General features: G+C 68.1%; 58 protein-coding genes (1 of these 58 cut by a window edge). 22 read left to right on the top strand and 36 right to left on the bottom strand.

The features are described from left to right. The 3 genes from ACFWUU_RS10065 to ACFWUU_RS10055 form a co-directional block, all read left to right on the top strand. Nucleotides 1-74, top strand: the end of a protein-coding gene (locus tag ACFWUU_RS10065) for an MFS transporter (RefSeq protein WP_380174402.1). 1,183 nt of this gene lie to the left of the window's left edge; only the last 74 of its 1,257 coding nucleotides appear in the window; its start codon lies off the left edge, out of view; it ends in the stop codon at nt 72-74. Beyond that, nucleotides 74-712, top strand: a complete 639-nt coding sequence (locus ACFWUU_RS10060) for an MSMEG_1061 family FMN-dependent PPOX-type flavoprotein (protein WP_137257463.1) — start codon at nt 74-76, stop codon at nt 710-712. The genes ACFWUU_RS10065 and ACFWUU_RS10060 overlap by 1 nt, the downstream gene beginning before the upstream one ends. 78 nt (nt 713-790) lie before the next feature. Then, the gene (locus tag ACFWUU_RS10055; protein ID WP_380174399.1) at nt 791-1,933 is read left to right on the top strand and encodes a sensor histidine kinase; all 1,143 of its coding nucleotides are present in this window, start codon (nt 791-793) and stop codon (nt 1,931-1,933) included. A gap of 11 nt (nt 1,934-1,944) precedes the next feature. Here ACFWUU_RS10055 and ACFWUU_RS10050 read toward each other — a convergent pair whose 3' ends face one another. After that, nucleotides 1,945-3,156, bottom strand: coding sequence for an alpha-hydroxy-acid oxidizing protein (locus ACFWUU_RS10050; RefSeq protein ID WP_380174397.1), 1,212 nt, complete (start codon nt 3,154-3,156; stop codon nt 1,945-1,947). 74 nt (nt 3,157-3,230) lie between these two features. Between ACFWUU_RS10050 and ACFWUU_RS10045 the strand changes: the two genes are divergently transcribed. Then, a complete protein-coding gene (locus ACFWUU_RS10045; RefSeq protein WP_380174395.1) occupies nt 3,231-3,989 on the top strand; it encodes a FadR/GntR family transcriptional regulator in 759 nt (252 codons plus the stop codon). Here ACFWUU_RS10045 and ACFWUU_RS10040 read toward each other — a convergent pair. Beyond that, nucleotides 3,915-4,271, bottom strand: coding sequence for a DUF6069 family protein (locus ACFWUU_RS10040; RefSeq protein ID WP_380174393.1), 357 nt, complete (start codon nt 4,269-4,271; stop codon nt 3,915-3,917). The two genes, ACFWUU_RS10045 and ACFWUU_RS10040, sit on opposite strands and share 75 nt — an antisense overlap. A 278-nt stretch (nt 4,272-4,549) precedes the next feature. Here ACFWUU_RS10040 and ACFWUU_RS10035 point away from each other — a divergent pair, with 278 nt between their 5' ends. The 10 genes from ACFWUU_RS10035 (at nt 4,550) to ACFWUU_RS09990 (ending at nt 12,505) form a co-directional block, all read left to right on the top strand. Further along, nucleotides 4,550-5,692 (top strand): sensor histidine kinase, encoded by a 1,143-nt coding sequence (locus tag ACFWUU_RS10035; protein WP_380174391.1) that lies wholly within the window; start codon nt 4,550-4,552, stop codon nt 5,690-5,692. Next, nucleotides 5,689-6,354 (top strand): response regulator transcription factor, encoded by a 666-nt coding sequence (locus tag ACFWUU_RS10030; RefSeq protein ID WP_137257467.1) that lies wholly within the window; start codon nt 5,689-5,691, stop codon nt 6,352-6,354. The genes ACFWUU_RS10035 and ACFWUU_RS10030 overlap by 4 nt, the downstream gene beginning before the upstream one ends. Before the next feature lie 10 nt (nt 6,355-6,364). Further along, entirely contained in the window at nt 6,365-7,030 is a 666-nt protein-coding gene (locus ACFWUU_RS10025) for a response regulator (RefSeq protein WP_380174389.1), read from the top strand. 33 nt (nt 7,031-7,063) lie between these two features. Next, nucleotides 7,064-7,489 carry a hypothetical protein gene (locus ACFWUU_RS10020; protein WP_380174387.1) on the top strand — a complete coding sequence of 142 codons (426 nt, stop codon included), beginning with the start codon at nt 7,064-7,066 and terminating at the stop codon, nt 7,487-7,489. Nucleotides 7,490-7,667: 178 nt separating this feature from the next. Continuing rightward, the gene (locus tag ACFWUU_RS10015) at nt 7,668-8,564 is read left to right on the top strand and encodes an ABC transporter ATP-binding protein (protein ID WP_380174385.1); all 897 of its coding nucleotides are present in this window, start codon (nt 7,668-7,670) and stop codon (nt 8,562-8,564) included. Next, a complete protein-coding gene (locus tag ACFWUU_RS10010; RefSeq protein ID WP_380174383.1) occupies nt 8,554-9,399 on the top strand; it encodes an ABC transporter permease in 846 nt (281 codons plus the stop codon). Before ACFWUU_RS10015 ends, ACFWUU_RS10010 begins: the two co-directional genes overlap by 11 nt. A 311-nt stretch (nt 9,400-9,710) precedes the next feature. Continuing rightward, nucleotides 9,711-10,256, top strand: coding sequence for a hypothetical protein (locus ACFWUU_RS10005; RefSeq protein ID WP_380174381.1), 546 nt, complete (start codon nt 9,711-9,713; stop codon nt 10,254-10,256). A 626-nt stretch (nt 10,257-10,882) separates the two neighbouring features. Then, on the top strand, nt 10,883-11,458 hold the full coding sequence (locus ACFWUU_RS10000) for a hypothetical protein (protein WP_380174379.1): 576 nt from the start codon (nt 10,883-10,885) through the stop codon (nt 11,456-11,458). Nucleotides 11,459-11,559: 101 nt separating this feature from the next. After that, a complete protein-coding gene (locus ACFWUU_RS09995) occupies nt 11,560-12,225 on the top strand; it encodes a hypothetical protein (RefSeq protein WP_380174377.1) in 666 nt (221 codons plus the stop codon). Between the two features lie 37 nt (nt 12,226-12,262). Then, entirely contained in the window at nt 12,263-12,505 is a 243-nt protein-coding gene (locus ACFWUU_RS09990; RefSeq protein ID WP_380174376.1) for a hypothetical protein, read from the top strand. Between the two features lie 1,019 nt (nt 12,506-13,524). On the opposite strand, the gene ACFWUU_RS09985 is transcribed toward ACFWUU_RS09990, so the two are convergent. From ACFWUU_RS09985 to ACFWUU_RS09965, 5 genes are all read right to left on the bottom strand, one after another. Beyond that, a complete protein-coding gene (locus ACFWUU_RS09985) occupies nt 13,525-14,046 on the bottom strand; it encodes a hypothetical protein (protein WP_380174374.1) in 522 nt (173 codons plus the stop codon). Between the two features lie 380 nt (nt 14,047-14,426). Continuing rightward, complete coding sequence (locus ACFWUU_RS09980; RefSeq protein WP_380174372.1) at nt 14,427-15,698, bottom strand: glycoside hydrolase family 125 protein; 1,272 nt, start codon at nt 15,696-15,698, stop codon at nt 14,427-14,429. Nucleotides 15,699-15,706: 8 nt separating this feature from the next. Next, complete coding sequence (locus ACFWUU_RS09975) at nt 15,707-16,948, bottom strand: ROK family transcriptional regulator (protein ID WP_380174370.1); 1,242 nt, start codon at nt 16,946-16,948, stop codon at nt 15,707-15,709. 13 nt (nt 16,949-16,961) lie between these two features. Further along, entirely contained in the window at nt 16,962-18,542 is a 1,581-nt protein-coding gene (locus ACFWUU_RS09970) for a hypothetical protein (RefSeq protein ID WP_380174368.1), read from the bottom strand. 50 nt (nt 18,543-18,592) lie between these two features. Next, a complete protein-coding gene (locus ACFWUU_RS09965; protein WP_380174366.1) occupies nt 18,593-19,795 on the bottom strand; it encodes a cysteine desulfurase-like protein in 1,203 nt (400 codons plus the stop codon). A gap of 82 nt (nt 19,796-19,877) precedes the next feature. Here ACFWUU_RS09965 and ACFWUU_RS09960 point away from each other — a divergent pair, with 82 nt between their 5' ends. Then, nucleotides 19,878-20,843 (top strand): DMT family transporter, encoded by a 966-nt coding sequence (locus ACFWUU_RS09960; protein WP_380174364.1) that lies wholly within the window; start codon nt 19,878-19,880, stop codon nt 20,841-20,843. Here ACFWUU_RS09960 and ACFWUU_RS09955 read toward each other — a convergent pair whose 3' ends face one another. From ACFWUU_RS09955 to def, 4 genes are read right to left on the bottom strand one after another with little or no spacing between them, the layout of a single operon-like run. Continuing rightward, nucleotides 20,844-21,839, bottom strand: a complete 996-nt coding sequence (locus ACFWUU_RS09955) for a DMT family transporter (RefSeq protein ID WP_380174362.1) — start codon at nt 21,837-21,839, stop codon at nt 20,844-20,846. 48 nt (nt 21,840-21,887) lie between these two features. Further along, the gene (locus ACFWUU_RS09950; RefSeq protein ID WP_380174360.1) at nt 21,888-23,291 is read right to left on the bottom strand and encodes an RsmB/NOP family class I SAM-dependent RNA methyltransferase; all 1,404 of its coding nucleotides are present in this window, start codon (nt 23,289-23,291) and stop codon (nt 21,888-21,890) included. After that, nucleotides 23,288-24,211 (bottom strand): methionyl-tRNA formyltransferase, encoded by a 924-nt coding sequence (gene fmt, locus ACFWUU_RS09945; protein WP_380174358.1) that lies wholly within the window; start codon nt 24,209-24,211, stop codon nt 23,288-23,290. Before fmt ends, ACFWUU_RS09950 begins: the two co-directional genes overlap by 4 nt. Next, nucleotides 24,208-24,756 (bottom strand): peptide deformylase, encoded by a 549-nt coding sequence (gene def, locus ACFWUU_RS09940; protein WP_137257479.1) that lies wholly within the window; start codon nt 24,754-24,756, stop codon nt 24,208-24,210. The genes fmt and def overlap by 4 nt, the downstream gene beginning before the upstream one ends. A 435-nt stretch (nt 24,757-25,191) precedes the next feature. Between def and ACFWUU_RS09935 the strand changes: the two genes are divergently transcribed. Next, a complete protein-coding gene (locus tag ACFWUU_RS09935) occupies nt 25,192-26,292 on the top strand; it encodes a C39 family peptidase (protein WP_380174357.1) in 1,101 nt (366 codons plus the stop codon). Next, nucleotides 26,293-27,414, top strand: coding sequence for a hypothetical protein (locus tag ACFWUU_RS09930; RefSeq protein ID WP_380174355.1), 1,122 nt, complete (start codon nt 26,293-26,295; stop codon nt 27,412-27,414). On the opposite strand, the gene ACFWUU_RS09925 is transcribed toward ACFWUU_RS09930, so the two are convergent. The 3 genes from ACFWUU_RS09925 to ACFWUU_RS09915 are packed head-to-tail and all read right to left on the bottom strand — an operon-like array spanning nt 27,415 to nt 29,555. Further along, entirely contained in the window at nt 27,415-27,957 is a 543-nt protein-coding gene (locus tag ACFWUU_RS09925) for a DUF1707 domain-containing protein (protein ID WP_380174353.1), read from the bottom strand. A gap of 18 nt (nt 27,958-27,975) precedes the next feature. Further along, nucleotides 27,976-28,584, bottom strand: a complete 609-nt coding sequence (locus tag ACFWUU_RS09920) for an HAD family hydrolase (RefSeq protein ID WP_380174351.1) — start codon at nt 28,582-28,584, stop codon at nt 27,976-27,978. Then, nucleotides 28,581-29,555, bottom strand: coding sequence for an Lrp/AsnC family transcriptional regulator (locus ACFWUU_RS09915; protein WP_380174349.1), 975 nt, complete (start codon nt 29,553-29,555; stop codon nt 28,581-28,583). Before ACFWUU_RS09915 ends, ACFWUU_RS09920 begins: the two co-directional genes overlap by 4 nt. Before the next feature lie 96 nt (nt 29,556-29,651). Here ACFWUU_RS09915 and ACFWUU_RS09910 point away from each other — a divergent pair, with 96 nt between their 5' ends. After that, nucleotides 29,652-30,959 (top strand): MFS transporter, encoded by a 1,308-nt coding sequence (locus ACFWUU_RS09910; protein WP_380174347.1) that lies wholly within the window; start codon nt 29,652-29,654, stop codon nt 30,957-30,959. Here the strand turns inward: ACFWUU_RS09910 and ACFWUU_RS09905 are convergent. Continuing rightward, nucleotides 30,892-32,103, bottom strand: a complete 1,212-nt coding sequence (locus ACFWUU_RS09905; RefSeq protein ID WP_380174345.1) for an MDR family MFS transporter — start codon at nt 32,101-32,103, stop codon at nt 30,892-30,894. The two genes, ACFWUU_RS09910 and ACFWUU_RS09905, sit on opposite strands and share 68 nt — an antisense overlap. Before the next feature lie 65 nt (nt 32,104-32,168). Here ACFWUU_RS09905 and ACFWUU_RS09900 point away from each other — a divergent pair, with 65 nt between their 5' ends. After that, complete coding sequence (locus tag ACFWUU_RS09900) at nt 32,169-33,158, top strand: ArsR/SmtB family transcription factor (protein WP_380174343.1); 990 nt, start codon at nt 32,169-32,171, stop codon at nt 33,156-33,158. A 3-nt stretch (nt 33,159-33,161) separates the two neighbouring features. Here ACFWUU_RS09900 and ACFWUU_RS09895 read toward each other — a convergent pair whose 3' ends face one another. The 3 genes from ACFWUU_RS09895 to ACFWUU_RS09885 form a co-directional block, all read right to left on the bottom strand. Further along, the gene (locus ACFWUU_RS09895) at nt 33,162-35,189 is read right to left on the bottom strand and encodes a primosomal protein N' (protein WP_380174341.1); all 2,028 of its coding nucleotides are present in this window, start codon (nt 35,187-35,189) and stop codon (nt 33,162-33,164) included. Nucleotides 35,190-35,304: 115 nt separating this feature from the next. Then, complete coding sequence (gene metK / locus ACFWUU_RS09890) at nt 35,305-36,498, bottom strand: methionine adenosyltransferase (protein WP_137257488.1); 1,194 nt, start codon at nt 36,496-36,498, stop codon at nt 35,305-35,307. Between the two features lie 186 nt (nt 36,499-36,684). Then, complete coding sequence (locus ACFWUU_RS09885; protein WP_380174339.1) at nt 36,685-37,797, bottom strand: winged helix DNA-binding domain-containing protein; 1,113 nt, start codon at nt 37,795-37,797, stop codon at nt 36,685-36,687. Between the two features lie 95 nt (nt 37,798-37,892). Here ACFWUU_RS09885 and ACFWUU_RS09880 point away from each other — a divergent pair, with 95 nt between their 5' ends. Next, nucleotides 37,893-38,786 (top strand): GNAT family N-acetyltransferase, encoded by an 894-nt coding sequence (locus tag ACFWUU_RS09880; RefSeq protein ID WP_380174337.1) that lies wholly within the window; start codon nt 37,893-37,895, stop codon nt 38,784-38,786. Here the strand turns inward: ACFWUU_RS09880 and coaBC are convergent. The 7 genes from coaBC to ACFWUU_RS09845 form a co-directional block, all read right to left on the bottom strand. After that, complete coding sequence (gene coaBC / locus ACFWUU_RS09875) at nt 38,783-40,081, bottom strand: bifunctional phosphopantothenoylcysteine decarboxylase/phosphopantothenate--cysteine ligase CoaBC (protein WP_380174335.1); 1,299 nt, start codon at nt 40,079-40,081, stop codon at nt 38,783-38,785. The genes ACFWUU_RS09880 and coaBC overlap by 4 nt on opposite strands. Nucleotides 40,082-40,117: 36 nt before the next feature. Further along, nucleotides 40,118-40,420: a DNA-directed RNA polymerase subunit omega gene (gene rpoZ / locus ACFWUU_RS09870; RefSeq protein ID WP_130388473.1), complete on the bottom strand. Its 303-nt coding sequence runs from the start codon at nt 40,418-40,420 to the stop codon at nt 40,118-40,120. Nucleotides 40,421-40,422: 2 nt separating this feature from the next. After that, a complete protein-coding gene (gmk, locus tag ACFWUU_RS09865; protein WP_137257491.1) occupies nt 40,423-41,046 on the bottom strand; it encodes a guanylate kinase in 624 nt (207 codons plus the stop codon). A gap of 64 nt (nt 41,047-41,110) precedes the next feature. After that, a complete protein-coding gene (gene mihF / locus ACFWUU_RS09860) occupies nt 41,111-41,425 on the bottom strand; it encodes an integration host factor, actinobacterial type (protein WP_130449575.1) in 315 nt (104 codons plus the stop codon). 116 nt (nt 41,426-41,541) lie between these two features. Next, nucleotides 41,542-41,916: a hypothetical protein gene (locus ACFWUU_RS09855; protein WP_380174333.1), complete on the bottom strand. Its 375-nt coding sequence runs from the start codon at nt 41,914-41,916 to the stop codon at nt 41,542-41,544. Between the two features lie 143 nt (nt 41,917-42,059). After that, a complete protein-coding gene (locus ACFWUU_RS09850; protein ID WP_380174331.1) occupies nt 42,060-42,443 on the bottom strand; it encodes a hypothetical protein in 384 nt (127 codons plus the stop codon). Nucleotides 42,444-42,452: 9 nt separating this feature from the next. Then, entirely contained in the window at nt 42,453-43,424 is a 972-nt protein-coding gene (locus ACFWUU_RS09845; protein WP_380174329.1) for a DMT family transporter, read from the bottom strand. 69 nt (nt 43,425-43,493) lie between these two features. Here ACFWUU_RS09845 and ACFWUU_RS09840 point away from each other — a divergent pair, with 69 nt between their 5' ends. Then, the gene (locus tag ACFWUU_RS09840) at nt 43,494-44,354 is read left to right on the top strand and encodes a LysR family transcriptional regulator (RefSeq protein WP_380174327.1); all 861 of its coding nucleotides are present in this window, start codon (nt 43,494-43,496) and stop codon (nt 44,352-44,354) included. Here ACFWUU_RS09840 and ACFWUU_RS09835 read toward each other — a convergent pair. Genes ACFWUU_RS09835 through pyrR form a run of 9 tightly spaced genes read right to left on the bottom strand, consistent with a single transcriptional unit; the run spans nt 44,333 to nt 54,927 of the window. Beyond that, on the bottom strand, nt 44,333-45,286 hold the full coding sequence (locus tag ACFWUU_RS09835; RefSeq protein ID WP_380174325.1) for a DUF4037 domain-containing protein: 954 nt from the start codon (nt 45,284-45,286) through the stop codon (nt 44,333-44,335). The two genes, ACFWUU_RS09840 and ACFWUU_RS09835, sit on opposite strands and share 22 nt — an antisense overlap. A gap of 19 nt (nt 45,287-45,305) precedes the next feature. Then, nucleotides 45,306-46,136: an orotidine-5'-phosphate decarboxylase gene (gene pyrF / locus ACFWUU_RS09830; RefSeq protein WP_380176835.1), complete on the bottom strand. Its 831-nt coding sequence runs from the start codon at nt 46,134-46,136 to the stop codon at nt 45,306-45,308. Nucleotides 46,137-46,159: 23 nt separating this feature from the next. Then, nucleotides 46,160-47,212 (bottom strand): quinone-dependent dihydroorotate dehydrogenase, encoded by a 1,053-nt coding sequence (locus ACFWUU_RS09825; RefSeq protein ID WP_380174323.1) that lies wholly within the window; start codon nt 47,210-47,212, stop codon nt 46,160-46,162. Then, nucleotides 47,205-50,507 carry a carbamoyl-phosphate synthase large subunit gene (carB, locus tag ACFWUU_RS09820; RefSeq protein ID WP_380174321.1) on the bottom strand — a complete coding sequence of 1,101 codons (3,303 nt, stop codon included), beginning with the start codon at nt 50,505-50,507 and terminating at the stop codon, nt 47,205-47,207. The genes ACFWUU_RS09825 and carB overlap by 8 nt, the downstream gene beginning before the upstream one ends. Further along, nucleotides 50,507-51,628 (bottom strand): glutamine-hydrolyzing carbamoyl-phosphate synthase small subunit, encoded by a 1,122-nt coding sequence (carA, locus tag ACFWUU_RS09815; RefSeq protein WP_380174319.1) that lies wholly within the window; start codon nt 51,626-51,628, stop codon nt 50,507-50,509. The genes carB and carA overlap by 1 nt, the downstream gene beginning before the upstream one ends. Then, entirely contained in the window at nt 51,625-52,116 is a 492-nt protein-coding gene (locus ACFWUU_RS09810; protein ID WP_137257497.1) for a hypothetical protein, read from the bottom strand. Before ACFWUU_RS09810 ends, carA begins: the two co-directional genes overlap by 4 nt. Continuing rightward, a complete protein-coding gene (locus ACFWUU_RS09805; protein ID WP_380174317.1) occupies nt 52,113-53,405 on the bottom strand; it encodes a dihydroorotase in 1,293 nt (430 codons plus the stop codon). The genes ACFWUU_RS09810 and ACFWUU_RS09805 overlap by 4 nt, the downstream gene beginning before the upstream one ends. Next, the gene (locus tag ACFWUU_RS09800) at nt 53,402-54,337 is read right to left on the bottom strand and encodes an aspartate carbamoyltransferase catalytic subunit (RefSeq protein WP_380174315.1); all 936 of its coding nucleotides are present in this window, start codon (nt 54,335-54,337) and stop codon (nt 53,402-53,404) included. The genes ACFWUU_RS09805 and ACFWUU_RS09800 overlap by 4 nt, the downstream gene beginning before the upstream one ends. Further along, entirely contained in the window at nt 54,334-54,927 is a 594-nt protein-coding gene (pyrR, locus tag ACFWUU_RS09795; RefSeq protein ID WP_137257500.1) for a bifunctional pyr operon transcriptional regulator/uracil phosphoribosyltransferase PyrR, read from the bottom strand. The genes ACFWUU_RS09800 and pyrR overlap by 4 nt, the downstream gene beginning before the upstream one ends. Before the next feature lie 205 nt (nt 54,928-55,132). Between pyrR and ACFWUU_RS09790 the strand changes: the two genes are divergently transcribed. Beyond that, nucleotides 55,133-55,648 carry a transcriptional regulator gene (locus tag ACFWUU_RS09790; protein ID WP_130449595.1) on the top strand — a complete coding sequence of 172 codons (516 nt, stop codon included), beginning with the start codon at nt 55,133-55,135 and terminating at the stop codon, nt 55,646-55,648. Nucleotides 55,649-55,894: 246 nt separating this feature from the next. Here ACFWUU_RS09790 and nusB read toward each other — a convergent pair whose 3' ends face one another. Next, on the bottom strand, nt 55,895-56,305 hold the full coding sequence (gene nusB / locus ACFWUU_RS09785) for a transcription antitermination factor NusB (protein WP_137257501.1): 411 nt from the start codon (nt 56,303-56,305) through the stop codon (nt 55,895-55,897). A 36-nt stretch (nt 56,306-56,341) separates the two neighbouring features. After that, the gene (efp, locus tag ACFWUU_RS09780; protein WP_137257502.1) at nt 56,342-56,905 is read right to left on the bottom strand and encodes an elongation factor P; all 564 of its coding nucleotides are present in this window, start codon (nt 56,903-56,905) and stop codon (nt 56,342-56,344) included. Nucleotides 56,906-57,052: the final 147 nt, after the last annotated feature.

The raw sequence follows: 57,052 nt of genomic DNA, 5'->3' as shown, positions 1-57,052 counted from the left end.
TACGATGGGCTGCGCGGACGAGGGCCGTCAAGGAGGACGCCACGCCGTCGCTGGTAGAGGAGAACGTCGCCTGATGGAGATTCCCGGACTGGTCGAGATCACGTCGTACGACGAGCTGCGCGAGCTTGTCCCGTCGCCAATGGCTGCCGCTGCGGCCAAGGAGCGCAAGGAGCTCCACGACCTGGACCTGCAGTGGCTCGATGCCTCCCCGTTCTGCCTGGTCGCCACCGCCGACGCCGACGGCAACTGCGACGTCTCCCCCAAGGGCGACCCGGCCGGGTTCACGAAGGTCCTGGACCGTTCGACGATCGCGATCCCGGATCGCGCCGGCAACCGCCGCGTCGACGGTTTCACGAACATCCTCAGCAATCCGCACGTCGGCCTGATCTACTTCGTCCCCGGCCGCACCGACACGCTGCGGATCAACGGCCGAGCCCGGATCGTCAAGGACGCGCCGTTCTTCGACGACATGATCGTCAAGGGCAATCGTCCGCAGCTGGCCCTGCTGGTCGAGATCGAGCAGATCTTCCACCACTGCTCGAAGTCGTTCATGCGCTCGAAGCTCTGGAAGCCCGAGACCTGGAACCCGGACGCGGTCCCGCGCCGAGCGGTCATCTCCCAGACGCTGGAGCGTCCGGACGAGGAGCTGACGACGCTCGACGAGTACTACGGCCCGCAGTACGAGGAGAAGATCTACAAGGTCAAGTACTGAACTACCGCAGGAGGAGCAGGCCGAAGTACTCCGTGGCGACGATGACACCCGGTCCGCTGCCCTCTACGGTTTCGTACTGTGACCACTACTGAGCCGATCGACGCGCCTGCCTTCGGGTACTGGGCGCGACGCATCGGCCTGCCCGTGGTGATCTCGATCATCGCGGTGGTCGGTTCGATCGGCGCGGCGGTCCACGGTGAGCCGGATGCCCGTCGGCCGGACTGGTTCATGGTGCTGCTGATCCTGATCGGATCGCTCTCGCTGTACTGGCTCCGGACCCGGCCCGTGCCGGTGCTGTGGGCAACTGTCGGGTCGACCCTCGTCTACATGCTGATGGGGTACGCCTACGGTCCGGTGATCTTCGCGTTCGTCATCGCGGTGTTCACCACTATCCGGCTCGGCTACCGGGTGTCCGGCTGGTCGGCGCTGGCCGCGCTGTACATCGGTCACATCGGCGGTCGGTTCGTGTTCGGGCTCACCGAGTTCGGCCTGTACCAGACCCTCCTGGTCGGCACCTGCTTCGTCGTCCTCGGCTTCCTGGCCGAACTGTTCCGCGCGCACCGCGACCGGGTCAACGCGGCCGCTCGCACCCGCAAGGAGGAGGAGCTGCGCCGAGCTGGTGAGGAGCGGCTGCGGATCGCGCAGGAACTCCACGACGTCGTGGCGCACCACATCTCGCTCATCAACGTCCAGGCCGCCACCGCGCTGCACCTCGTCGACCGGCAACCCGAGCAGGCCGCTCCAGCGCTCTCCGCGATCAAGGACGCGAGCAAAGACGCCCTGGTGGAGCTGCGCTCGATCGTCGGCATCCTGCGCCAGTCCGACGAGTCCGCGCCGCGCCAACCGGTCGCCGGTCTCGACCATCTGGATCATCTGGTCACTCGTACGTCGCGGGCCGGTCTGGAGGTGCACCGCATCGTCCACGGCGAGCCGCGTCCACTACCGACCGGACTCGACCGCGCCGCGTTCCGGATCATCCAGGAGTCGCTGACAAACGTCGTACGCCATGCCAAGGCCACGTCCGCAACGGTCCGGATCCAGTACGGCGAACAGGCGCTCGTGCTGCAGATCGACGACAACGGCCAGTCGCTCAGCGCGCCGCCGACGGAAGGCAACGGCATCGGCGGCATGCGCGAGCGGGCCACCGCCCTCGGCGGCTCGCTCACCGCCAACCGCACACCCTCCGGCGGGCTGAGGATCACGGCGACCCTGCCGCTGTAGTGTCCGCCGTACTACGGCAGGCGGACGTGGGACGGGTTGAGGTCGGCCACGCTGGACACGCCGAGTAGCGCCATCGTGCGGCGTACCTCCTTGGTCAGGATCTCGGCGGCGCGGGCGACACCGCGCTGACCGCCGGCCATCAGGCCGTACAGGTACGCGCGGCCGACCAGGCAGGCGTCGGCCCCGAGGGCGATCGCCGCGACGATGTCCGCGCCGGACATGATGCCGGTGTCGAGGTAGATCTCTGCGTCGCTGCCGATGGCCTTCCGTACGTCGGGGAGGATGCGTAGCGGTGTCGGCGCCCGGTCGAGCTGCCGGCCGCCGTGGTTGGACAGCACGACCGCGTCCGCGCCGGCGTCGACCACGCGGCGAGCATCTGCGACGGTCTGGATGCCCTTGACGATCAGCGGGCCGTCCCAGATCGAGCGCAGCCAGCTGAGGTCGTCGATCGTCATCGTCGGGTCGAAGAGTTTGTCGAGCAGCTCAGCGACGGTGCCGTCCCAGGTGGACAGCGACGCGAACGTCAACGGCCGGGTGGTGAGCAGGTTGGCCCACCAGGCCGGATGCAGTGACGCGTCCAGCACAGTCTTCGCGGTGAGCGATGGCGGGATCGTGAAGCCGTTGCGTACGTCGCGAAGCCGCGCGCCCGCGACCGGTACGTCGACCGTCAGCATCAGCGCCTCGAATCCGGCAGCGGCAGATCGCTTCACCAGGTCCTCGCCGGCGTCGCGGTCCTTCCACACGTACAGCTGGAACCACTTGCGCGCATCCGGCGCGGCGGCTGCGACGTCCTCGATCGAGGTGGTGCCCATTGTCGACAGCGCGTACGGGATGCCGATCTGCTCGGCGACCTTGACGACCGCGCTCTCGCCCTCGTGGTTCATCATCCGGGTGAAGCCGGTCGGCGCGAACGCGAACGGCAGCTCGGAGCGGCCGCCGAGGATCGACGTACCGAGGTCGATCTCGGAGACGTCACGCAGGATCGACGGCTGCAGCTCCATCTCGGCGAACAGCCGGCGGGCGCGGCGCAGGCTGATCTCGGCCTCGGCGGCGCCGTCGGTGTAGTCGAAGACCGAACGCGGCGTACGGCGTTTCGCGATACTGCGCAGGTCCGCGATCGTCAGCGCCTTCTCCAACCGCCGCTCGGTCGGGTTCGCCGTGATCGGCTTCGGCCGGAGCAGCGGCTTCAGCTCGGACCATTTGGGCATCTGGCGATCGGTCATCACAACTCCCGGCTCAATCTGTGGTCGGACCACACCCTACCCTGTGGTCCGACCACACCGGTAGGCTCGTCCACATGAAGAACTACGAGCTGGTCCTGCACCGGGTGGAGGCCGATCTGGCCGCAGGACGGCTGCGGATCGGCGGGCGGTTGCCCGGGGAGCGGACGCTGGCCGAGCAGCTCGGGATCAGCCGGCCGTCGGTGCGGGAGGCGGTCCGGGTGCTCGAGGCGATGGGAGTGGTACGGACCGCGACCGGATCCGGGCCGGAGGCGGGTGCGGTGATCGTGGCGGAGCCGGTGTCGCCGCTGACCGCCGTACTGCGGTTGCATCTGGCAACGAATCACCTGCCGATGGGGGACGTCGTACAGACGCGTCTGCTGCTGGAGTCGTGGGCGGCGCGGGAGGCTGCGGGGCGGGAGCTGGGGGCGGATGAGCTGAAGGTTGCGGAGGAGCTGCTGGATCGGATGGATGATGCCGGGTTGTCGCCGGAGGAGTTCCATCAGCTGGATGCTGAGTTCCATGTTGCGTTGTCGGGGTTGGCGGGGAACGTGTTGATCGCGGCGGTGATGACTTCGTTGCGGTCGGCGATTCATGGGTATGTGCTGGCCGCCGTACCTAATCTGCCTGATTGGGAGGCGGTTGCTGTTGGACTGCGGGCCGAGCATCGCGGGATCCTGGCGGCCGTGCGGGGTGGGGAGCCGGAGCGCGCGGCCTCGTTGGTGACCGCGCATATCCGGGGGTTCTACCAGGCGGCGCAGTTAGCACCGTTCGGTGGGAGCGCTGGTACGGCGGAGGCCGAGGATCACGGTCGCGCCGACGATCAGGTGGAGTGAGGCGAGGCCGAGCTTCGCGCCTAGGCCGATGCCGTTGGTGAGTGGGCTGCCTAGGGAGAGGATGCAGACGATCGCCGCGATGATGGTCCAGGTGTCGCGGGCTTTCGTGGTGCGGCGTTCGAGGATGGCTAGGAGACCCCAGCCGGCGAAGGCGACCACGATCGAGGCGGCTAGGACGGCTGCGGCGCCGATGTGCTGGGTGCCGCCTTGGCGTGCGGTGAGGGTGAGACCGGCGAGTTTGGCGAGGATCGCCCAGTCAGCAAGAGCCGCGGCTGCAGTCACACCAACCACCACGAGTCGACTACGCCCAGGAACGCGCCGCGGACCCGAGGCCGGGTCAGCCGGGTTGGTGGTGGCGGACGAGGCGTTCGCGGATGTGGTGGATAGGCGGGTGGTGCTGTTCGGGGTGGTGGGGTTGGGGGTTGGCATTGTGGCTCCCTGGGGTGGTTGGTGGGAACACAGTGCGGGAGGTTCGGTGCGGTTGGCATCGGTCGGGTGGACGGGGTGGGTTCTACTTTGGTCGGTGGTGGGGACGGGCGGGGCGGCTTAGTCTCGGCGGCATGGAGGAGTTGTGTGTGCCGCGGAAGTCCGGGCTGGTGGCTGCGCTGGTGGCGTGGGCGCTGGTGGCGGCGATGGTTGCGGGGACGATCGTCGGGCGGTGGTCGGATCCGGAGCATCAGAAGTTCCTGGTGCTCGACATCGTGGTCGGGATCCTCTCCGTCGCAGTGATCCCGACGTTGATCCGCTGGCCCGTCCAGGGCGCGATCGCGCTCGCCGTACTCGCGATCTTCTCCCCCGCCGGTACGCCGCCGTCCACCGTCGGCACGCTGACCGTCGCCCTCCGCCGCCCCTTCCGTACGGCGCTGCTCGTCGCGATCGCCGGCACCGTCGCGCACCTGATCCAGGGCCTCTGGCAACCAATCCACGGGCTCCCCTACCTCTGGTTCGCCGTACTGGACGTCGTCGTACACGCCGCCCTGCTCGGCTGGGGCCAAGGCGCCCAGGCCCGCCGCCAACTCCTGGAGTCGCTCCGCGAACGCGCCCGCCGCGCCGAGGCCGAGCAGGGCCGCCGCGTCGCCGAGGCACGCACCCTCGAACGCACCAAGATGGCCCGCGAGATGCACGACGTACTGGCCCATCGCCTGTCCCTGCTCGCGACGTACGCCGGTGCCCTCGAGTACCGCCCCGACTCCTCGCCCGAGCGGCTCGCGAAGGCGGCCGGCGTGATCCGCACCGGCGTACACCAGGCGCTCGACGAACTGCGCGAGGTCATTAACGTCCTCCGCGACGAGGATGTGTACGAAGGACGGCCGCAACCCACCTTCGACGACGTCCGCGCGTTGGTGGACGAGTCGCGCGAGGCGGGTACGACGGTCGCGTACGAGGACCATGTCGCGGATTCCACTTCATTGCCCCCGGCAACGGGACGTACGGCGTACCGGATCGTCCAGGAGGGACTGACCAACGCGCGCAAACACGCCGCCGGACGGCCGGTGACCGTCACGCTGGACGGGCGGCCGGGCGACGGCTTGCGGATCGAGCTGACCAACCCGGCGTCGAACGGGACCACGGTCACGCCCGGGAGCGGGACCGGCTTGGTCGGGCTGACCGAACGGGTGCAGCTGGCCGGCGGGACGCTGGACCACGGGCAGGAGCCCGGTGGCGGCTTCCGGCTCGAGGCCTCGCTACCGTGGCCCGCATGAGCGAAACCGCAGCGGCGCCGATCCGCGTACTCGTCGTGGACGACGACGCGTTGGTCCGGGCCAGCCTGGAGATGATGCTCGACGGGACGAACGGGATCTCGGTGGTCGGTCAGGCCGCCGATGGCGACGAAGTACCGGCCGCGGTCGACGCACACTTCCCCGACATCGTGCTGATGGACCTGCGGATGCCCCGGGTCGACGGCATCGTCGCGACCCGGCGGTTGCGGGCGCGGACGAATCCGCCCGAGGTCGTCGTACTCACCACGTTCGACACCGACGAGAACGTGCTGCACGCGCTCCGCGCCGGGGCGAGCGGATTCCTGCTGAAGGACACGCCGCCGGCCCAGATCGTCGAGGCAGTACGGCGGGTCGCGGCCGGCGACCCGATCTTGTCGCCGGCGATCACGCGCCGCCTGATGGACCGCGCCGCGACGCAGGCCGACGCCCACACGATCGCGCAGGACAAGCTGCAGCGGCTGTCGCCCCGCGAGTACGACGTGATGCTCGCGGTCGCGCAGGGTAAGGCGAACGCGCAGATCGGCGCCGAGCTGTTCATGAGCCTCGCGACGGTCAAGGCGCACATCTCGCACATCCTCACCAAGCTGGAGCTGGGGAACCGCACCCAGATCGCCCTCCTCGCCCATGACGCCGGGCTCGCATAAGCTCCAGCGCATGATCAGGGTGTTGCTGGCGGATGATCAGGCGTTGGTGCGGGCCGGGTTCCGGTCGTTGCTGAACGCCGAGGACGACATCACGGTGGTCGGTGAGGTTGCCGACGGCGCGGAGGCGGTCGCTGTCGCGCGGGCCGAGAAGCCCGACGTGGTGTTGATGGACATCCGGATGCCCGGTACGGACGGGCTCGAGGCGACGCGGCAGATCGGCGCGGATCCGGAGCTGGCCGACGTACATGTGGTGATCCTGACGACGTTCGACCTGGACGAGTACGTGTTCGAGGCGCTGCGGGTCGGGGCGAGCGGGTTCCTGGTGAAGGACACCGAGCCGGTCGAGCTGCTCCAGGCGGTGCGGGTGGTCGCTCGCGGCGACGCGCTCCTCTCCCCCGGCGTCACGCGGCGGCTGGTGGCCGAGTTCGCGTCCCGCAGTCGGCAACCACATGCGAGCAAGGAACTCGACGTACTCACCGAACGCGAGAAGGAGATCGTCGCGCTGGTCGGTGAAGGGTTGTCGAACGACGAGATCGCGGAGCGGCTCGTTCTGAGTCCGGCGACCGCGAAGACGCATGTCAGTCGCGCGATGATCAAGCTCGGGGTCCGCGACCGGGCGCAGCTGGTTGTCGTCGCGTACCAGACCGGGTTGGTGCGTCCCGGCTGGCTGGGTTGACCTTCCAGCTACTCGAAGCCCGAGGCTGCTCGCATGATGCACCTCGAGGAGATCACGGCCGCCGTCTCGCTGGGTCAGGCCGGAGATCGTGACGCAGCCCGTGCTCAGCTGGCGGCTCTGTGGGACGCGGTTGACGACCGGCAGACGCGGTGTGCGATCGCGCATTACCTGGCGGACCTGCAGGACGAAACCTCAGATGAGTTGACCTGGGATCTCCGTGCGTTGGAAGTCGTCGAGGACACCGCCTGGCTCCCGTCCCTCCACCTGAACCTCGCTGACGACTACCGCCGGCTGGCACATCCGCTACAGGCGGAGGAGCACCTGCAGTTGGCGCACGAGCACCTTCATCTGCTGCCCGCTGACGGCTACGGCGAAGTGATCCGGTCCGCTGTCGACCACGTCACCGAAGCACTCGCCACCGGAAACACCGACCGCCTTTCCTCGAACCCCAGCACCTGAGTGGAGCTAACGACAGGAGGTATAGCTCGACTATCGGCAGTCCGACGCCTGAGCACACCGCAGAACGGGCTCGTCGGACACGTACCTCCTGTCGTTAGCGCACTACTCCGCCGGGGGTAGGCACGGTCACTCCCCCGAGGCGACGCGGCAGCCGGGGCGTGAACGGCACGCTCTTGGTATGGATGCGCTAGTTGAGGTCAGTGGACTGACGAAGAGGTACGGCGACACCCTTGCGGTCGATGGTGTCGATCTGACAGTGCTGCCGGGCGAGGTCTACGGATTCCTCGGGCCGAACGGCGCAGGCAAGACAACCACGCTCCGGATTCTCACCGGGCTGATCGCGCCGACGAGCGGCAGCGTTCGCGTACTCGGCGGGAAGCCCGGGCAGTCCGACGTACTGGGGCGGACCGGGTCGATGATCGAGTCGCCGGCGTTCTACCCGTACCTGTCGGGGTTGGACAATCTGCGGCTGCTGGCCGAGTACGCCGGGGTGGCGCGGCAGCGGATCGACGAAGTACTCGAGCTCGTCGACCTGGCCGATCGCGCCAAGGACCGGTTCTCGACGTACTCCCTGGGGATGAAGCAGCGGCTCGGGGTCGCGGCCGCGCTGTTGAAGGATCCGGAGCTGGTGATCCTCGACGAGCCGACCAATGGGCTCGACCCGGCCGGGATGCGCGACATGCGCCGGCTGATCCGCGAGCTCGGCACCGGCGGCAGGACCGTACTGCTGTCGAGCCATCTGCTCGGCGAGGTACAGCAGATCTGCGACCGGGTCGGGATCATCAACTTCGGCCGGATGGTTGCCGAGCACAACGTCGACGAACTTCGCGGCGAACAGGAGCTGGTCGTCCGCGCCGACCCGAAGGACCAGGCGCAGGCGATCCTGGCCCGCTTCGGCAGCGTGCACCAGTACGACGACACACTCCGGGTCGCCGTCGATCCGGCGCGGGCCGCGGAGGTCAACAGCGTGCTGGTCGGCGCCGGGATCGCCGTCTCCGAACTGCACATGACTGAACGAGCGCTCGAGGACATCTTCTTCGAGCTGACCACGGAGGAGAAGGCCGATGTTGGGTAGCTACCGCGCGGAGATCCTCAAACTCCGCAAACGATCCGCGGTCTGGGTGCTGTTCGGCGCAGGCCTGATCCTGAGCCTGATCTTCGGCTACCTCCTGCCGTACCTCGCCTACACGACCGGCGACGACACTCCGTCAACCGACGGAATCCCTCGCGTGGAGGTCCTCCGCGGCATGCTCCCCGAACGCGTCATCGACAACACCATCGGCGGCTACCCGATCTTCGCCGGCGCATTGGCACTGGTCCTCGGCGCAATCGTGATCGGTGGCGAGTACACCTGGGGCACGCTGAAAACCGTCCTCACCCAACGCCCCGGCCGCGGCACAATTCTGGGCGCGCAGTTCCTAGCCCTGGCCACGATGATCGCCCTCTGGGTCGTCGGAATCTTCATCGCCTGCAGCCTGTGCAGCATCGGCATCGCCGCAGCTGAAAGCGGCGCCATGACCTGGCCAAGCATCGTCACATTGCTGCAAGGCCTAGCCGGCGGCTGGCTGGTCCTGATGACCTGGTGCCTAGCCGGCGCCGTCCTAGCCGTTGCCTTCCGCAACGTAGCCCTCCCCATCGGCCTAGGCGTCGTCTGGATCCTAGGCATCGAAACCCTCCTGGCCGGCGTCGTCAGCAGCCTCCTCCCAGGCCTCGACTGGCTAACCAACACCCTCCCCGGCACCAACGCCGGCTCCCTGGTCGTCGCAGTCACCGGCATGTCAACCACAGACGCCCCACCCGGCGTCCGCGACGCCGTAGGCGGCAGCCGAGCCCTACTAACCCTCTTCGCGTACTGCGCCCTCTTCGCCGCCCTATCCCTCTGGACCACCCGCCGCCGCGACGTCACGTAGGCACCCTCGAAGCACCGCGTGAGGCGAACGCTCGCCTGCAGCGGGCGTGCGCCGGTCGCTGAAGATCGACATGCTACGCGGCTGGCTCGACACCGGATCTGGTTCCCGCGTCGGCCCCGCCCGGGAGCACTACGACCATCCCGAGCAGACCTGATTACAGCAACCCCACAACGGCTGGCGACCCGTCACACCGAGGCCGGCTCTTCTGGACCTCCGGGTATACCTTGCTATCCCTGGTTGCAGAGTATCGCTTTTCCTGCAATACTCGGTACATCAGGAACGACGGAGTATCAGGATAATAGGAGGCTCAGGTGCTCATCATCAAGTTGCAGCCCCAGACCGGACTGACCAATCCGACCGAAGACGACCTCGGCCGGGACCGCACTGGCTACAGCCCGACCATGGGAGCGTTCGCGCTCTGGGACGCGGCCCGCGGAACATGGCACACCAAGGCGGGCAAGGCCGCGAAGGAACGTTACGCGCTCGTGGCGTCTGGCGGCATCGTTCGGCAGGTGGTCGAGCTGGATGGCGCAGAAGAGGTACCGCACAAGGCTGGCGGCATGCGCACGTTGCTTCGTGGTCAGCCGGTTCTCTCCGGCTCGATTGTGGACAAGTACGTCGGCAAGCCTCTCCCGTTCGCCGTACAGAGTCAGAACCCGATTAACTACTGGCCCGACGCTCCGGAGGATAAGCTGATGTGCGCCTGCGGGTGCGGCGAGCCAACGAAGGGCACCAATCCGTTCGTTATCGGACACGACCACACCGCCCTGCACGACCGTATCCGGCAGATCGGCACAGTCAAGGAGTTCATCGACTGGTTCGACGCTATGCGGGCGCCTTTCCCGGCCACCACGTAGGCAGGCGGTCTGCGGACGAACAGCCCCGATCCTTGACCCTGACCAGGCTGTTCGTCGTCCGGGCCTTTCCCACTAACCCTCCACGGCAGTGGTCGCCAGCGGTGGTCATCGCTCGACGGATCCGCAGGCAAGGCGCCAAGCCTGCTCCGCTTGGGCACACTTCTGTACGGGCCCTCTCTCCCGACCTGCTCGGCGCCGTACGCCGATCTGGGCCCCAGACGGGCCCAAGCTGAGCCAAACTCCAGACACGCCGCGTTCGGCGTTCTAGGCGTGACCAGTCGGTAGCCACAATCGACACCAGCCCACGTGTGCAGCAGTGCTTGACGTGACAGTTCCACACCGACGCTTGATGTTGCGGAACTTCTGCCGGACGAGATAGCGCCGAGGGCACCAGACTCACTGGAGCAGTAGGTCCCGTGAGGTCGTCAAGGCCGCGACAATTAAACGTTCGAATCCCCGAAATAAGACACTTACGATCCGGTCGAACGGATGAGATCCGGATCTACTGTCCTTTACTTAGCACGCCACTGATGCGGTCACTAGCTTGGTTCACCTGAGATGGACTTTCGTCACTGTCTGAGTATGCTCACGAACAGCAGCAGTGGAGCAGCGTCACAGGAGACCAGATGGACGTCGATGAAGTACTGAGGACGGCACTGAGGGCGGTCAAAGACGCACAGGTCCCGGATGACCTCAAGGAGATCGCATTCACCAAAGCGATCGACATCCTGTCTGGAGCAGGAGAGATGGTCGAACGGTCCACCGACAAGCAGGACCAGGAAGGCGACCAGGGCGACGGAACTGCGACAGAGTCGGATCGGCTCAAGAAGCTCGCAGATGCACTCTCAGTCCCGCACGAGCGAATCGAAATGATCTACGTCGAGCACGATGGAGATCTGCAGGTCGCCGCCGACCCCGGTCGGCTTGGTAACAGTACCCACAAGCGCGCAGGCGCCGTCGGACTTCTGGTCGCAGCCGGTCGGCAATTGGGAGGTTGGGACGAGGGACCAACCTCTGATAATCCGATTCGCGCTGAGATCGACCGCCTGGGACTCTACGACAATACCAACTACAGCAAGCACATGAAGGACCTCGGCGCTTGGTTCAATATCAATGGCATTGGCCGGAGCGCGACCTACAAGCTCAAGTACCCTGGGCGCGAGCACCTGAAGACGTTGGCGAAGGAACTTAGCGAGGGATGATCTCGCTAGTCGAGTTCCTACATCCAGTCAAGAACACGCCTCAAAGAATAAAGTGCCTTGCGGCATTATATTACTACTCACACTACCGAAATGTTCCGGCGATGACGACCGGCGAGGTTAAGGCCGCGCTGACCCATGCTCGACTACCGCGGGCCAGGAGCATGAATGTTGCGCAGGTGTTCGCAAGCGCCGGTGCGCTCGTTGACTCAGCAGATATCAACGAGAAGGGCCACAAGTTGTGGCACCTTACGGAGACGGGGTCGAAGGAGATCAGATCCGCGCTCGGCTTGCCGGACGGGCAACCCGAGATCGCCGTAGATGTCGCCACCCTCGAAAAGGCCGCGAAGAACATCTCTGACTCTCTCGCGCGCGAGTTCGTCGAGGAGGCGATCACCTGTCTTCAGGTCGGGGCGATGAAGGCCGCTGTAGTCTTCGCGTGGACTGGCGCTATCCGAACGCTCCATGACAGCGCCTCGATCCTCGGCTGGCCGGCCGTTACATCTGCTATTCAGAAGCACGACGCCCGAGTCAAGGCAGTTGGGAAGATCGAAGACTTCGCACAGGTGAAGGACAAGACGTTTCTCCTAGCGGCGCGCGACCTTGCGATACTAGACAAGGGCGAGTGGACTGTGATGCAGCAGGCACTCGACCTCCGTAATCAATGCGGTCATCCATCGAACTATCGACCTGGACACAAGAGGGTCAGTGCATTCATCGAGGATCTGATCAGCATCGCCTTCAAGCGACGCCATCAACTCGACAGGTGACCGTCTCGCGACCTACGGTCAAACTCAAGGAGCTGGATTGAGCCCGGTAACCCCGGGTCTGGCACTGGCGCTACTCGTACTGGCTGTCGTCTACTACCTGACCTCAAACGCGCTCCGTCGACACAAGACACACCACGAAGGTAACGGGCGGGAGATAGTCGCCATGACCGCCAAGGACAAGTTCCGCACTGGCGCCTCGGCCACTGCGTCGGTCATCAGCGGCGTTCTCGCGAACATCGCGGCAATCGCGGTGCCAGGCTCAGTCCAACACACCGCGTAAGTGCGTCAATCGGGGCAACGTCCCTAGACTGAGACCCACTTGGCGACCGCACATCAGGTCGTATCAGGTCGGTCTTAGCCGTGCACTCCAACTCGTCTATTACCTGGTGATTCCCTTCTTTATCGGGCGAAACGCTGAGCAGCCGGGTCGGTTTTCCGGACCGGACGTCGATTCTGAGGGCTTGCGATCAGATGCGGCTTGCGCTAAATAGGAGTGCAAGTTAGTTCGAGGTTCGCCGTCGCGAACCCGGAGCGGGGTGCAGATGGCAAACATGCCGGAAGTTGTCGCCGCAGTTGCGGCCTCCGCCGCGGCCGTCCTTTCGGGCGCTGCGCTGGTCGTTGCCGGGAGGAGAGACGAGCGACGATGGCGCCGCGAAGCGATGACTGACACGCTGGTCGCGTTCCTGGGCGCTAGCTTCGGCGCAGTCAATTACACAGCCTATGAAGCTCGCATAAGCGGGCAAGACATGATGGCCTTCCGCCGGACAGCGGAAGAGTCGCATCATCGGCGAATCGACGCATTGACCAGGCTCAGACTCCTCGCGGCGGCCGATGTCGTGAGAGCGGCCGAGCGACTGCATAACACTGAGAATACGGTCTACGTCGACGTTCTACTTAAGGCCGACCCACCGGACGCTGCCCAATGGTCCGCTGCAGAGGACGCACAACACCAAGCACGCGAACATCTGATTACAGCGGCGCGCCGGGCGTTGGGCCTCGGCCCGGCTCAGCCGATCGGGCCGACAGTTCGGGCACCATCGACCACCGACCACTCACCGCCTCCGAGCGCGTAGCATGCCGCACCCACTGAAGGACGCTGGTGAATGAGCAAGCATCCGGCAGCACCTCGGACCAGCACAGCGCTCAGGGACAACCCGTCGCGCAGCATGCCATGGTTCGTGTCATGAACTCGCGTCAAGCAGGAGGGGTCAGAGGTTGCTAGAGAGGTCAGATGCCGATGTCCGGCAGTCTGAAGTTGGCCAACGGTGGGCTGTGGCGTAGCACTCATGATCTTCGGCTCTAGCCAGACGCAGGGCCTGAAGTGGCCGGTGATGGACCGGCGGGCCAAGCCTCCGACGACTGGGGGCGGCGAACCGGCAGGCGTTCGAGCCGGCCGCGTGATCCGATCACATGCTTCTTCGCAACGTTGATGAAGTTGAGTCGGGCCGCCTCCATACCTTGGACGGCGGCTTCCCAAGCAATCTCGTTGTTCAGCTCGCCTCGGTCCAGTTCGGTGGTCTGCCAGAACAATTGATCTATCTCGCCGGCTGCGTCGACGACCTCCGCAGTGGTAGCGATCAGGCTGATTTCAGCCAACGCCTCGTTCCAGGGTGCCCAGTCCACGCGTTGAGCGCGGCGCCATTGCTGCCTCAGCGCGAGCTGCACCCGCGTCGACTGCACGACAATCGCAACACAGGCGCCGACCTGTCTGTCTCTCGTCCACTGACGGCTCTGCGACCGACTGGCAAGTACGGCGCCCAGCGTCACCCCAGCCAAGCCCGAAAGGCTCGAGATCAAGGCAAGCCACAATGCTGTCGTCATGCAGGTTCCGCCTCTCGCCCCAGTCATGCCGAATGTTGAAGCGTCTTCCCACCCCGCGGAGGCGAGCATTCAAGGGAGACCCTCACTGCACGTCTCGACTATCGCGACCGTCGGTCGCCTGGCTAGAGGTCAGGCTGACCGATGTATTCCTTGGCTCGTCCTCAATACTCTGGCGCGCACTCGGGACAGGCCGCGCGCGGGAGGCGGGCAACAGAACAGCCGCCGCGAGGCGGTGTCCGTTTCCTCGGTCCAACCAGACGAGCAGCTGCCGCGGCCGATGCAGTTGAGCGAGAAACAGCCCGCACGCCGCCGGAGGCGGCCAATAGGACAGTCGCCGCGGAGCGGTGTCCTTTGGCCGGTGTCCTTTCGGTGTGCTCGGGCTAGCTCTTGATGCCGGCGTGGACTAGGGCTAGTTCGCAGAACATGGCGTTGGCCCAGGAGAACCAGTCGCGGGTGTATTGGGTGGGGTCGTCTACGTTGAAGCCTTCGTGCATCTGGCCGGTGCCGCCCGTCGTGTCGCGGAGGAGTTCCAACAACTGCTGGCGTTCCTCGGGTGACGTGCTGGAGATGCCCTGCACGGCAAGGGCGATGTGCCAGATGTACCGCGGCGGCGTATGCGGACTCCCGATCCCCGCCGCAGCAGTCCCGCTGTAGTAGTACGGGTTCTCGGGACTGAGCAACAGCCGACGAGTAGCCAGGTACGTCGGATCGTCCGGCGCTGCATACCCAGTCAGCGGGATCGACAGCAGGCTAGGCATGTTCGCGTCGTCCATCAGCAACGTCTCGCCCAGCCCGTCGACCTCATACGCGTACACCTGTCCGTGCTCCGGGTGCTCCACAACCGCGTAGGAAGAAATCCCCTCGTCGATGTCCGCCTTCAACGCCTTCGCGCGATCGGCCAGGTCCGCATCCCGCAGTACCTCGGTAGCGATCTCCTGCAGATACCCGAGCACCACCGACGCGAACATGTTCCCCGGCACGTTGAAGCCCAGCTCGGTAGCGTCGTCGCTCGGCCGGAACGCGCTCCACGACATCCCGGTCGGCTGCGTCAACCGACCACGCCCCTCGCGCACCAGCGTGTCCGACGGCCGGTCGTCAAGACGCTGGAACCGGTACGGCGACCGAGCCTCGTGGTCCTGCTCCACGGTCCACAGCTCGACGACAGCCTCCGCCGCCGCGCGGAACCGCTCGTCGATCACGTCCGCCCGACCCGTGATCCGCCACAGCCGGTACGCCAACTCAAGAGGGAAACAGAGCGAGTCGATCTCGTACTTGCGTTCCCACACCCACGGCGACATCTCCGTCTCGTCGGTGACATGCCCCGCCCCGTTGGCCGATTTGTTGAAGGCGTTCGCGTACGGATCCAGTACGACGTACTCCAACTGCCGGTGCAGCACCCCGATCAGCGTGTCCTGCAGGCCCGGGTCGTCCTTGCACAGCAGCAGGTACGGGCGCATCTGGGCCGCGGAGTCGCGCAGCCACATCGCCGGGATGTCGCCGGTGAGCACGAACGTCGTCCCGTCCGGCAACTGCTCGGCGACCGCGGGCAGGTTCCCGGCCATCGAGCGCCGGAACATCTCCGCGATCACCTCGTCGCCGGTCGCCTGCTGAACAGCCGCAACGGCTCGGGCGAGGACCTCGGGGTCGATCATCAACACAATCACCTTTCAGCGACAACCGCAGTGCTCTGCAACAACAAGGAAGGGTTTGGCGAGAACGTCTGGTCGAGGACCAGACTGGCGGCGCCGATCGCGCCGACGTCTTGGCCGAGCGCCGTACCGGCGACCTCGAACGGGTGGACGGCGCGCACCAGGAAGCGATCGTCCAGCGCATCGCGTACTGCGCCACCGAGCACCGGCGCGAGCTGCTCCCAGTGCGGGCCGCCGAAGACGACCCGCTCCAGATCGAGCAGGTTCGCGATGTCCTCGACGACCTTGGCGATCCGCCCGGCGAGAGCGACGATGATCTCCTGAGCAGCCCCAGGACTGTCCGCCGCCGACGCACACAGCTGGGCGAACGCCGCGTCCACCGCCGGCCGATCCTCGATATCGATGCCTTGGGCAAGTACTCCGGCCTCGACCGCCTGCTGCACCAAGTACCGCGGCTGGCTGGTCTCGCCCACGCACCCACGCCGCCCGCAGTAGCAGACCGGTCCGTCCGGATCCACGATCACATGACCGATCTCGCCGACGTTGCTGGACGATCCGCGGACGATCTCATCACCGATCACCAGCCCCGCACCGACGCCCGTGCCGAGGTAGAAGAACAAGAAGCTGCCGCCCTGCCCGGCCCATTTCTCGGCGGACGCGGCCGCAGTCACGTCCTTGTCGAGCACGATCGGCAGACCGGTCCGCTCCCGCAGCTCGTCGCGGAGCGGGACCAGGTGCCAGGCCGACAGGTTCGGCGGGTCGACGACCACACCGCGCTCGACATCGATCGGCCCCGGCGCAGCGATGCCCACGCCGGTGACGCGGTCGCGCGGTGCGCCGGACGCGGCGATCACTTCCTCGATCGTCTTCGCGATGCCGTCGATGAGTACGTCGGGATCGTCGGCGTACTGGTCGACCGGTCGCCGCGCGACCACCTCGCCGGTGAGATCGAGCAGTACGACGGTGACCACGGACGGGTCGAGATGCACGCCGACGGCGTACTGGCCGGTGGGCTCGAGCTCGAGCAACGTCCGCGGCTTGCCGAGGCCGGCACCGCGCAGTCGCCCGGCTTCCCGGACGAGACCGGCGTCCAGAAGACGGCGGGCGATGTTGGAGATGGCCTGGCCGGACAGTCCGGTGGCTTCGGCGAGCTCGACGCGGCTGAGTTGTTCGCTGCGGCGGATCGCGTCGAGTACGACGGCATCGTTGAAGCCGCCGACCCGATCGAGATTCGTGCCCCGCCGTACGCTCACAAAGGCCCCCAGGTCAGTTGGCGGTCGGGTCCGCACCCCACGGACGAGACCAGTCGTAGTGGAGGATCTCGTCACCCGCCCGCCAGGCGTTGGGCGTGGTGTTCACCAGCCAGTCGGTCGGCTCGATCGCCGTGTTCTCAGCCGCCGCACCACCACTGAGCGCCAAATGTATACCGTTCCGCAACGCCCGGTCGGACCGCTCCGTCCGGGCGGCTGGATCGATCGACAGGAACAGTGCCGTACCGGATCGGGCGACCAGGTCGAGGAAGCGCTCGTTGAGCTCCCACGGCGTCTGCGGCGTGCACGGAACACAGTCCGCGTCGACGGCGAAGAACCGGTTGTGCTGCGGGAGCCGGAACGCGAGCGTGTTGACACCCATCTTCCGGGTCCGCTCCCAGTCGCGGCCTGAGGTGTCGTCACCGGTCCGCTGTACGTCGACCAGCCCGGCGGCGAGGTGGCCGACGGTGTTGCAGCCGATCACAACGACGTCCTCCGCCGCGGACCGGATCTCCCGGTAGAACGCGAGGATGATCTCGGCGGTCGTCCGCGACGTGTCGTGCAGCTGCCAGCCGCCGCGCGTCAACCGCGATCCCATCGCCGGCCCGAAGGCGCCGAAGACGTCGTACGTGCTGAAGTCGTGCTTCACGAGCTCGAAGCCCCAGGACCGGAAACGCTGGAGGTCGGCTCGCACTCCGTCCAGGACCTCGGGGTACGACGGATCGAGCGCGCGCCCCGGCTTGTCATGGGGTCCCGTCGACGCCCAGCGACCGGGCTCGCGGACGAGGAGCGGGCGGAACCAGAGGCCCGGCCGGGCGCCGATCGCCTTGATCGCGGCCGCCGTACCGGCCATGTCGTCGAAGACGCCCGGTGTCCCGCGGTCCCAGGGGCCGCCGGAGCAGACGCCGCCCGGGTACCAGCCGTCGTCGACGACGCTGAACGGTTTCACCGGGTGACCGTCGGCAAGTTCGACGATCGTGGTCGCGTCCTGCAGGACGGCCTTCTCGTCGAAGTTCTCGCCGTACGCGTAGTACCAGTTGTTGGCCCCGACCACCGGCGCGGGCTCAGGTCGCGCCGGTAGTCGGGTGCTCATGGTGGCGACCGCTGCGTTCAGGGTCTGCCAAGGTGTGCCGCCGTCATTGAATAGTCGCACGGTCGCCGCAGTCAGCGTCCGGCCCCTCAAGTGTGTAGGACCGCCACCGTTGCGCAGGTCAAGCCAGAGCGTGAAGCCGTCGTCGTCGACCGTCCAGGCGCAGAACGCACTCGGCTGGACATCAACGCCGGCACCGGTCGTGCTGCCGGTCTGCGGATCGTGGACGAGGAAGTACCACGGCAGCAGGCGCTCAGGTCGCACGTGACGCCACTGGAGGTCGCCGTACGAACGCTCCCAGGCATCGCCGAGGATCAGCGCATCGGCCGGGAGCCGCTCGGACCAGCGGAGCGCGACGCGAGAGATCGTCGTCGCGGTGACGTCGACGGTCCCGTCGTTCCAGCTGACCTCAGCACCCGCGGCCGACCAGGTCGAGCCGGATCTGACCGCGGTGGTCAGTCCGTCCGAGAGATCCGACTGGACGAAAACAGCACTCGGTTCTCTCACCAGACTCCCTCGGGGCGGAATTACTTTCCCCACAGACTTTAGTTAGTGCGTCACGAACCGGTCAAGGCGGCCACCGCGGTGACGAGACGGTCGACATCCGACTGATCCGTGTATGGCGCGAGGCCCGCGCGGACGGCTCCGGCCGGACCGAGGCCGAGGACGCGAGCAGGCTCGTACGCGTAGAACGAGCCGGCCGGAGCGTTCACGCCGGCCTTCGCCAGGTGCTCGGCAACAGCTGTGGGAGCGTGGCCCTCGAGGTTGAAGAGCAGGGTCGGCGTCCGGTTGGCGGCGTGGCCGTAGAGGGTGATGCCGGGCATCGCGGCGAGGCGGGTCTCGAGATCGTCGCGGAGGCTGTCCTCGTACTCCTCGACCAGCTCGAGCGAGCTGACCAGCCGCTCCCGCCGAGTCGCGCCCGTACCGCCCAGGCCGGCCAGGAAGTCGACGGCAGCAGTCGCGCCGGCCAGCAGCTCGTACGGCAGCGTGCCGAACTCGAAGCGCTCCGGTACGACGTTCGACGACGGCATGAGCTTGTCAGGTTTGAGCGTCTCGAGCAGCTCCGGCGCGGCGGTCAGCGCGCCCAGGTGCGGCCCGAAGAACTTGTACGGCGAACACACGTAGAAGTCGGCGTACTCGGCGTCGACCGGGACGTGGGCGGTGAGGTGGACGCCGTCGACATAGATGAGCGCGCCCGCCTCGTGGACCTGATCGGCCAGCTTGCGCGTGTCAGGACGGGTACCGAGGAGGTTGGAAGCGCCGGTGACCGCGACCAGGCGGGTGCGGTCGGTGAGCAGTGGCGCGACGTCGTCGAGCTCGGACGTCTCGGGGTCGAAGCCGAGCCATTTGATCGTGGCGCCGGCAGCTTCGGCAGCCTGCACCCAGGGACGGACGTTCGCGTCATGGTCGAGCTGGGTGACGATCACCTCGTCGCCCTCGGACCAGTTCTTGGCGAGCGTGCGCGAGAAGTCGTACGTCAGCTGGGTCATGCTGCGGCCGAAGACGATCCCCTGCGCGGTCGTCCCGAGCAGATCGGCCATCGCTTCCCGCGCCCCGGCGACGATCTCGTCGGCGCGACGCTCGGCGGCCGTGAGTTGGCCGCGGTTCGCGAGCGCCGAGGTCATCGTTCTCGAGACCGCATCGGCGACGACCTGCGGCGTCTGCGAGCCGCCCGGACCGTCGAAATGGGCCGCTCCCTCGTCGAGTGCGGGGAACTGCTTCCGGACCGCCACCACATCGAAGGCACACATGAGCGTCATCCTCGCTCACTCCTGACATCCGCCGCTACCACGTGCCCGAATGCGGATAAAAATCTCCGGAATGTCGGTTACTTAGTGCAGGATGTCAGGAGTGAGTACCGTTACGACTCCTGACAAGGCTCCGGTGCGGGCCTGGCTCCCGGTGATGCTGGCCCTGGCCGCCATCTGGGGCTGCAGCTTCCTGTTCATCTCGATCGGTGTGCGGGAGCTACCGCCGCTCTACCTGGCGCTCGGGCGGGTGATCGCGGGATCCGTCGTACTGCTCGCGATCCTCGTCGTGAAGCGGGAGTCGCTGCCGCGCGATCCGCGGCTGTGGGCGCACTCGTTCGTCGCCGGTGCGATCGGGTCCGCAATCCCGTGGACGCTGTTCGGGTACGGCGAGGAGCGGATCCCGTCGCTGCTGGCCGGCATCTGGAACGGGATCACCCCGCTGGTCGTGCTCCCGATCGCCGTGCTGATCTTCCGGACCGAGGTGTTCTCGATGCAGCGCGGTCTCGGGCTGCTGATCGGGTTCACCGGGATGCTCGTGGTGCTCGGTGCCTGGCGGGTGGACAGCGGAGCCGACCTGGTCGGGCAGGGGCTGTGCATGCTCGCGGCGGTGTTCTACGGGCTCGCGATCCCCTACCAGAAGAAGTTCCTGGCCGGGACGACGTTGTCCGGTACCTCGCTGTCGGCGGCGTTGTTGCTGTGCGCAACCGTTCAGCTGGCGATCGTCGCGCCGCTGGTCACCCGGCAGGCGCCGCCCGCGCCGTGGTCGTTGTCGGCCGAGGTCGTGCTGAGCGTTCTGGCGCTCGGTGCCCTCGGTAGTGGGCTGGCGTTCGTGCTCAACATGCGCAACATCCGGATGATCGGTGCGAGCCGCTCGTCGATGGTCACGTACCTGATGCCGGTCTTCTCGATCCTGGTCGGCGTGATCGTGCTGCACGAGCACATCACCTGGTACCAGCCGGTCGGCGGCCTAATCGTCCTGCTCGGCGTGGCCGTATCCCAGGGCGTGCTGACCGTTCGCCGCAAGCAACCCATCCCCGCAGAAGCGCCCGCGGTGTAGCTACCTCTGGCGTCGGAGGTTGGGGACGGCCGCGACCGCCACCGCGGCGAGCGCGAGGAGCGTGCCGACGACGACCGGGGCCGAGACCGGCTTGTCGGCGACCGGGAAGAAGACGTCGATGAACAGGCTCGCGATGAGCTGACCCGCGATCGTGCCGAGGCCGAGGACGAAGACGCCGACGACCCGGACCACGGCGGCAGCGGCGCTGATGAAGATCACGCCGCAGGCGCCACCGAAGTACAGCCAGGGTTCGCTCGGGAGGTGTCGTGGTGCGCCGCGGAGTGCGAGGTCGACGAGGAAGACGAGCAGCAGCGCGGCGAATCCGACCAGGAAGTTGACGACGCCGGCGGCAACTGCGCCGTACGCGTCGGTGGAAGCGGTCCGCGCGACCCGGCCGTTGATGGCCTGCTGTACGGCGGTGCCGACGCCGCCGAGCGCGGGCAGTACTGCGAGGAGCAGGCCGTCGGGGTGACTCAGCTGATCCGACACCGCCAGGCCGACCGCGACCAGCGCGATCATCGCGCCGACGATCCGGATGGCGGTCAGCGGCTGCGGGCCGGCCGGGCCGAAGCCGAGGCGGTCGACGACCAGGCTGCTGATCGCCTGGCCGGCCACACCGGCCACCAGGAACACCGCGACGCCGATGATGGAGACGGTGATGGACTGCGTCGCGACGAGGAACGCGCCGGCGAGTCCACCGAGACATTGCCACCAGCGCAGACCGCCGTACCCGCGCATCGGCGTACGAATCGTGCGCCAGACGTTGCCGAGTGCGCGCCGGACCGGCGGCACCACGGCGGTCGCGACCAGCAGGATCAGCAGGCCGGTGCCGAATGAGATCAGTGCCGCCGGAATCCCGTCGCCGAGGATGCCGCCGAGCTCGCCGTTCAGCCGCGACTGCACCGCCACCAGCATGCCGATCCCGAACGCCGAGACGAGGCCGACAAGGTGGTGCTGCCGGGTCGAAGCGGCGGAAGGCGTGGCGGTTGTTGTCACCTCACCATCATGACCGTCCGGCTTATAGCGCCTGACAGCAGGTCCGCATTATGACCGGCGGATCAGCGCCAGGTACATCGCGTCGGTGCCGTGCAGATGCGGCCAGAGCTGCACATCCGGTCCGTCGCCGAGGTCCGGTACGCCGGGGAACAGCGGCCGTGCGTCTTCGAGGGACGCGTCATCGCGGCGACCCAGGACGGCGTCGACGACCGCGCGGGTCTCGTCCGGGTGGGGTGAGCAGGTCACGTACGCAACCACGCCACCCGGCCGGACCGAGGTGATCGCCGAGTCGAGCAGGGCCTCCTGGAGCGGGCGCAGTTCAACGACGTCTTCCGGCGTACGACGCCAGCGTGCCTCGGGTCGACGCCGGAGAGCGCCGAGCCCACTGCAGGGGACGTCGGCCAGCACCCGATCGAACGAGCCGGCCGGCCAGGTCGGCTTGGTGCCATCGCCGACCAGCACCTTGTGGTTGCCGGGAATCGCGCGCAGGTTGGCGCGGACCAACTCGGCCCGGTGCTTGAGCGGCTCGACCGCGGTCAGCTGGCCATCCCCCACCAGCGACGCGAGCAGTGCCGACTTTCCACCCGGTCCCGCGCAGAGGTCGAGCCAGTTGGCGTCGTCTCCGTCGACCTTCGCAGATGCCAGCACGATCGCGACAAGCTGTGAGCCCTCGTCCTGCACCCCGGCCCGACCAGTTGCCACCGCCTCGATCCGCCCCGGGTCACCCCCGCCTTCGAGCACAGCTCCGTACGGCGACCACCGCGCGGGCGTCGCACCGCCCGCCACCAACTCATCCACCGTCGCCAGCCCGGGTCGCACCACCAAGCTCACCCGCGCAGGCTCGTTGTCCGCGACAAGCAGCCGCTCCAGCACGCCACCGGCCACCGCCTGACCAGCCGCCGCGCCACGATCGAGGGCCCGGTTGAAGGCCTCGACGACCCAGCGCGGGTGGGCTTCGGCAAGCGCGAGGTAGCCGATCGGGTCGCTGTCGGCGGCCGGGGCCACGGTTGCGATCCACTGGTCCAGCGAGCGCTGGCTGATCTTCCGGAGTACGGCGTTGACGAGGCCGGTGCGTTTCTGGCCCAGCTCCGAGCGGGTGAGGGTGACCATCTCGTTGACCGCGGCGTACGAGTCGACGCGCATGTTGAGTAGCTGGTGCGTGCCGAGGCGGAGCAGGTCGAGGAGTTCGGGGTCGAGGTCGGCGAGGGGGCGGGAGACGCTGCGGGCGAGGAAGGCGTCGTACGTGCCCTGCCAGCGCAGCGTTCCGTGGACGAGCTCGGTGCAGAACGCGGCATCGCGGCCCGACAGGTGCGCCTCGCGGAGCGCCTTGTTGAGGGCGAGGTTCGCGTACGCGGCCTCGGCCGTCACCTGCCGGATGACCTGGAACGCGACCACCCGGACCCGATCCGGCCGGACCTGCGGTGCGCGATTACGCGGCGACCGATCACTCACCCCAGAACGTCCTCATCGGTGAGACGGATGCCGCGCGCCCAGTCGGCCGCGGCCATCGGCTTCTTGCCCTGCGGCTGGACCGTCACGAGCTCGACCGCGCGGCTCCCGGTGCCGACCTTCACGCTCGACTTCGTCGCCTGCAGCTCGCCGGGCTTCAGCTCTTCGTCGGTCAGCCGTACGGCGAGCACCTTCAGCCGCTCGCCCCGGAACGTCGTCCACGCCCCCGGCGCCGGGTTGCACCCACGCACCAGCCGGTCCACCCGCTGCGCCGGAGCGCTCAGATCCAGCTCGGCGTCCTCGACCGTGATCTTCGGCGCGAGCGTCACTCCGTCGGCCGGCTGCTCCCGGGCCTCCAGTACGCCGGCCTCGATCCCGTCCAGCGTGTCGACCAGGAGCTTCGACCCGGACACGGCCAGGCGGTGCAGCAGATCGCCCGACGTGTCCGAAGGGCCGATCGGCTCGGTCAGTACGCCGAACACCGGCCCCGCGTCGAGCGCCTTGACGATCCGGAACGTGCTCGCGCCGGTGACGTCGTCGCCCGAGATGATCGAGTGCTGCACCGGCGCAGCCCCACGCCAGGCGGGCAGGACCGAGAAGTGCAGGTTGATCCAGCCGTGCTGCGGGATGTCGAGCGCGGCCTGCGGCAGCAGACCGCCATACGCGACGACCGGGCAGCAGTCCGGCGCGATCTCTCGCATCCGCTCCAGGAACGCCGGGTCGCTCGGCTTCACCGGCTTGAGGATCTCGATCCCGCCGAGCTCCTCGGCGTACTGCGCGACCGGGGAGGCGACGAGCTTGCGCCCGCGGCCGGCCGGTGCGTCGGGCCGGGTGACGACGCCGACGAGTTCGTGGCGGCTGGCAACGATCGCCTCGAGGGCGGTGACGGCTGGTTCCGGCGTACCGGCAAAGACGACTCTCACAGGCCAAAACCATTCGTCGGGTGGGGTGAGACCTTGATCTGCGGCGGGCCGGCCAGGCCGGACCACTCGGACTCGCGGATCGCCTTCATCGCCAGCTTGCGGGTCTCCCGGTCGAGGCGGTCGACGAACAGGATGCCGTCCAGGTGGTCGGTCTCGTGCTGGATGCAGCGGGCGAGCAGGTCCGAGCCCTCGATCACCACCGGATCGCCGTACATGTTGAAGCCCTTGGCGATCACTGACTGGGCGCGGCGGCAGTCGAAGGTCAGGCCGGGGATCGACAGGCAGCCCTCGGGACCGAACTGGTCGTCGGTCGAGAGCGACAGCTCGGGGTTGATCAGGTGCCCGAGCTCGCCTTCGACGTGGTACGTGAACACCCGCAGCCCGACGCCGATCTGCGGCGCGGCCAGGCCGGATCCGGGCGCGTCCTGCATGGTGTCGGTGAGGTCCGCGACCAGGCGGCGCAGCTCGGCGTCGAAGTCGACGACCGGCTCGGCCTTGGTGATCAGCACAGGGTCGCCGAACAGGCGGATGGGTTGGACCGACACAGATTCTCCACAGCTTTCACCGGACCGGGACCGAGCAAGTCTAGTGGGCCGGGCGGACGGAATCCGGCGGGAGGGGCCTCCCGTTTGTTGCCACAAGCACGTACTGTGGTCTCAGGCGTACCCTCAGTCACTGCCGTCACACGCCGCTCGGGAGACCCAATGCTCACTGCAGCACGGGGGGCAACTCTGATCCTCCTGGGTGCACTGCTTGCGCAGGCACCCCTCACAGCCCAGGCCTACCAACCCCGCGAGCCCGAGTACTCCGGGCCGCCGTCCACCGCGACACCCACGGTCGCGCCTACCCCGGTGCCGACCTCAGCTCCTACCTCAGTTCCCACCTCTGCTCCTACCTCAGTTCCCACCGGGGAGCCCTCCGCGACGCCGACGCCGAATACGCCGGTCGCGGAGCCGGCTGCGCGGTCGTGGAGCGAGGTGGTGAAGCAGGTGACCGAGACGTCGCCGGGTGATCTGCAGGTGCGGTCCGCGGACAAGTCCGAGCAGGCCGAGTCCATACTCCGGTGTTTCAAGCTCGACACCGAGAACTACTGCCTCGGCCTCGGCTTCGTCGACAAGCTCCCGACCGGCGCGCAGCTGCAGTCGCTCGTCAGCCCGCCGACCCTGCGCGCGGCAGGCGACGTCGGAGTCGAGCAGGACATCCCCACCGGCGACCTCGCCCCTGCCGACTTCGTCGCCCAGCGCGCCGCGATGCCGAAGAGCACCCGAGTCAGCGCCGAGCTGGACGAGATGCAGGCGGCGTGGAACGGCCGCGAGAAAGCCCGCGAACTCCGCGAACTGGTTGCCGCCGGCACCCCACCGGTGAACCCGCAGGAGCCGAACCGCGAAGCGGCGCCCGCCACGCCCGGGACCGGGACGACGGCGACTGCGCCGACTGCCACTCCGACCGCAACGCCGACTCGAAGTGCTCCCACGGTGGCGCCCTCCAAGCCGGTCCCGTCCGCACCGACGACGCCGGCCGCTCCGGTGAAGGTGCCGGCTTCGGCGTACATCATGAAGGGGTTCCAGACCTCGCAGGAGAAGGGGTACTGGTGTGGGCCGGCGACGTTCCAGTCGATCGACTGGGCCGATGACAACCAGAAGGACACCCAGGCGTCCTGGGCCAAGGACCTCGGCTCGACGACCGGCGGTACGGCGATCTCCTCGATGGTGAAGCAGACCAACGCGAAGACCGCCTGGCCCAAGTCCGCGGACACGTACATCGTGCAGAACGTCTCGGACTGGAACGCGCAGACGTTCTTCACCGTCCACCAGAAGCACCTCGGCGTGTACAAGGCCCCGGTGATCGAGCACGTGCAGCTGCTCAAGCGGTACTTCCCGTACCTCGCCTTCAACCACAGCGGCCACTACCAGGTCGGCCGCGGCTACGACAAGGCGAACGGCACGATCGCGATCTTCGAGGTGTTCAACGAGCGCCGGTTCAACAGCCGCGGCAACGTCACCGACGGCCCGCGGAACATCCCGGCCAGCGCGCTGTTCAACGCCACCCTGGCCAACTCCTTCAAGAACATCGGGTTGTAGATGCGTCGTCGTACGGTTGCCGCAGGCACCCTTCTCGTCCTGTTCGTGGCCGGCTGCTCGTCAACTGAGCCGACCACAACGCCAACCCCCACACCAACGCCGAAACCGTCGGTCACCCCAACAAGACCGACGGACAGCGGTACGGCGATCCCGGTCTGGGCGAATGTCCTGCGGCAACCGGTCGACGGCCAGCACCTCGTCACCCAGCAACACAAGTACGTCGTGACCCGCGGAAGCGACGAGGCCGGTACGACGACGATCACCAACCGCACCTCCAAGAGGCCCGTCGTCCGCCACATCCCCGCAACCGGCTTCGTTGCCCAATCCCCCGTCGTCATCGACGACCACTGGGCGCTGATCGAGGACATCCGCTCCGACGGCCCCGATCCACAGATCACGGTCATCCGCTACGACCTGAGCACCGGCAAGGCCGCACCACCAACCGGACTCCCACCCGTCTCCGAGCCCGAGATCGGCGCCTACAACGGCACCTTCGCCTACAGCTCGACCGACGCGAAGAACCGCTCCTGCCTGATCGTCGCCGACCTGGCCACGCTCAAATCCCGCGCCGTCACCTGCGTAGACGCTCCCGGGTACGTCGCCGATCCGGTCGTCTCCGCCGACACCGTCACCTTCAGCGAGATCACCGCTCCCGAGACCGCCCGCCGCTGCAAACGCATCCTCTCCGCTTCCCTCTCCAACGGCACGGCGAAACCGGTGCCTGCAGCAACCAACTGCATCCAGTGGAGCGGCGCGACGATCGGCGGCGCAACGGTCTGGTCCGAGGTCGCTGCCGCGGACCCCGACCAGTACCAGAGCAAGGCGTACGTCCGTGAGTCCGGCGACTCCCCCGCCCGCCCGCTCGGCGTCGTCGTCACCGACACGATCCTTGCCTGCGGCAACTGGATCCTCTGGGAGGTCCGAAGCGTCAGCCCGACCGGCGAGGAGACCTACCAGATCATCCGCTGGCGCCCCGGTCTCGCGAAACCGCAACGCATGTACGCCGCGAAACCCGGCGTCGCACTCACCCCGATGACCTGCCAGGACAACACGGTGTACGTCGAAGCGGCGTACCTCGCGAGCACACCGACGTACACGGAAACGATCTCGGCGGCAGTCTGATTACCAGCGCGCGTGCCGGATCCGCACCTTGCCGAACCCGACCGCACCGGTGATCCGGATCCGCGGACCGGTCCCGGTCGACCCGCGCGGCGGCTTGTACTGCGAGTCCTTCCAGGTCGTGTGCAGACCCTCGAGCTCGACGATCGCGTTACGCGGTACCCGGATCTTCGCGCCGCCGGTGCCGAGCTTGAGCTCGATATCGACCTCTGGATGCTCGAAGATCGCCCGGGTCAGATCGAGCCGGACCCGGCCGAACGCGGAATGCACCTTCAGCTTCCGCGGCACCCGCCAGACACCGACACGGCTGATCCGCCCGGACGCCGCGCCGATCGTCGCCGAGCGACCGGGGTCCGGAGCCGGCAGCGACTTGAGCGCCAGCTCGAGGTCGCGCCTGGTCCGGGCACTGAGCACCTGGTGCAGCCGGGCGTCCATCTCCTCGTGGGTGAGGATCCCGTCCGTGTAAGCCTCCTGCACGCGTCGCACAGCGGTATCGCGATCCACGTCCCCGATGGCGGGCGAGCGGTCTCCAGGTACGAACGTCACCAATCCACTGTAGTACCGCTACACGGCCAGACCACGGGCCCGGAGTTGCGCACGAAGGTCGGCCGCGCCGGTGAAGACCTCGGCGTCGAGACCGACCGCCCGGGCACCGTCGACGTTGTACACCATGTCGTCGGTGTAGAAGGTGCGCGCCGGGTCCAGACCGAAGCGGTCGATGAGGATCCGGTAGATCTTCTCGTCCGGCTTCACCGTCTGCTCGACGCCCGACACGACCTCTCCGTCGAACTGCCTGAGGATCGGGAACGCGTCCTTCGCCACCTCCCACTTCTCACCGGAGAAGTTCGTCAACGCGTACGTCGGCACGCCGAGCGCCTTGATCTCGGTGAGTACTGCGGCAGTGTCCTCGAACACGCCCTTGACCATCTTCAGCCAGCCGGTGTCGTACGCCTCGATCCATTCGGCATGCTCCGGGTGCAGACCCTTCAGCTCCGCAACCGCCTCGGCCCAGGCACGGCCCTCGTCCTGCTTGTGGTTCCAGGCCGGCGTGGCCACATTGGTCAGGAAGTGCGACCGCTGCTCCTCGTCCGGGATCAGGTCGGCGTACAGGTAGTTGGGGCTCCAATCCAGCAGCACCCCGCCGATGTCGAACACCACCGCATCGATCGTCATGTCCGCAACCCTACGAGACTCGGCGAGAACGGCGCCGCAGCCTTTACCGTCCGGAGCACCGGGACGGTCTCGATAGCCGTGATGTGCTCGATGGCTCCGACGCGCTCGGTCAGGTAGGTGTGCAAAGCGTCGGGGCTCGCGCAGAGTGCTTGGGTGACGAGGTTCGTCCGGCCGGTGGTCGCCGCAACGAAGCCGAGCTCGTCGTGCTCGGCCAAGGCCCGACCGACCGCGTCCAGATGCGCGGGCGGGACGGACAGCCACAACATCGCGCTGGTTGTGTAGCCGAGGGCCGTCGGATCGACGTCGACATCAAAGTAAATCGCGCCGGCCTGGTGCAGTTCGTCCAGCCGGCGGGCGACGGTCGCCGTCGACCAGCCCGTGCGTACGGCGAGGTCCGCGTGCGTGGCGCGGCCGTCCTCGCCGAGCGCGGTCAGCAACTTCGCGTCACCGTCGCCGAGTGGCTTGCTGGGTCCTCGATCAGTTGGCGTAGCGATGAAGGCTGCCGCCTGCGCTGCCGTCAGGCTCTTGGCCCGACCACGCCAGGCGGTCGGACCGCCGACGTACATGTGCAGCAGGTACTGCGCCGAGACCGATGTGATGCCGGTTGTTCGCGGGAGGTCGTTCAGCAGGAGCGCGCTGCCGTCGGTCGGGGTGCTGTTGACGATCGACACGATCTCGGTCCCGCCGGCGGCGAACTTGATCCAGCTGGTGTCGGGGCGACGAGCGAGCGCGGCGGCGAGGTCCTGCGCCACGTGCGGGGTCGCCGTGAGGCGTACCAGCCACAACGCCCGCCCGGCCGTCTGCGGATCCGGCAGGCCGATGACCCGCAGACCGGCCTCGGCTCGCAGCCGGTTGAAGCGGCGGGCAACCGTCTGCGTCGAGACGCCGAGGACCTCCCCGATCCGGCTGTACGGCGCTCGCCCGTCGAGCTGCAGCGCGTGGATCAGGGCTCGGTCGATCTCATCCAGCATGTGACGATTCTCGTCCACGGCATCCAGGAATGGAAGATTCATTCAGGTTCCAGAGCAGATGTGGAACATCAGGCGGTCGGATCTGATCGTAGTGGGATGAAGCGATGGATCGGGCTGATCGCCCTGCTCGTGGCCGAGGCCATGAATCTGTTGGACGCGACGATCGTGCAGGTTGCGGCGCCGGTCATCCACGGTGATCTCGGCGGCCGGGCCTCCGACATCCAGTGGTTCAGCGCGGCGTACACCCTGCCGTTTGCGGCTCTGCTGATCACCGGAGGCCGACTCGGCGATCGGTATGGCCGGAGGCGAGTCTTCCGCATCGGCGTTGCCGCCTTCGTGATCACCTCGACGACTTGCGCGTTGGCGATGAACCCCGGCGTGCTGATCGCCTCGCGAGCGGTGCAGGGCGCGGCAGCTGCCCTGGTGATTCCGCAGACGATCGGGTCGATCAGGGCCGGCTTCAGCGGTCCGGCTCTTGCAAAGGCGCTCGGCACGATCGGTCCCGTGATGGGGCTGGCCGGCATCTCAGGGCCGCTGCTCGGAGGGTTCATCACCGAGGTCAGCACGTGGCGAGCGGTCTTCCTCGTCAACGTGCCGCTGGGCCTCGGCGTACTCGCCCTCTCGCATCTACTGCCCGAGTCGGCGGCACCACATCGACCGCGCATCGACGTAGTCGGAACGATGTTGCTGACCGGTGGGACCGCGCTGCTCGTCTACCCGATTCTGCAGTCGCGCGGCTGGTTCCTGTTGGTCGGTGGCGTGGTGTTGCTCGGGCTGTGCCTGTTGCGGGGCAATCTGATCGAGACGAGTCTGTTCGCGCACCGCGGGTTCGCTCCGGCGCTCGCGACCTCCACACTGTTCTTCGCGGTGACGAGCGGGCTGACGTTGGTCGTCGTACTGCATCAGCAACTCACGCTGCACCACAGCGTCATGCGCGCCAGCCTCGCGTTGCTCCCCTGGTCCGCGGCGACCGGGATCGCCTCACTGGTTGCGGGTCAGTGGTTGGTCGGCCGCTTCGGATCACGGCTGATGTATGCCGGTCTCGGCGTAATGCTCGTCGGCCTGGCAGCTGCGCCGTACGCGCTCCTGCCTGCGTTGGCCGTCGGGGGTGTCGGGGTCGGACTGTTCACGACGGCGTTCTTCACGGAGGCGTTGCATCGGGTGGAACCGCACGAGACCGGGTCCGCGGCGGGGCTGCTCAACGCAGTACAGCAATTCGGCGGGACGCTCGGTGTTGCGGCGTTCGGCACGATCTTTCTGCACCACCCAGCCTCGCTCGACCGTGCTGCGTGGGTTGCGGTCGCGGTCGTCGTCGTGACGGTCGCGACCGCTCACCTCATGCGGTCGCCGCGTTGGCTGCGGCTCGGGCGTGGAGCGCCGGAGCCAGCGAGTACTGGCCGATGAAGATCACCACACCGAGTACGGCGCAGCCGAGCCAGGTGGCTGTCGGGCCGAGATGCTCGAGCGCATTCGTACCGGCCAGTGGACCGATCACGGTGCCGACGCCGAACGCCATCCCGGACAGACCCATGTAGCGGCCGCGCAGGTCGATCGGCGCGAGGTCGGCGAACACCGCGCCGATCACCGCGGCGAACCCGATCTCCCCGATCGTCCACACCACAACCGACAAGGCGTAACCCCACCAGCTGTGCACGACAGCGCCGACCCCGAAGCCGAGTCCGACCACGAGCATCGAGGCCGCGAGCAGTTTCGGCCGGTCGAGCTTGGCGTACCACTTGCCGAGGAACGGCTGGACGAGCACGATCACGACACCGTTGAGCGCGATCACCAGACCGTACGTCCGGGACGAGAGGCCGTCGTCCGACATCGCCAGTGGCAGGGTCGAATAGCCCTGCATGTAGATGGTCGCGTAGCCGATCTGGATCAGGATCATCATCAGGAACACGGTGTCGCGTACGACGACTGGCAGCAGCGCTCGGCGTACCGAATCCTCCTCGGGAGCCGGGCGGCTCTCCGGCACCATCATCCAGATGACCAGGCCGGCGACGACCGACGTAGCGGCGTTGACCCAGAACAGCAGGCCGTAGCCGAACGAGGCGAGCACGCCGGCGCTGACCGTCGAGACGGAGAAGCCGAGGTTGATCGCCCAGAACAGTAGGCCGTACGCGCGGACCCGCTCGGTCGGCTGCAACAGGTCCGCGACCGTCGCCTGGACAGCTGGGCGGAACAGGTCGCTGAGCAGGCCGACGAGGAAGGCGGTCACCCAGATCAGCGCCATTGAGCGGGCGGATCCGAGCAGGATCAGCGCGGCGCCGGTGCCGAAGAAGCAGATCAGCATCGTGACCCGGCGGCCGACCCGGTCGGCCAGCCAGCCGCCGACGAGTTGCGCGCAGACGGATCCGGCGCCGACGGCGGCCGCGACGGCTCCCGCCGTACCGGCCGAGAGGTGGCGGTCGTGGGTCAGGTAGAGGACGAGGAACGGTTGCACGAAGCTGCCGAGCCGGTTGACCAGCTGGCACACCCACAGCGCCCAGAACGCCCGCGGCAGGGCGGTGGGGGTCGCGGTGTCGATGGCTACTGCACTCATGGGATCAACTCTCGGGGCGGCGCGAGGTGTTGTCGATGATTAGGGTGAGGACTAATCTTGGCCGGGTGATCACGATCAGGCTGAACGCCGAGGACGTCGGGCGGATCCGGTTCGCGCTGTCGCCGGTCTGGGAGGCGATGACGAGTGTGCGGGCGTTGAGCAACAACACCGCGCAGAGCGTGCACGGTCCGTGGCTGCGGAAGGTGCGGCCGACGATCGCGGGCGACGACCTGACGTTGCTCAGGGCCCTCATTCCGCCGTACGGCTATATCCCCGACTTCATGACGCCTGCGCCGCCGCGGCGGTCGACGAGTTTCGAGTCCGGTCTGGCCGCGATCGCCGCGACGCCGCACGAGATCGTGGCGGACGAGATCGGGAAGCTGCACCACGACACCCCGCATCCCCTGCTGCCGGAGCTGATCGCGAATCCGGCGAAGGCGCTGGATCTGATCACGTCGGCGCTGGAGACGTACTGGCGACGCGCGATCGAGCCCGAGTGGCGGCGGATGCGGTCGCTGCTGCAGGAGGACCTCGCGTTCCGCCTAGACGAGCTGGCGAGCGGCGGGATCGAGCGGCTGTTCCGCAACCTGCATCCGTCGATCTGCTACCGCGGCGACCGCGTCGAGATCGACCGCCCGTACACCTGCGACGGCGAACCGATGGCCGGCCAGGGCCTGCTCCTCGTACCGTGCGTGTTCACGTGGCCCGCCGGGCTGGCCGTGACCGGCGCGCCCCACGTCCCCACGATCACCTACCCACCCCGCGGCCTCGGACGCCTGTGGGAGGACCGCCAGGACACCACAGACTCACCCCTCGCAGACCTCGTCGGCCGCACCCGAGCCGCAATCGTCAGCCACCTAGACCTCCCGATGTCAACCACCCACCTCGCCCACCAGCTAGGCGTCTCGGCCCCGACCCTGAGCGTCCACCTGAGCATCCTCCGCAACGCCGGCGTAGTCGCCTCCCGCCGCGACGGCCGCACAGTCCTGTACCACCGCACTCCCCTGGGCCACCAACTCCTGTCCGCCTCAACTCCGCTGGCATCCTCCGCCTGACCCTCAGCCGAAGCTGGGTGGGTCTATCTGGATTCGGACTGTGCCGGGGTTTTTCTTGGTCGTGCGGGCTGATTGGGATTCTTTGAGGGAGCGGACGAGGGTGGGGCCGTGTTGGCGGGGGGTGCGGACCACGGCTCGGACGGTTTCTTCGTCGAGGTCTACCGGGCCTAGGACTTCCAGGCCCGCGGATGGTGGGACCAGGTCGCGGAGGCGGGTGATCAGGTCGTTGACCGACTCCGAGGGGCCGGTGAGTTCGGCGAGTTTGGCGGCGGGGGCGAGGCGGGCGGTACGGCGTTCCTCGATCTCGCGGGTCGCGTAGCCCTCGGGGCTCCAGCGGACGATCGCCTGCAGTGGAAGGGCGGACGGGTCGCCGACGAGGATCACGGTGCCGCCGTCGCCGGCCGATCGGACCAGGGCGGCCGCGTTGAACCATCGGCGTACCGCTTCCTCAGGAGCGCGGAGATCGGGGCGGGCGAGCATCAACCACGTGTCGAGCAGGACGGCTGCGGCATACCCGCCCTCGGCGACCGGCTCGGCTCCAGGCGTGCTGACAATCAGCGCGGGCGCGTCGGACACGACGTCGAGCATGTTGTCGCCGCCCGACGTACGCACCACCACCCCGGGGAACGCCCGCCCCAACTCCTCCGCCGTACGGCGGGCGCCGATGATCGCTGCCCGCATCCGGGTGTCGCCGCACTCCGGGCACCGGTGATCGACCGCCGGCCGCCCGCACACACTGCAGCTCGCCGGCCCGGATCCTCCGGTACGACGCAACGTCCCGCCGCAGGTCGAACACCGCGACGGCGCACGGCACGTCTGACACACGAGGCTCGGCAAGTACCCGGCCCGTGGAACCTGCACCAACACCGGCCCCGACCGCAGCCCGTCGCGCGCGATCTCGAACACCCGGTGCGGCAACCGCGCCGCCCGCGCGCTCGGATCCCGCGCCAGCTCGATATCCGACTCCCCCGCGATGTGCACCGACGGCGCCGCTGCCCGGATCACCTTCCGGTCCGCGATCAGCTCATGTGCGAACCCGGACTCGATCAAGGCCGCAGCCTCCGCGGACCTCGCGAACCCGCCGAGAAGGGCCGCACAGTTCTGCCGGAACGCCCGCAACAGCAGGACTTCACGCGCATGCGGGTACGGCGCGCGCGGCTCGGCGTACGACTCGTCGCCGTCGTCCCACATCGCCACCAACCCGAGATCTGCCACCGGCGCGAAGGCTGCCGCGCGAGTCCCGATCACCACTCGGGCGCAGCCGCGGAGCGCCGCGAGGAAGGCGCGATAACGCGCCGTCGGGCCGAGGTCCGCCGAGAGCGTGACGAAGCCGTCCTCGCCGAGGACCGCTCGACAGGCCGCGGCCAACCGCTCGAGGTCACGCGCGTCGGGGGCAAGCAGGAGAGCACCCCGACCTGACGCAGCACAAACCGCCGCGGCCTGGGCGAACGCCAACGCCCAATCAGCCCCCGGTACGGCGGTCCAGACGGCCCGCGGCGCCTCGCCTCGCGCGATCGCATCGAGAAAACCAACCGGGTACGGCGACCACTCGGACCGCGAGGTCGACACCGGCGGACGCGGCGGCTGATCGCACCGCAGCGGCTCGGCTTCCACCTTCGCGTGCCGCGGCGGGACGGCCAGCCGGGTGACATCCGCGAGCACCCCGGCGTACCGATCGGCGACCGCACGGCACAGGTCCGAGATCTCCGGCGTTAGCACCCGCTCGGGTGAGACCACCTTGCGGAGCCGCATCAGCTTGCCGTCGTGATCCGACTCGGCAAGCCGCTCCAGCACGAACCCGTCCAGGTCCTTGCCGGCAAACCGAACCTTCACCCGGGCGCCCGGCTGCGCCGCCTCGGCCATGTCCTCCGGGACGAGGTAGTCGAACGGCCGGTCCAGATGCGGGAGGGAGACATCGACCGCGATCCGCGCGACAGGCAACGTCCCGGTGATCTCGGCCGGCTCTTTGGTCCGGGATTTGCGCACGGTGTCCCGCAGCAGCGTGAGTTGCTCCGGCGAGTCCGATGTCACCGGGAAACTGTAGTCGGCCGCGACGACTCTCCGTCGGAGGTCGACCGCCGGCCTGTGGACAAGCGACGGCCCGGCCGCCGTGACCGGCAGCCGGGCCGTACGCGAAACGCAGCTACTACTTGTTGACCGCGGCCTTCAGAGCCTCGACGCGGTCGGTGCGCTCCCAGGTGAAGTCCTCGCCGGTCCGGCCGAAGTGGCCGTTGCGGGCGGTCTGGGCGTAGATCGGCCGGAGCAGCTCCAGGTCGCGGATGATCGCGGCCGGCCGCAGGTCGAAGACCTCACGGGCAGCGTCGGCGATCTTGCTCACCGGCACCTTCTCGGTCCCGAACGTGTCGACGTAGAAGCCGACCGGCGCCGCCTTGCCGATCGCGTACGCGACCTGGCACTCGACCCGGTCCGCGAGCCCCGCGGCGACGATGTTCTTCGCCACCCAGCGCATCGCGTACGCCGCCGACCGGTCCACCTTGGACGGGTCCTTGCCGGAGAACGCGCCACCACCGTGCCGCGCCATCCCGCCGTACGTGTCGATGATGATCTTCCGCCCGGTCAGCCCGGCGTCGCCCATCGGGCCGCCGATCTCGAACCGGCCGGTCGGGTTCACCAGCAGCTTGTAGTCGGTCGAGTCGATGTCGAACTGCTCGAGCACCGGGTCGACGACGTGCTTCTTGATGTCCGGGGTCAGCATCGAGTCCAGGTTGATGTCCGCCGCGTGCTGGCTGGACACCACCACGGTGTCGATCCGGATCGCCTTGTCACCGTCGTACTCGACCGTGACCTGGGTCTTGCCGTCCGGCCGCAGGTAGGCCAGCGTGCCGTTCTTGCGGACCTCGGACAGCCGCTCGGACAGCCGGTGCGCGATCGTGATCGGCAGCGGCATCAACTCCGGCGTCTCGTTGGACGCGTAGCCGAACATCAGTCCCTGGTCGCCTGCCCCCTGCAGGTCCAGGACGTCCACGGACGCGTCCGAGCGCGTCTCGTACGCCGTGTCGACACCCTGCGCGATGTCCGGCGACTGGCTGCCGATGGCGACCTGCACCCCACAGGACGCACCGTCGAAGCCCTTCAAGGACGAGTCGTAGCCGATCTCCAGGATGCGCGATCGCACGATCCCGGGAATGTCGACGTACGCCGTCGTGGTGACCTCGCCGGCGACGACGACCAGACCCGTGGTGATCAGGGTCTCGACCGCCACGCGGCTCTTCGGGTCCTCGGCCAGCAACGCGTCGAGGATGGAGTCGCTGATCTGGTCAGCGATCTTGTCCGGGTGACCTTCGGTCACGGACTCGGACGTGAATAGGCGCCTCGCCACAGTTCTCCCTCGGATTCCTCTCGTGCCGCACGACTGTTCCCCACAGTCGCACGGTCCCCCCATGCACCGACGGTTGGCGATGCATCTTGGGCAGTATGCCAGCAGTTTCCACCGGAATCCCGGTAACCCTCCGGATTCATCCAGCATACGGGATTGGTGATCACATTCTGGACTGAGGGTTGGATTTCAGGCGTGCGCGCCGACCGTGACGTCGCCGAGTGTGAGCGACGGCGCACCACCGAGGATCGCTCCCAGCCGGTCCACCTCGGCGTCCAGCAGCTTGCGCCGGCGACGGTTCAGCGGGGTGAGCGCCTCGACGGTGACGTGCAGTGTCCGGCCTGACTTCTTCTGGTGCCAGACGCCCGCGACGATGCCGTCGACGAGCAGCAGCGGATAGTTGCCGGCCTGCCCACGGGCGGTCGCCCGGGTGAAGGCCTTGCCGGGGAAGAGCAGCTCCCTCGGGTAGCTGCCGACGCCGTACGCATCGAAGTACGGCAGCAGCCGCACACCCTCGGCGCGGTCGTCCGGGAAGTCACCGTCACCCGGGGCATACCAAACCGTATGGTCTGCCAGCTCTGCGCGCGGCAGGTCGTCGAAGTACGGCTTGACGAAGGTCGGCGTGGTTTTGAGCCAGCGGGCGAACTGCTGCGGGGTCGCGGGTCCGTAGAAGTATAGGTAGCGATGCAGGAGTTCGGTGAGGGCCTTCTCCGCGGGCATCGGCTCGAACGGGCGGAGGCGGTGCGGGTTCGCGTATGTCATCAGCCGGCCGCGCATCGGCCCGTGGCAGAGGACACCCGCGTTGGCCGCGACCGAAGTCGCCTGCCGCCACCGTGCCCAGGCGCCCTGGAAGGCGGGGATCGTGGGCTCCCGGGCCCAGGCGCCGGTCCGCCGTACGACCTCTTCGGTCAGCTCGTCGACGGTGAGGTCATCGTGCGCGAGCGCATCGCCGATCGCGACGATGACCTGGTCGATCTCGTCCGGGGACATCCTGATCGGATCCGGTTGGCTGCCGACCGACGGCAGGGCAGATAACGCGCCGGTCCACATCGGCAGGTCGTCTAGCGGCAGCAGATGTACGGTCCCCCGCGGCCCGAACGTCTTCACCAGCTCCTCGTCCTCCTGGATCGTCCGCCGAGTCGCCCCGGCGACGCGGATCGCCACCGACAGCTCCCCCGCCGTCGCGATCTGCGCGTGCGCGCCGCACATCGCCCGTACGGCGTCGACCGGCGTACCGAACGGCTCCATCAGACCGTGCCGGCGCATCCGCCGGGCAACGACCGCTTCCCAGGTGATCTCCATGCCGACGACCCTAGGCGCCGAAGCGGACAACTCCTGACCTCTATGCGCCATCAAATCCCGAGCCGTTTCCGGTGAGTTGCGGCAAGCTGACGCCCATGACCACGACTATCCGGACGGCGACCACCGACGCCGACTACGAAGCCTGGCGAGCGGTGCGGATCGCGGTCCTGCCGTACGAGCGCTGCCCCACCGTCGCCGAGATGCGCGATCTCGATCGCCCGGGCCGGCTGCTGGTGCTGGCAGAGCTCGACGGCGAGGTCGTCGGCAGCGGGCTGGCAGATCGTTCTGGCGACGGTACGCGAGCCTCGTTGATGCCGCGGGTCCACCCGGATCACCGCCGGCGCGGAGTGGGCACCGCTCTGCTCCGGGTTCTCGCCGACCACGGCGTTGCCCAGGGGTTCGACACGGCGGGGACCAGTGTCGACGACGACGAGGCCAGGCTGTTCGCCGAGCGGTTCGGCTTCCAGGAAGCGAATCGGGAGGTCGAACAAGTCCGGCAGATCGGGGACGAGCCGTGGCCGACCTCGCCGACGGAGTACGAGATCGTCTCGGTCGCCGAACGCCCGGAGCTGTGGCCGGCGGCCTATCACCAGGTCGCGGTGCCGACGATCCCGGACATGGACCACTCGGTCGCGCTGAAGGTCTCGGCGGAGGAGTGGGAGAAAGAGTGGATCAACGACCTGGCCGCCATGTTCGTGGCGGTCGCCGATGGGCAGCCGATCGGCGTGGCCGGTCTGAAGCTCGACTCGGATCGTCCCGAGCGCGCGGAGGTCGGGTACACCGCCGTACGCCGGGAGTGGCGCGGCAAGTCGGTCGCGTCGACCCTCAAACGGACCAGCATGGCGTGGGCCGCCGACCACGGAATCACCGAGATCTACACCTGGACGCAGCGCGGCAACGAGTCGATGCGCCGCCTGAACGAGCACCTCGGCTTCACCTACGGCATCGTCAGCCTCACGATGCGGGCACCGCTGCCGTTGCCGGACTAGACCCAGTGGGTGGCGACCAGGTTCCAGATGACGCCGGCGAGGGCGTCCTTGCTGCCGGACGGGACCGGTAGGGCGTTGCCTTCGCGGTCGAGGATGACTGCCTCGTTGACGTCGCTGCCGAAGACCTTGCCGCCGGAGACGTCGTTGATGACGAGCAGGTCGCAGCCCTTGCGCTCCAGCTTGGCCCGGCCGAGCTCGAGCACGGTGTGGTCGGCGTCGCCGGTCTCCGCGGCGAAGCCGACGATCACCTGGCCGGCGCGGGCACGGTCGTGCGAGATGGTGTGCAGGATGTCCGGGTTCTGCACCAGGTTGACGGCGGGCACGGCGCCGTCCGCGGTCTTCTTGATCTTGTGCTCGACCACGTCCAGCGGCCGGAAGTCGGCGACGGCCGCGGCCATCACGATCGCGTCGGCATCGGCGGCACGGCCGGTGATCTCGTCGTACAGATCGCGCGCCGAGACGACCGGGACCACCTGTACTCCGGCCGGGTCGGGCAGCTCGGAGTTGGCCGCGACCAGCGTGACCTTGGCGCCGCGGGCAGCGGCGATCCGGGCGAGCGCATAGCCCTGCTTGCCGGACGACGAGTTGCCGAGGAACCGGACCGGGTCGAGGTGTTCCCGCGTGCCGCCCGCGCTGACCAGCACGTGCTTGCCGGTCAGGTCGGCGACCGATTGCCCGGCGGCGCGGGCGGCCTCGTCGGCGAGCATCAGCTGGCTGATCGCGAAGATCTCCGACGGCTCCGGGAGCCGTCCGCGGCCGGTATCGGCGCCGGTCAGCCGGCCGACAGCCGGCTCGAGGACCGTGATCCCGCGCGACCGCAGGGTCGCGACGTTCGCCTGGGTGGCCGGGTGTTCCCACATCTCGGTGTGCATCGCGGCCGCGAACAGGATCGGGCAGCGCGCTGTGAGCAGGGTGTTCGTCAGTAGGTCGTCGGCCAGCCCGTGGGCGGCCTTGGCGATCAGGTTCGCAGTCGCGGGCGCAACGACGACCAGTTCGGCGGCCTTGCCGATCCGGACGTGCGGCACTTCCTCGACGTGGTCGAAGGGGTCTGCGGTCACAGGCTGCCCGGACAGCGCCGCCCAGGTCGCCGCGCCGACGAACTCCAGCGCGGCCGCCGTCGGCACCACCCGCACGCTGTGCCCGGACTCGGTCAGCCGCCGGAGCAGATCGCAGACCTTGTACGCCGCGATGCCGCCGCCGACGCCCAGCACCACGTTCGGCTTGTGCTTGGGTACGACAGAGGCCCCCGGGACGGCGTTGGTCCCAGGGGTTTGCACTTCACCGGATCCGGACATCAGCTGACCCCGTTCCCGGTCGTCATTGCGAGTGGGTTACTCGGACTTCTCCGCGGCAGCGGCTTCCGCCTCGGCCTCGGGGTCGATGTCGGTGCAGGTCAGCACGCCCTCGTTGATCTCGCGCATGGCGATCGAAAGCGGCTTCTCCTGGACGTGCGTCTCGACCAGCGGTCCGACGTACTCCAGCAGGCCCTCGCCGAGCTGTGAGTAGTAGGCGTTGATCTGCCGCGCGCGCTTGGCCGAGTACAGCACCAGCTTGTACTTCGAGTCGGTGCGGGTGAGCAGGTCGTCGATCGGCGGCGAGGTGATGCCGATGGCGACGGGCTGGTTGCCAGACAAAGTCAGCTCTTTCCAGAGATGGAGGGTGATCGAATCAACTTTACCAACTGATCGGCAGCCTCCCGAACCGAGGCGTTCACGATCGTCACGTCGAACTCCTTCTCGGCCGCCAGTTCCAGTACGGCGGTCTCGAGCCGGCGCTCGCGTTCTTCCTTGGTCTCGGTGCCCCGGCCGACCAGACGGCGTACCAGCTCGTCCCAGGTCGGGGGCGCCAGGAACACGAACTGTGCCTCCGGCATCGTCTCGCGGACCTGACGGGCGCCCTGCAGGTCGATCTCCAGCAGGGCCGGCCGGCCCGCGGCGAGTTTGTCGAGCACGGGCTGCTTCGGAGTCCCGTAGCGGGCCGCCTTGTGCACGACCGCCCACTCCAGCAGCTCACCGTCCGCGATCATCCGGTCGAACTCCGTGTCGGAGACGAACAGGTAGTGCACGCCGTGCACCTCGTTCGGCCGGGGTTTGCGGGTGGTCGCCGAGACCGAGATCCAGATGTCGGGGTACCGCTCGCGGATCTCCGCCGCGACCGTCCCCTTCCCCACGGCAGTGGGCCCGGCCAGCACGGTCAACCGCGCCGGGCCGGGAGCAGCGGCCATCGGCTCGTTCGCAACATTGTCAGGGTGCGTGGTCATCGTCACACCAGTGTCCAACGAGCCGGGATGGATTTCGGTCTGGCTCACACTGAATCACCCAGTGTCACTCGGCGAATTCGCGCTCGAGCGCGGCGATCTGGTTGGAGCCGAGGCCGCGCACCCGCCGCGTCTCCGAGATCCCCGCCCGCTCCATGATCTGCTGGGCGCGGACCTTGCCGACGCCCGGGATGCACTGCAGCAGTTGGCTCACCCGCATCTTGCCGATGACCTCGTTCGTCTGCCCCTCGTGGAGCACCTCCGTCGGAGACGCTCCCGAGTGCCGGATCCGGTTCTTGATCTCGGCTCGTTCACGCCGCGCCGCCGCGGCCTTGTCCAGGGCAGCCGCACGCTGCTCCGGGGTCAAAGAAGGAAGTGGCACCGTTTCACCTGTCCCGTTGTATGGCTTCGCAAGGGAACCTAACACGGGTGCAGCCCGCGATCAGGGCGTGGTTGCCTGAGTCGCGGATGAGCGCGCGGATTGGAACGATCAGTTGATCAATTCATCGCGGGAAGGTCGACCTTGCAGCTGTCCTTGGCCTGGCTGCTGATGTTCTTGTACGCCGTCATCACCGCGCCGGTCTCCTTGCTCAGCTTCGCGAGCTCGACCCGGTCCGAGCCGGCCTTCTTGGCCTTCTCCGCGAACGTCACGACGACACCCCAGTCGTCCTTGACGTCCTTGGGTGCGGACTCCTGGAGCTTCTTCGCCTCGTCCAGGATCTTCACGTAGTCGACCGGCTTCTGCGGATCGACGTCGACGGCCTTCGCGGCGTACTTGGCGAGGTCGACGCAGTACGCCTGCTCGTCGGTGCAGGCGGTCAGCAGACCTGCGGTGGCAGTCAGAGTCGCAACGATGGCGAGAACACGCTTCACGGCTTCATCCTCGGGGGTCGGGAGGTCGTGTGCGACCGACGCTACCGGGAGTCACCAAACGATCGGAAACGAATACGTTCCGCTGCTGCTCCGTGGCGCCGGCGGGACGGCGATGCGACGCCGCCCGGCCGGCACCGCGGGCGTCAGTTGGCGTTACCCGCGCCCGGGAGGTCGATCTTGCAGCTGTCCTTGGCCTGCTTGGTGATCGCCGTCATGGCGGGCTGGATCTTGTCGCCGTCGGCCTTGGCGAGCTCGAGCAGCTTGTTCGTGTCGCCGTTCGCGTCCTGCGCCTTCTCGGCGTAGTCGATGACGACCTTCCAGTCGTCCTTCAGGTCGTCCGGCGCCGACTTCGACACCTTCTTGGCCTGGTCCAGCATCTTGCCGACCGCGTCGGCGTTCTTGATGTCGAGGTCCTTCGAGGAGTCGACGTAGCCCTTGAGGTTGTCGCAGTAGTTGCCACCCGAGCATGCCGTCAGGGTGCCAACACTCATCGTCACAACGGCCGCGAGGGCTGCCAGCTTCCGCATCCTGTTCCTTCACTGAGTCGTGCGGGAAGACCGTGGCTCCCCGTCCGCCGACACCTTTCCGAACGCCGGGGTCACCGCGAGCTCCGGCACGCCGTGAACAAGATCGCACGGCTCGACTGGAACCGGGTTGTGATGTGCCGCGTCGTCACGGCCGCCGAACGAGATCGCGACCGCGTTCGCCCCGACGATCACCAGGATCGCTGCCCAGTCGAGGATCGCCAGCCTCTGATGGAGAACCACCAGGCCGACCATTGCCGCGAGCACCGGATTCACACTCATGAAGACGCCGAAGAACTGCGCAGGCACCCGCCGCAACGTCAACAGATCAACGAGAAACGGTACGGCGGACGACAGCACGCCCGCCACCAGCGCGTACGACACCGCGGCGAGCGTCGCCGGATGGTGCAGCAGGACGACCACGCCGACCGGAACGTAGGCGAGTCCGGACAATCCGGCCGCGACGGCCGAACCCGTTGCCCCCGGCAACTCTCGGCCGACCTTGCGGTTGAGGAGGATGTAGAAGGCCCAGCACATCGCGGCAAGCAGACCCAGCCCGATCCCCAGGTAGTCAGTTGTCGCCTGCGGCCTGGCCAGCAGCACCACCGCCGGCGCGGCTACCAACGCGCACACCAGGTCGAGCAAACGCCGCGAGCCCAGCAACGCAACTGCTAGCGGGCCCAAGAACTCGAGGGTGACGGCCAGGCCCAGTCCGACCCGGTCGATGGCGGTGTAGAGGGACAGGTTCATGACCGCGAAGACCATCGCCAGGCCGATCACCGGGCGCCATTGGCGGGCGGTGATGGACCGCAGGCGCGGGCGACCGACGGCGAGCAGGACGATCGCGGCGACCCATTGCCGGATCGCCACCACGCCCGCCGGACCGATCACCGGGAACGCGAGCGCCGCCACCGACGCACCGACCTGCGTCGACAGCCCGCTCCCGAGCATCATCGCCACTCCGACCAACCGTTCTCGCCTCACACTGACGAGAGTCGTCCTGTCAGCGCCCGCCACAAAATGCGAGCGCGCGGCGATCTATACGCTGGAGTCATGGATCTCGAGCTGCGGCACCTGCGCTGCCTGGTCGCGATCGTCGACAACGGGACGTTCACCGACGCGGCGATCGAGCTCGGGATCTCCCAGGCCGCCGTGTCACGGAGCCTGCTGGCTCTCGAGCAGCGGCTCGGCGTACGCCTGCTGCACCGGACCAGCCGGTCGATCACGCCGACGACCGCGGGTATCCAGGTGCTCGCACGCGCTCGGCAGGTGCTGGCCGAGGTCGAGGTGCTGGTGAGTGAGGCGACCAGCGGCCACACCCGGCTCCGGGTCGGGCATGCGTGGTCGGCGTTCGGTAGGCATACGACGGAGTTCCAGCGCCGCTGGGCTGCCGCGCACCCCGAGATCGAGCTGCAGCTGATCCGCACGAACACCGGCACCGGCGGCCTGACCGAGGGGCTGTGCGATCTGGCCGTGATCCGGAGCCACCTCGACCTGAGCAGGTTCGGGCACGTGCTGCTGACCCAGGAGCCGCGGTACGCCGTCCTGCCCGCCGACGACGCACTGGCGCGCAAACGATCGCTCACGCTCGCGCAGATCGCCGACCGGACGATCGTGATCGACCGCCGTACCGGGAGCACCACGATCGACCTCTGGCCGGAGGACGCGCGACCGCGGATCGAGCTGACCCACGACGTCGACGACTGGCTCGCCGCCATCGCGTCCGGCCGCTGCATCGGCGTGACGCCGCAGGCCACGACCACGCAGTACCGGCGGGACGGTGTCGTCTATCGCCCGCTGCGTGACGCGCCACCGGTCGACGTACACCTGATCTGGCACCGCGAGGACCCACATCCAGCCACCCAGGCGGCCGTAGGGCTCCTCACGACGCTCTACAAGGAATCCACCGCCTGACGGCGATCCCGGGCCTTCCACAGCAGGTTGCGAATCTCGTCGAGTCCACCAACCGGCCACCGCTCGGCGACCTGCCGCACCTCGGGGTCCCGGATGCCGTCCCACAGAGCGCCGATGAAGTCACCCCACACGACCTTGAACGGCCGGCCGACCAGATGCTCGACCCCGAGCTCGACCGGCTCGGTGATGCCGAGCCGGTTGTGCAACTCCCCCACAGCCCGGTACGCCGCTCCGAGCGCCTCCTCACGCTCCTGCCAGCTCGACGTCTGCAGCACGGTACGCAGCAGCGGCCCGATCGACGGACCGCACGACAACCGGCTGAACGCAGTACCGAACCACTTCGAGTACGGCGCGTACTGCCGCTCGAGCAGGAAGCACAACCGCATCAGGTTCCACACGAGCTGCGAACCGATCACCGCCGAGCCGAGCTCGTCACCGACGTACCCCGAACGCCCGACCAGGTTCATCTCCGGATGCACGCGCCACCAGGCGGTGATCATCAGGTACCGCCAGACGTCGTCGGGGTAGTACACCAATCGATCGCGCACGGCCTGAAGACCGAGCTCGTCGTGAAACACGCCACCCGTCGTCATCTGCAGCAGGATCGACTCGGGGAAGGTCAGCCAGTCCCGGATCGTCAACTCGGCGTCGGGGTCGAAGGTCAGTTGGTCCAGGAAGTACCTGCGGATCGTGTGGACCTCGACCAGTGCCGTCCGTCCCTCGAAGGTCTGCGGGACCTGCAGGTGGAGCTCCACGCCTTCAGGTACGAACACCAGCGCGCGAGCCTCGCAGTTGTGGTCGGTCGACATCTCGTCGTCGTACCCGAGCACCTCCGAGCCGCGCCCCAGCAGCGCGGCGCTGTGCGGCAGGTCGATGGCCTGCCGCACCACGTCGTCGTAGAACCGACTGCACAACTCCAGCCCTGCACCCATCCGAGGAGGGTAGCGCCGATCAGTAGCCCAGGACTGTCCGATAGGCGTCGTTGGCGCGGTCGGCGGCGGACTGTAGGCCGGTGGGGCCGGCTCCGAGGATCTCGCGGGAGCTGGAGGGTACGACGTTGCGGACCGCGGTGCCGAAGACCTTCGTCAAGCCCTCGGCCGTGCCGCCCTGGGCGCCGAGGCCGGGGGCGAGCAGCGGGCCGTTGATGTCGAGGTTCTCGTTGGTGGAACTGATGGTCGCGCCAACGACTGCACCGAACGAGCCGAGGCCGTCGGAGTCGGCGTTCAACCCGCGCAGGCCGTCGAGCACTGCGCCGGCGACGGTCGGGCCGTCGGCGGTGCGGGCCGTTTGGAACTGCGGACCTTCCGGGTTCGATGTCAGGGCCAGCACGAACAACCCGGCGCCGGACTCGCGCGCCACGTCGATGGCCGGCTGCAGCGAACCGAAGCCGAGGTACGGGCTGACCGTCAGCGCGTCGCACGCCAGCGGACCCTTCTCGGCCAGGTACGCCGCCGCGTACCCGCCCATCGTGCTGCCGATGTCACCGCGCTTCGCGTCGATGATCACCAGCGCACCGGCGTCCCGCAGCCGGATCGTGGCCTGCTCGAGTACGGCGATGCCGGCCGACCCGAACCGCTCGAAGAACGCGGACTGCGGCTTGAACACCGCGACCCGGTCCGCGAGCGCGTCGACGACGCCGTACGTGAACGAGGCCAGGCCCTCGGCGGTGTCCGGCAGACCCCACGAATCCAGCAGGTGCTGGTGCGGGTCGATGCCGACGCAGAGTGGTCCGCGGGCATCCATGGCGGCCCGCAGCCGCGTCCCGAAAGGCTGGTTGCGCATCTCGCTCTCCAAGATTTCGTTGCTCACGGCAAGCTCCTGTTGATCTTCCGGATCAGACCGGGGCCTCGGTAGATCAGGCCGGTGTAGACCTGGACGAGACTCGCGCCGGCGTCGAAGAGGCGGGTCGCGTCGGACGGTTCGACGATCCCTCCGACTCCGATGATCGGCAGCGCTCCCCCGGTCTCGTTGTGGATATGGGCGACGGTCTTCGCTGCGATCTCGCCGAGCGGACGGCCGGACAGACCGCCGGTCTCGCCGGACAGCGGGTCGGACTCGACGCCGGGGCGGGTGATGGTGGTGTTGGTGGCGATGATGCCGGCGACGCCGACGTCGGTGCAGACCTGGAGCAGTTCGTCGATCGCCGACGTGGTGAGGTCCGGCGCGATCTTCACCAGGATCGGTTTCGGCGTCAGCCCGGCGACGGTCAGGCCGGCTGCCTCGGTGTGCAGGGCGGTCAGCAGCTCCCGGAGATGGCCCGCGTCCTGCAGTGCGCGCAGTCCGGGGGTGTTCGGCGAGGAGACGTTGACCGCGAAGTAGTCGCCGTAGCGGTAGAGGCGGCGGAGGGAGGCCACGTAGTCCTCGACCGCCTCTTCGAGCGGGGTGACCTTCGACTTGCCGATCGAGACGCCGAGCGGATAGCCGAGCGGGCCATAAGCCTTGAGCCGGGCGGCCAGGGCCTCCGAGCCGAGGTTGTTGAAGCCCATCCGGTTGATGACCGCTTCGTGCTCGACCAACCGGAACAACCGCGGCCGAGGGTTCCCGGGCTGCGGGTGCGCGGTGACCGTGCCGACCTCGACGAAACCGAACCCGATCGCCGGCCAGGCGCGCAGCGCGATCCCGCTCTTGTCCATACCCGCCGCCAGCCCGACCGGCGACGGGAACCGGACCCCGAAGACCGTGCGGGCCGAGGCCGCACGACCGCCTTGCCCCGGGACCCCGAACAAGCGGGCCCCGGCCGCGGCAGCGCCCGGGATGCGCCCGAGGAGGCGCATCCCGTTCAGTGTCTGGTCGTGTGCGGTCTCCGCGTCGCCCTTGCCCAGGCGATACAGGACCGGCCGCACGACCTTCCTATACACCGTGGATCCTCGGCACCCAGTCCTGCAGCGACCGTACGCCGATGTCCCCCGCCCGCTGCGCCTCGATGCCCTGTACGGCGGCCGCCAGCCCCTGCACCGTGGTGATGCACGGGATGTTCCGCGCCACCGCCGCACTGCGGATCTCGTAGCCGTCCAACCGCGGCGAACCGCCCTGCGTGATCCCGATCGGGGTGTTGACGATCAGGTTCAGCTCGCCGTCCTGGACCATCTGCACGATCGTCGGCTCGCCGTTCGGGCCGGGGCCCTGGCTGCTCTTGCGGACCGTGACCGCTTCGACCCCGTTGCGCCGCAGGACGTCCGCCGTACCTTCGGTCGCGTAGATCTGGAAGCCGAGATCCGCCAGCCGCTTGACCGGGAAGATCATGTGCCGCTTGTCCCGGTTCGCGACCGAGACGAACACCTTGCCGTCGATCGGCAGCGGCTGCGACGCACCCGCCTGCGACTTCGCGAACGCCGTACCGAAGGTGTCGTCGATGCCCATCACCTCGCCGGTGGACTTCATCTCCGGCCCGAGCACGGTGTCGACCGACGAGCCGTCGATGGTCCGGAACCGGTTGAACGGCATCACGGCTTCCTTCACCGCGATCGGCGTCGTCGTCGGCAGCGTGCCGCCGTCACCGGTGGCCGGCAGCAACCCCTCGGTCCGCAGCTCGGCGATCGTTGCCCCGAGCATCACCCGGGCCGCGGCCTTGGCCAGCGGTGTCGCGGTCGCCTTCGACACGAACGGCACGGTCCGCGAGGCCCGCGGGTTCGCCTCCAGTACGTAGAGGACGTCGCCGGCCAGCGCGTACTGGATGTTGATCAGCCCGCGTACGCCGACCCCGCGCGCGATCGCCTCGGTCGACGTCCGGAGCTTCTCGATGTCCGCGTTCCCGAGCGTGATCGGCGGCAGCGCGCAGGACGAGTCGCCGGAGTGGACCCCGGCCTCCTCGATGTGCTCCATCACGCCGCCGAGGAACAGCTCGTTCCCGTCGTACAACCCGTCCACGTCGATCTCGACCGCGTCGTCCAGGAACCGGTCGATCAGCACCGGGTGCTCGAAAGCATTCCCGCCGCCGAGCCGCTCCAGTGCAGCCGACAGCTCGGCCGCGCTGTAGACGATCTCCATCCCGCGTCCACCCAGCACGTACGACGGCCGCACCAGGACCGGGAACCCGATCTCCTCGGCCACCGCCTGCGCCTCGTCGGCGGACAGCGCCGTACCGTGCTTCGGCGCCGGCAGCTGTGCCTCCGCGAGCACCTTCCCGAACGCGCCCCGCTCCTCGGCCAGGTGAATGGCCTCCGGCGACGTCCCGACGATCGGTACGCCGGCATCCGCGAGCCGCTGCGCCAACCCCAGCGGCGTCTGGCCGCCGAGCTGCACGATCACGCCGGCGACCGGGCCGGCCTGCTGCTCGGCGTACACGATCTCGAGCACGTCCTCGCAGGTGAGCGGCTCGAAGTACAGCCGGTCGGAGGTGTCGTAGTCGGTCGAGACCGTCTCCGGGTTGCAGTTCACCATCACCGTGCAGTAGCCGGCCTCGCGCAGCGCCATCGACGCGTGCACGCAGGAGTAGTCGAACTCGATCCCCTGGCCGATCCGGTTCGGCCCCGAGCCCAGGATCAGCACGGCCGGAGTCTCGCGCGGTGCGACCTCGCTCTCCTCGTCGTACGACGAGTAGTGGTACGGCGTCTCGGCCTTGAACTCGGCCGCACAGGTGTCGACCGTCTTGTAGACCGGCCGGATCCCGAGCGCCTGCCGGACACCACGTACGACGTCCTCGGTCAGCCCGCGGATCTCGGCCAGCTGCAGGTCCGAGAACCCGTGCCGCTTGGCCAGCTTGATGACCTCAGGCGTGAGCCGCGGTGCGGCGGCCACCTGCAGCGCGGTCTCGTGCAGCAGGTACAGCTGGTCCACGAACCACGGGTCGATCTTGGTCGCGTCGAAGATCTCGTCCGGCGTCGCACCCGCCCGGATCGCATCCATGATGATCCGCAGCCGTCCGTCCTGCGGCGTCTTGATTGCCTCCAGCAACGGCTCCAGCTCGCTCGCCGGATGGCCGGCCCAGGAGAACCGGGCCTCCGGCTTCTCCAGCGACCGCAGCGCCTTCTGCAGCGCCTCGGTGTAGTTGCGGCCGATCGCCATCGCCTCGCCGACGCTCTTCATGTGCGTGGTCAGCGTGGCGTCCGCGGCCGGGAACTTCTCGAACGCGAACCGCGGTACCTTCACCACCACGTAGTCCAGCGTGGGCTCGAAGCTGGCCGGCGTCTGCTTGGTGATGTCGTTCGGGATCTCGTCCAGCGTGTAGCCGATGGCGACCTTCGCGGCGATCTTCGCGATCGGGAAGCCGGTCGCCTTCGAGGCCAGTGCGGACGACCGCGAGACCCGCGGGTTCATCTCGATCACGATCAGCCGGCCGTCGGCCGGGTTCACCGCGAACTGGATGTTGCAGCCGCCGGTGTCGACGCCGACCTCGCGGATGATGCCGATGGCAAGGTCTCGCATGACCTGGTACTCGCGGTCGGTCAGCGTCATCGCCGGCGCGACCGTGACCGAGTCGCCGGTGTGCACGCCCATCGGGTCGACGTTCTCGATCGAGCAGATGATCACGACGTTGTCGGCCTTGTCGCGCATCACCTCCAGCTCGTACTCCTTCCAGCCGAGGATCGACTCCTCGATCAGGACCTCGGTCGTCGGCGAGGCGTGCAGCCCGGCGCCGGCGATCCGGCGCAGGTCGGCCTCGTCGTACGCCATCCCGGAGCCGACGCCGCCCATCGTGAACGACGGCCGCACGACCAGCGGGTACCCGAGCTGGTCCGCGGCACCCATCACGTCGTCGAGCGTGTGGCAGATCACCGACCGCGCGGTCTCCGCACCGAGCTTCTCGACGATGTGCTTGAACGACTCCCGGTTCTCGCCGCGCTGGATCGCGTCGACGGACGCGCCGATCAGCTCCACGCCGTACTTCTCGAGTACGCCGTTCTCGTGCAGGGCGATCGCCGCGTTCAGCGCGGTCTGGCCGCCGAGGGTGGCGAGCAGCGCGTTCGGGCGCTCCTTCTCGATCACCTTCTCGACGAACTCCGGCGTGATCGGCTCGACGTACGTGGCGTCGGCGAACTCCGGGTCGGTCATGATCGTGGCCGGGTTCGAGTTCACCAGGACGACCCGGAAGCCCTCCTCGCGCAGCACCCGGCAGGCCTGCGTGCCGGAGTAGTCGAACTCGCAGGCCTGACCGATCACGATCGGGCCGGAGCCGATCACCAGCACCGACTCGATATCTGTACGCCGCGGCATCAGGCCCTCCCCTCCATCAACTCAACGAACCGGTCGAACAGGTACGCCGAGTCGTGCGGACCGGCCGCCGCCTCGGGGTGGTACTGCACCGAGAAGGCCAGCACCCGGCCGTCGCGGCCGGTCAGCCTGAGCCCCTCGACCACGTTGTCGTTCAACGACACGTGCGACACCTCGGCCGTGCCGTACGGCGTCTCCACCGTCTCCTCGATCGGCGCGTCCACGGCGAAGCCGTGGTTCTGCGCGGTGATCTCGACCTTCCCGGTCGCCCGGTCGAGCACCGGCTGGTTGATCCCGCGGTGCCCGTACTTCAGCTTGAACGTCCCGAGTCCGAGCGCGCGCCCGAACACCTGGTTGCCGAAGCAGATCCCGAAGTACGGCTTGCCCCGCTGCAGCAGCTCCTTGAGGAGCGTGGTCGGGTGCTCGGTGGTCTCCGGGTCGCCCGGGCCGTTGCTCATGAAGATGCCGTCCGGGTTGACGGCGAGGACCTCGTCCAGCGATGCGGTCGCCGGCATCACGTGGACCTCGATGCCACGCTCGGCCATCCGCTTCGGTGTCATCGACTTGATCCCGAGGTCGAGCGCGACCACGGTGAAGCGGCGCTCGCCGACAGCGGGTACGACGTATGTCTCGGCGGTGGTGACCTCGTCGGCGAGGTCCGCGCCCACCATCGGCGCCTGCTGCAGCACCTTCTCCAGCAGCGCGGACGGGTCGAGGATCTCGGTGGAGATGCCCGCCCGCATCGCGCCGCGCTCACGCAGGTGGCGGGTCAGTGCGCGGGTGTCGATGCCGGAGATCCCGACGATCCCCTGGCTCTTCAGCTGGTCGTCGAGAGACCGCTTCGCGCGCCAGTTCGACGGCACGCGGGCCGGGTCGCGGACGACGTACCCGGCGACCCAGATCCGCTCCGACTCGTCGTCCTCGTCGTTGATCCCGGTGTTGCCGATGTGCGGCGCGGTCTGGGTGACGATCTGCCGGTGGTACGACGGGTCGGTCAGCGTCTCCTGGTACCCGGTCATGCCGGTGGTGAACACCGCCTCGCCGTACGTCTCGCCGGTCGCCCCGTACGACGTGCCGGCGAACGACCGGCCGTCCTCGAGGACCAGTAGCGCGGGCTGGCTCATCTTTGCTCGGCTCCGATCAGTGTTGCGATGGATTCGGTCAGGGCGGCGGTGTCGGCCTTGCGACGCGGGCGGAACCCGGTGTCGAGCTCGCGGCCGTCGTGCGTCCAGGTGACCACGACCAGGCCGGACTTCTCCGCGGTCACCTTGCCGGCGATCCCGCGGTCGGTCCGTACGCCGGTCAGCTGGTCGACGGGGATGAACACATCTGTCGCGCCCTGCCGGTGGAAGATCAGGCCGGCCTCACTGACGGCCAGGTCCGCGATACTGCGGACTCCCAGTTCGTGCACGGCGATCCGGTCCATCCAGTCGCCGGCACTCGTGGTTGCGACGTACACCCCTTCTACGCCGCGAAGCTTGTCCGCCGGCGCCGCGGGCAGCGGCGCCAGGTCGGACTGCCGGGACTGGCGGTTCCGCCAGCCCCGGTACATGCCGAAGTAGCCAGCCGCCAGCACCAGCAGCGTGCCGAGAATGCCCAGGAAGGCCTTCACCGGGTCAGCTCACCGTCCAGCACGACCGGCGTACCGCGGAGGAACGTCGCGACCACCTTGCCCGGCAGCGTCATCCCCTCGAACGGCGTGTTCCGCGACAGCGACACCGACTCGTCCGGTACTACGGTCCGCTCGACGCGCGGGTCGTACAGGACGACGTTCGCCGGCGCACCGACCTCCAGCGGGCGGCCGTGCTCCGAGATCTGCCCGATCGCGGAAGGCCGGTAGCTCATCCGGTCGGCGACGTCGGACCAGGTCAGCAGCTTGGTGTCGATCATCGCGTGCTGTACGACGCTGAGCGCCGTCTCCAGCCCGGTCATGCCGAACGCGGCCGCACTCCACTCGCAGTCCTTGTCCTCCACGGGGTGCGGCGCGTGGTCGGTGGCGACGATGTCGATCGTCCCGTCGGCCAGGCCCTCGCGGACCGCCTCGACGTCCTCCTTGGTACGCAGCGGCGGGTTCACCTTGTACACCGGGTTGTAGGAGGCGGCCAGGTCCTCGGTCAGCAGCAGGTGGTGCGGCGTGACCTCGGCGGTGACCTCCAGCCCGCGGCGCTTGGCGGCGCGGACGATCTCCACCGAGCCCTTGGTCGACAGGTGGCAGATGTGCAGCTTCGATCCGACGTGCGCGTTGAGCAGGATGTCCCGGGCGATGATCGCCTCCTCGGCGACACTCGGCCAGCCGGTCAGCCCGAGTACGCCGGACAGCGCGCCCTCGTTCATCTGCGCGCCCTGGGTCAGCCGCGGCTCCTGCGCGTGCTGGGCGATCACCCCGTCGAACGCCTTCACGTACTCGAGCGCGCGCCGCATCAGCGCGGCGTCCCAGACGCAGTCGCCGTCGTCGGAGAACACCCGGACGCGGGCTGCCGAGTCCGCCATCGCGCCGAGCTCCGCGAGCTGCGTGCCCTTCCGGCCGACGGTGACCGCGCCGATCGGGTACACATCGGCGTACCCGGCGTCGCGGCCGAGGCGCCAGACCTGCTCGACGACGCCGGCGGTGTCGGCGACGGGGTCGGTGTTGGCCATCGCGAACACCGCGGTGAAGCCGCCAACGGCCGCGGCCCGGGTGCCGGTCAGCACGGTCTCGGCGTCCTCCCGGCCCGGCTCGCGCAGGTGCGTGTGCAGGTCGACCAGACCCGGCAGCGCGACCAGGCCCTGCGCGTCGATGGTCTGTACGTCGGCCGGCGCGTCGAGGTTGGTGCCGACAGCAACGATCTCGCCGTTGTCGATCAGCAGATCCGCCACCTCACCGCCGACGATGCTCGCTCCGGTGATCAGGTACGCGGTCATGCTGTGGTCTCCTCTTCGTTGCTTCCAGATAGCAGCAGGTACAGGACGGCCATGCGGATCGCCACGCCGTTCGTGACCTGCTCGACGATCACCGAGCGGGTCGAGTCGGCGACCTCGGCGCTGATCTCCATCCCGCGGTTCATCGGGCCGGGGTGCAGCACGATCGCGTCGTCCGGCAGCTGCGCCATCCGGTACTTGTCCAGGCCGTACCGCCGGGTGTACTCGCGGGCGCTCGGGAAGAACGCGTCGTTCATCCGCTCCCGCTGCACCCGCAGCATCATCACCGCGTCGCTCTTCGCCAGCGCACCGTCCAGGTCGTACGACGTCGCGCACGGCCAGCTCGTCATGTCGACGGGCAGCAGCGTCGGCGGCGCGACCACGGTCACCTCGGCGCCGAGCGTCGCGAGCAGCAGCACGTTCGACCGGGCGACCCGCGAGTGCAGGACGTCGCCGACGATCGTGACTCGGCGCCCGTCGAGCGAGCCGAGGTGGCGGCGCATCGTGAACGCGTCGAGCAGCGCCTGGGTCGGGTGCTCGTGGGTCCCGTCACCGGCGTTCACCACCGAGCCGGTCATCCAGCCGGACTTCGCCAGCAGATGCGGCGCGCCGGACGAACCGTGCCGGCAGACCACACCGTCCGCACCCATCGCCTGCAGCGTCAGCGCGGTGTCCTTGAGGCTCTCGCCCTTGCTCACGCTCGAGCCCTTGGCGGAGAAGTTGATCACATCCGCCGACAGCCGCTTGGCGGCCGCCTCGAACGAGATCCGGGTCCGGGTCGAGTCCTCGAAGAACAGGTTCACCACGGTTCGCCCGCGCAGCGCGGGCAGCTTCTTGATCGGGCGGTCGGCCAGCGACCGCATCTCCTCGGCGGTGTCGAGGATCAGATTGGCCTCGTCGCGACTCAGGTCGCCGGCACTCAGCAGATGTTTCACTTCGCCCCCTTGTCGGCGATCAGCACAGCGTCCTCGCCGTCGAACTCGGTCAGGTGGACCGTGACCCGCTCCACCAGCGAGGTCGGCAGGTTCTTGCCGACGTAGTCGGCGCGGATCGGCAACTCGCGGTGGCCGCGGTCGACCAGCACGGCGAGCTGGACCGCACGCGGGCGGCCGATGTCGCCGAGCGCGTCGAGCGCCGCGCGGATCGTCCGGCCGGAGAACAGCACGTCGTCGACGAGTACGACGACCTTGCCGTCGATCCCGCCCGCGGGGATGTCGGTGTGTTCCAGGCCACGGGGTGGCTTCAGACCGATGTCGTCGCGGTACATGGTCACGTCGAGTGACCCCGTGGGTACGCTCTGCCCCTCAACCGCCTGGATCCGGGCGGAGACGCGCTGGGCCAGCGGGACACCGCGGGTGGGGATGCCGAGCAGGACGACCGGGTCGGCGCCGCGGTTCCGCTCGAGAATCTCGTGGGCGATCCGGGTCAGTGCCCGGGAAATGTCGGAAGCATCGAGGACCTCGCGGCTACTGCGTTCCAGCGGCTGCGCGACGTCCGGAGTCTCTGCACTCTGGGCAGGGCTCATCGCTACCGTTCCTCCTTTCCCGCCTCTCTGGACGGGTCTTTAAAGGACGTTCGGACCGCTTGACATGGTATCGGATGTGACACGCCGTCTTGACGCTGGCCTCGCACCCAGAATATTGTTACTCTGTGTAATCGAGGGGGGTTTCACCATCCGGCCCGTTCCCTGCGGGCCGGACATGACGAAACTAGTCGGAGGGAAGACCAGCGTGCCTAGCGAATACGCGAAGACACTGGGTGGCAAGCTACGCGCCATCCGCCAGCAGCAAGGGTTGTCGCTGCATGGTGTGGAAGAGAAGTCCAAGGGTCGCTGGAAGGCGGTCGTCGTCGGCTCTTACGAGCGTGGCGATCGAGCCGTCACGGTCCAGAAGCTCGCGGAGCTCGCCGATTTCTACGGCGTGCCGATCCGTGAACTGCTCCCTGGTTCCGCCAGCGCGGCCGCAGCTGCTGCCGCTCCGCCCCGGTTGATCCTCGACCTGGAGGCCCTGCAACACCTCGACGCGAGCGAGGCGGGTCCGCTGACGCGGTATGCCGCCACGATCCAGGCTCAGCGTGGGGACTACAACGGAAAGGTGCTGTCGATCCGGCAGGACGACATGCGGACGCTCGCCGTGATCTACGACGAGTCGCCGACGACGCTGACCGAGCGTTTCATCTCCTGGGGCGTGCTGAACCCGGAGGCGAAGGGTGAGGTCGAGGAATCGTCCGAGGCAGCCGGCGCCTGACGCATAGCGTCAATCGAAGGCACTAGACGGTCGGGGCTTGTAGCAGCTGGCCCGCGGCCGCCCGCCTTCTCCATCTGACCCAACAGAGCAGCACCAGCGGCAGGTACCACCTCACCAGCCGCGTACGGGGACGCATCGGCGGCCCGGGACCGTACCGAGACGGTCACCGGGCCAGATACAGAGAGGGACTCGGAGAGGGCTCGCCCCCCTCGTTCCTCAACCAGAATTTCCCAGCCGCAGGGCTTCTCAGACGCCCAGTGTCGGCTTCAGCTGCAGCAGTCTCGCCAGCAGCCCGTTCACGAAGACCGGCGACTCGTCCGTGGACAGATCGCGCGCCATCGCGACCGCTTCGCTCACCGCGACCACATCCGGGACCTGGTCGTCGAACAACAGCTCGTAGGCGCCGATCCGGAGGATGTTCCGGTCGACGGCCGGCATCCGGTCGAGCGTCCAGCCCACCGAATGCGTCTCGAGCAGGTCGTCGATCTGCTCGATGTGCTTCGCGACACCTTCGACCAGCGCCACGGTGAACTCGTTCACCGGCGGGTCGTTGTCGGCCACCCGGTCGGCCAGGGTGCCGCCGACCGGCAGCCCCCTGACCTCGGACTCGAACAGCACGTCCAGTGCGCGCTTGCGGGCCTTGCTACGGGCAGACATGTTCTGTTGTCAGCTCTCTCAGGGTCTGTCAGGGCCTCAGGAGGTGACGCGGCCGAGGTAGTCCCCGGTGCGGGTGTCCACCTTGACCTTCTCACCAGTGGTCAGGAACAACGGGACCTGGATGTCGTAGCCGGTCTCCAGCTTGGCCGGCTTGGTGCCGCCGCTGGAGCGGTCGCCCTGCAGACCGGGCTCGGTGTACTCCACCGTCAGCTCGACCGAGGCCGGCAGCTCGACGTACAGCGGGAGGTCGTCGTGCACGGCGACGATGGCGTCCTGGTTCTCCAGCAGGAAGTGGACGGCGTCGCCGACCACCTCAGGCTGCAGCTGCAGCTGGTCGTACGTCGACTTGTCCATGAACACGAACGCCGACCCGTCGTTGTACAGGTACGTCATGTCACGCTTGTCGACCGTGGCCACCTCGACCTTGACGTCGGCGTTGAAGGTCTTGTCCACCACCTTGCCGGACAGCACGTTCTTGAGCTTCGTCCGGACGATGGCGCCGCCCTTGCCCGGCTTGTGATGCTGGAACCACACGACGGACCACAGCTGTCCGTCCAGGTCGAGCACCATGCCGTTCTTGAGGTCGTTCGTCGTTGCCACGCGGGTATGCCCTTCGAATTCGATCAGCGGTCAGAGTGCGTCCGAGGCTCCAGCGCCGTAGCGAGCAGGTGCTCGGTGCGGTGCATCGGCGCGCGGGGGCGAAGGTCTCGATGCGGAGCATCGTGGCCTTTGCACCCGTGCGGCGAG

The sequence above is a fragment of the Kribbella sp. NPDC058693 genome (assembly GCF_042715335.1).
GTDB classification, from domain to species: domain Bacteria; phylum Actinomycetota; class Actinomycetes; order Propionibacteriales; family Kribbellaceae; genus Kribbella; species Kribbella jiaozuonensis.
This window is presented reverse-complemented; position numbering and strand designations above follow the sequence as displayed.

Coding starts and splice junctions, on each gene's coding strand:
- ACFWUU_RS10060 (WP_137257463.1), top strand. CDS start 74: ATGGAGATTCCCGGACTGGTCGAGATCACGTCGTACGACGAGCTGCGC.
- ACFWUU_RS10050 (WP_380174397.1), bottom strand. CDS start 3,156: ATGACCGATCGCCAGATGCCCAAATGGTCCGAGCTGAAGCCGCTGCTC.
- ACFWUU_RS10045 (WP_380174395.1), top strand. CDS start 3,231: ATGAAGAACTACGAGCTGGTCCTGCACCGGGTGGAGGCCGATCTGGCC.
- ACFWUU_RS10035 (WP_380174391.1), top strand. CDS start 4,550: ATGGAGGAGTTGTGTGTGCCGCGGAAGTCCGGGCTGGTGGCTGCGCTG.
- ACFWUU_RS10030 (WP_137257467.1), top strand. CDS start 5,689: ATGAGCGAAACCGCAGCGGCGCCGATCCGCGTACTCGTCGTGGACGAC.
- ACFWUU_RS10025 (WP_380174389.1), top strand. CDS start 6,365: ATGATCAGGGTGTTGCTGGCGGATGATCAGGCGTTGGTGCGGGCCGGG.
- ACFWUU_RS10020 (WP_380174387.1), top strand. CDS start 7,064: ATGATGCACCTCGAGGAGATCACGGCCGCCGTCTCGCTGGGTCAGGCC.
- ACFWUU_RS10015 (WP_380174385.1), top strand. CDS start 7,668: ATGGATGCGCTAGTTGAGGTCAGTGGACTGACGAAGAGGTACGGCGAC.
- ACFWUU_RS10010 (WP_380174383.1), top strand. CDS start 8,554: ATGTTGGGTAGCTACCGCGCGGAGATCCTCAAACTCCGCAAACGATCC.
- ACFWUU_RS10000 (WP_380174379.1), top strand. CDS start 10,883: ATGGACGTCGATGAAGTACTGAGGACGGCACTGAGGGCGGTCAAAGAC.
- ACFWUU_RS09995 (WP_380174377.1), top strand. CDS start 11,560: ATGACGACCGGCGAGGTTAAGGCCGCGCTGACCCATGCTCGACTACCG.
- ACFWUU_RS09985 (WP_380174374.1), bottom strand. CDS start 14,046: ATGACGACAGCATTGTGGCTTGCCTTGATCTCGAGCCTTTCGGGCTTG.
- ACFWUU_RS09980 (WP_380174372.1), bottom strand. CDS start 15,698: ATGATCGACCCCGAGGTCCTCGCCCGAGCCGTTGCGGCTGTTCAGCAG.
- ACFWUU_RS09965 (WP_380174366.1), bottom strand. CDS start 19,795: ATGACGCTCATGTGTGCCTTCGATGTGGTGGCGGTCCGGAAGCAGTTC.
- ACFWUU_RS09960 (WP_380174364.1), top strand. CDS start 19,878: ATGTCAGGAGTGAGTACCGTTACGACTCCTGACAAGGCTCCGGTGCGG.
- ACFWUU_RS09930 (WP_380174355.1), top strand. CDS start 26,293: ATGCGTCGTCGTACGGTTGCCGCAGGCACCCTTCTCGTCCTGTTCGTG.
- ACFWUU_RS09920 (WP_380174351.1), bottom strand. CDS start 28,584: ATGACGATCGATGCGGTGGTGTTCGACATCGGCGGGGTGCTGCTGGAT.
- ACFWUU_RS09915 (WP_380174349.1), bottom strand. CDS start 29,555: ATGCTGGATGAGATCGACCGAGCCCTGATCCACGCGCTGCAGCTCGAC.
- ACFWUU_RS09910 (WP_380174347.1), top strand. CDS start 29,652: ATGAAGCGATGGATCGGGCTGATCGCCCTGCTCGTGGCCGAGGCCATG.
- ACFWUU_RS09905 (WP_380174345.1), bottom strand. CDS start 32,103: ATGAGTGCAGTAGCCATCGACACCGCGACCCCCACCGCCCTGCCGCGG.
- ACFWUU_RS09885 (WP_380174339.1), bottom strand. CDS start 37,797: ATGGAGATCACCTGGGAAGCGGTCGTTGCCCGGCGGATGCGCCGGCAC.
- ACFWUU_RS09880 (WP_380174337.1), top strand. CDS start 37,893: ATGACCACGACTATCCGGACGGCGACCACCGACGCCGACTACGAAGCC.
- coaBC (WP_380174335.1), bottom strand. CDS start 40,081: ATGTCCGGATCCGGTGAAGTGCAAACCCCTGGGACCAACGCCGTCCCG.
- gmk (WP_137257491.1), bottom strand. CDS start 41,046: ATGACCACGCACCCTGACAATGTTGCGAACGAGCCGATGGCCGCTGCT.
- ACFWUU_RS09850 (WP_380174331.1), bottom strand. CDS start 42,443: ATGCGGAAGCTGGCAGCCCTCGCGGCCGTTGTGACGATGAGTGTTGGC.
- ACFWUU_RS09840 (WP_380174327.1), top strand. CDS start 43,494: ATGGATCTCGAGCTGCGGCACCTGCGCTGCCTGGTCGCGATCGTCGAC.
- ACFWUU_RS09835 (WP_380174325.1), bottom strand. CDS start 45,286: ATGGGTGCAGGGCTGGAGTTGTGCAGTCGGTTCTACGACGACGTGGTG.
- pyrF (WP_380176835.1), bottom strand. CDS start 46,136: ATGCGCAACCAGCCTTTCGGGACGCGGCTGCGGGCCGCCATGGATGCC.
- carB (WP_380174321.1), bottom strand. CDS start 50,507: ATGCCGCGGCGTACAGATATCGAGTCGGTGCTGGTGATCGGCTCCGGC.
- carA (WP_380174319.1), bottom strand. CDS start 51,628: ATGAGCCAGCCCGCGCTACTGGTCCTCGAGGACGGCCGGTCGTTCGCC.
- ACFWUU_RS09805 (WP_380174317.1), bottom strand. CDS start 53,405: ATGACCGCGTACCTGATCACCGGAGCGAGCATCGTCGGCGGTGAGGTG.
- pyrR (WP_137257500.1), bottom strand. CDS start 54,927: ATGAGCCCTGCCCAGAGTGCAGAGACTCCGGACGTCGCGCAGCCGCTG.
- nusB (WP_137257501.1), bottom strand. CDS start 56,305: ATGTCTGCCCGTAGCAAGGCCCGCAAGCGCGCACTGGACGTGCTGTTC.